The 50,124-nt window shown below is 43.8% G+C and carries 34 protein-coding genes (1 of these 34 cut by a window edge); 19 read left to right on the top strand and 15 right to left on the bottom strand.

The genetic code is table 11. From position 1 onward, the window contains the following. Positions 1–35: 35 nt before the first annotated feature. Positions 36–6,368 carry a VWA domain-containing protein gene (locus EJ063_RS08995; RefSeq protein WP_208640363.1) on the top strand — a complete coding sequence of 2,111 codons (6,333 nt, stop codon included), beginning with the start codon at positions 36–38 and terminating at the stop codon, positions 6,366–6,368. 83 nt (positions 6,369–6,451) lie between these two features. On the opposite strand, the gene EJ063_RS08990 is transcribed toward EJ063_RS08995, so the two are convergent. Next, positions 6,452–7,645, bottom strand: coding sequence for a class I SAM-dependent methyltransferase (locus tag EJ063_RS08990; protein ID WP_126573933.1), 1,194 nt, complete (start codon positions 7,643–7,645; stop codon positions 6,452–6,454). A gap of 98 nt (positions 7,646–7,743) precedes the next feature. Further along, positions 7,744–9,147: a methyl-accepting chemotaxis protein gene (locus EJ063_RS08985; RefSeq protein WP_126573932.1), complete on the bottom strand. Its 1,404-nt coding sequence runs from the start codon at positions 9,145–9,147 to the stop codon at positions 7,744–7,746. 93 nt (positions 9,148–9,240) lie between these two features. Here EJ063_RS08985 and yccX point away from each other — a divergent pair, with 93 nt between their 5' ends. Continuing rightward, positions 9,241–9,513, top strand: a complete 273-nt coding sequence (gene yccX, locus EJ063_RS08980) for an acylphosphatase (RefSeq protein WP_126573931.1) — start codon at positions 9,241–9,243, stop codon at positions 9,511–9,513. On the opposite strand, the gene EJ063_RS08975 is transcribed toward yccX, so the two are convergent. From EJ063_RS08975 to EJ063_RS08950, 6 genes are all read right to left on the bottom strand, one after another. Continuing rightward, entirely contained in the window at positions 9,508–9,837 is a 330-nt protein-coding gene (locus EJ063_RS08975) for a TusE/DsrC/DsvC family sulfur relay protein (RefSeq protein ID WP_126573930.1), read from the bottom strand. The genes yccX and EJ063_RS08975 overlap by 6 nt on opposite strands. A 125-nt stretch (positions 9,838–9,962) precedes the next feature. Beyond that, complete coding sequence (locus EJ063_RS08970) at positions 9,963–10,631, bottom strand: Bax inhibitor-1 family protein (RefSeq protein ID WP_126573929.1); 669 nt, start codon at positions 10,629–10,631, stop codon at positions 9,963–9,965. A gap of 190 nt (positions 10,632–10,821) precedes the next feature. Further along, positions 10,822–11,571 carry an amino acid ABC transporter ATP-binding protein gene (locus EJ063_RS08965; RefSeq protein WP_126573928.1) on the bottom strand — a complete coding sequence of 250 codons (750 nt, stop codon included), beginning with the start codon at positions 11,569–11,571 and terminating at the stop codon, positions 10,822–10,824. 19 nt (positions 11,572–11,590) lie between these two features. Next, entirely contained in the window at positions 11,591–12,688 is a 1,098-nt protein-coding gene (locus EJ063_RS08960) for an amino acid ABC transporter permease (RefSeq protein ID WP_126573927.1), read from the bottom strand. Position 12,689: 1 nt separating this feature from the next. After that, positions 12,690–13,892, bottom strand: coding sequence for an amino acid ABC transporter permease (locus tag EJ063_RS08955; RefSeq protein WP_126573926.1), 1,203 nt, complete (start codon positions 13,890–13,892; stop codon positions 12,690–12,692). A 77-nt stretch (positions 13,893–13,969) separates the two neighbouring features. Continuing rightward, complete coding sequence (locus EJ063_RS08950; RefSeq protein WP_126573925.1) at positions 13,970–14,998, bottom strand: amino acid ABC transporter substrate-binding protein; 1,029 nt, start codon at positions 14,996–14,998, stop codon at positions 13,970–13,972. Positions 14,999–15,457: 459 nt separating this feature from the next. Between EJ063_RS08950 and EJ063_RS08945 the strand changes: the two genes are divergently transcribed. Beyond that, positions 15,458–16,396, top strand: coding sequence for a precorrin-2 dehydrogenase/sirohydrochlorin ferrochelatase family protein (locus EJ063_RS08945; protein WP_126573924.1), 939 nt, complete (start codon positions 15,458–15,460; stop codon positions 16,394–16,396). Positions 16,397–16,449: 53 nt separating this feature from the next. On the opposite strand, the gene EJ063_RS08940 is transcribed toward EJ063_RS08945, so the two are convergent. Then, positions 16,450–16,935 carry a YajQ family cyclic di-GMP-binding protein gene (locus EJ063_RS08940; protein ID WP_126573923.1) on the bottom strand — a complete coding sequence of 162 codons (486 nt, stop codon included), beginning with the start codon at positions 16,933–16,935 and terminating at the stop codon, positions 16,450–16,452. Between the two features lie 17 nt (positions 16,936–16,952). Continuing rightward, positions 16,953–18,005: a 3-deoxy-7-phosphoheptulonate synthase gene (locus EJ063_RS08935; protein ID WP_126573922.1), complete on the bottom strand. Its 1,053-nt coding sequence runs from the start codon at positions 18,003–18,005 to the stop codon at positions 16,953–16,955. 285 nt (positions 18,006–18,290) lie between these two features. Here EJ063_RS08935 and EJ063_RS08930 point away from each other — a divergent pair, with 285 nt between their 5' ends. Next, the gene (locus EJ063_RS08930; RefSeq protein WP_126573921.1) at positions 18,291–18,770 is read left to right on the top strand and encodes a DUF4442 domain-containing protein; all 480 of its coding nucleotides are present in this window, start codon (positions 18,291–18,293) and stop codon (positions 18,768–18,770) included. Here EJ063_RS08930 and EJ063_RS08925 read toward each other — a convergent pair. Then, the gene (locus tag EJ063_RS08925) at positions 18,739–20,124 is read right to left on the bottom strand and encodes a hypothetical protein (RefSeq protein WP_126573920.1); all 1,386 of its coding nucleotides are present in this window, start codon (positions 20,122–20,124) and stop codon (positions 18,739–18,741) included. The two genes, EJ063_RS08930 and EJ063_RS08925, sit on opposite strands and share 32 nt — an antisense overlap. 90 nt (positions 20,125–20,214) lie before the next feature. Here EJ063_RS08925 and EJ063_RS08920 point away from each other — a divergent pair, with 90 nt between their 5' ends. Further along, positions 20,215–21,048 (top strand): CvfB family protein, encoded by an 834-nt coding sequence (locus tag EJ063_RS08920; RefSeq protein WP_126573919.1) that lies wholly within the window; start codon positions 20,215–20,217, stop codon positions 21,046–21,048. 175 nt (positions 21,049–21,223) lie between these two features. On the opposite strand, the gene rsmF is transcribed toward EJ063_RS08920, so the two are convergent. From rsmF to EJ063_RS08900, 4 genes are all read right to left on the bottom strand, one after another. Further along, positions 21,224–22,648: a 16S rRNA (cytosine(1407)-C(5))-methyltransferase RsmF gene (gene rsmF, locus EJ063_RS08915; RefSeq protein ID WP_126573918.1), complete on the bottom strand. Its 1,425-nt coding sequence runs from the start codon at positions 22,646–22,648 to the stop codon at positions 21,224–21,226. 87 nt (positions 22,649–22,735) lie between these two features. Next, the gene (locus tag EJ063_RS08910) at positions 22,736–25,369 is read right to left on the bottom strand and encodes an MlaD family protein (protein ID WP_126573917.1); all 2,634 of its coding nucleotides are present in this window, start codon (positions 25,367–25,369) and stop codon (positions 22,736–22,738) included. After that, entirely contained in the window at positions 25,362–26,621 is a 1,260-nt protein-coding gene (locus EJ063_RS08905) for a paraquat-inducible protein A (protein ID WP_126573916.1), read from the bottom strand. The genes EJ063_RS08910 and EJ063_RS08905 overlap by 8 nt, the downstream gene beginning before the upstream one ends. Positions 26,622–26,654: 33 nt before the next feature. Next, positions 26,655–28,451 (bottom strand): ABC transporter ATP-binding protein, encoded by a 1,797-nt coding sequence (locus EJ063_RS08900; protein ID WP_126573915.1) that lies wholly within the window; start codon positions 28,449–28,451, stop codon positions 26,655–26,657. 100 nt (positions 28,452–28,551) lie between these two features. Here EJ063_RS08900 and EJ063_RS08895 point away from each other — a divergent pair, with 100 nt between their 5' ends. From EJ063_RS08895 to EJ063_RS08830, 14 genes are all read left to right on the top strand, one after another. Beyond that, positions 28,552–29,025, top strand: a complete 474-nt coding sequence (locus tag EJ063_RS08895; RefSeq protein ID WP_126573914.1) for a free L-methionine (R)-S-oxide reductase MsrC — start codon at positions 28,552–28,554, stop codon at positions 29,023–29,025. 100 nt (positions 29,026–29,125) lie between these two features. Next, positions 29,126–29,758, top strand: coding sequence for an RNA chaperone ProQ (gene proQ / locus EJ063_RS08890; protein ID WP_126573913.1), 633 nt, complete (start codon positions 29,126–29,128; stop codon positions 29,756–29,758). Positions 29,759–29,775: 17 nt separating this feature from the next. Then, positions 29,776–31,770 carry a carboxy terminal-processing peptidase gene (gene prc, locus EJ063_RS08885; protein WP_126573912.1) on the top strand — a complete coding sequence of 665 codons (1,995 nt, stop codon included), beginning with the start codon at positions 29,776–29,778 and terminating at the stop codon, positions 31,768–31,770. A gap of 135 nt (positions 31,771–31,905) precedes the next feature. After that, positions 31,906–32,568 carry a hypothetical protein gene (locus EJ063_RS08880; RefSeq protein WP_126573911.1) on the top strand — a complete coding sequence of 221 codons (663 nt, stop codon included), beginning with the start codon at positions 31,906–31,908 and terminating at the stop codon, positions 32,566–32,568. Positions 32,569–32,814: 246 nt separating this feature from the next. Next, complete coding sequence (gene pepN / locus EJ063_RS08875) at positions 32,815–35,421, top strand: aminopeptidase N (RefSeq protein ID WP_126573910.1); 2,607 nt, start codon at positions 32,815–32,817, stop codon at positions 35,419–35,421. 93 nt (positions 35,422–35,514) lie between these two features. Beyond that, positions 35,515–35,733 (top strand): DUF2835 domain-containing protein, encoded by a 219-nt coding sequence (locus tag EJ063_RS08870; protein WP_126573966.1) that lies wholly within the window; start codon positions 35,515–35,517, stop codon positions 35,731–35,733. Positions 35,734–35,922: 189 nt separating this feature from the next. Next, complete coding sequence (locus tag EJ063_RS08865) at positions 35,923–40,776, top strand: NAD-glutamate dehydrogenase (RefSeq protein ID WP_126573909.1); 4,854 nt, start codon at positions 35,923–35,925, stop codon at positions 40,774–40,776. A 197-nt stretch (positions 40,777–40,973) separates the two neighbouring features. Beyond that, entirely contained in the window at positions 40,974–43,271 is a 2,298-nt protein-coding gene (locus EJ063_RS08860) for a CAP domain-containing protein (protein WP_126573908.1), read from the top strand. 82 nt (positions 43,272–43,353) lie between these two features. Continuing rightward, a complete protein-coding gene (gene pyrD / locus EJ063_RS08855) occupies positions 43,354–44,364 on the top strand; it encodes a quinone-dependent dihydroorotate dehydrogenase (RefSeq protein WP_126573907.1) in 1,011 nt (336 codons plus the stop codon). Positions 44,365–44,557: 193 nt separating this feature from the next. Beyond that, positions 44,558–45,103 (top strand): cell division protein ZapC, encoded by a 546-nt coding sequence (locus EJ063_RS08850; RefSeq protein ID WP_126573906.1) that lies wholly within the window; start codon positions 44,558–44,560, stop codon positions 45,101–45,103. A 478-nt stretch (positions 45,104–45,581) separates the two neighbouring features. Then, positions 45,582–47,708, top strand: a complete 2,127-nt coding sequence (gene rlmKL / locus EJ063_RS08845) for a bifunctional 23S rRNA (guanine(2069)-N(7))-methyltransferase RlmK/23S rRNA (guanine(2445)-N(2))-methyltransferase RlmL (RefSeq protein WP_126573905.1) — start codon at positions 45,582–45,584, stop codon at positions 47,706–47,708. Positions 47,709–47,714: 6 nt separating this feature from the next. Beyond that, positions 47,715–47,957 carry a glutaredoxin family protein gene (locus EJ063_RS08840; protein WP_126573904.1) on the top strand — a complete coding sequence of 81 codons (243 nt, stop codon included), beginning with the start codon at positions 47,715–47,717 and terminating at the stop codon, positions 47,955–47,957. After that, the gene (locus tag EJ063_RS08835) at positions 47,935–49,851 is read left to right on the top strand and encodes an ABC transporter ATP-binding protein (RefSeq protein WP_126573903.1); all 1,917 of its coding nucleotides are present in this window, start codon (positions 47,935–47,937) and stop codon (positions 49,849–49,851) included. Before EJ063_RS08840 ends, EJ063_RS08835 begins: the two co-directional genes overlap by 23 nt. Positions 49,852–49,857: 6 nt before the next feature. Next, a protein-coding gene (locus EJ063_RS08830; protein WP_126573902.1) for a DUF3466 family protein crosses the window boundary here: on the top strand, positions 49,858–50,124 show its start. 1,341 nt of this gene lie beyond the right edge of the window; the window shows 267 of its 1,608 coding nt (coding positions 1–267); it begins with the start codon at positions 49,858–49,860; its stop codon lies beyond the right edge, outside the window.

Here is a 50,124-nt window from a genome sequence, read left to right as displayed (position 1 = left end):
ACGGCGAGTGGGTAGATGTACCCGCGAATGGTTTAGTGACGGTTCCAGCCGGTGAAGATGCGGTCAAAGTACGAGTTAAGACGGCGCAAGATAAAGTCTACGAAGGCGATGAAGACTTCAGTGTGACTGTTGAAGGCGCCGAGGGTGCACTTACGGCGACAGACCCAGCGGATCGTACTGCAGATGCTACCATCTTAGACTTTGAAGACACTCCACCAAAATCAGAAGATTTCTCTATTAGCCTCGGCGAGTCAGGTTCTTCGAAAGTAGTATTTGATACAGGCAGCGGTTCAATAGAAGGTGACACTGACGATCATATTTCTGATGAATTTGACGACAGTGACGCTTCAATTTCGCTAGGCGTTGTGATTACTGAGTTACCTGAAGGTGGTACGTTGTCTTACCAGGGCAACCCAATTTCAGAAGAAGACTTAGCCGTATTTGATGAACAAGGTAACCTTGTCAAAGAAGGTACGATCTTCGAAAACCCTAACGATATTGTTTACACACGCGACGAAGGCAAAGAAGGGTTCTTAGTAGGTGTGAAAGGTAATCCACACCCAGATGACTCAGATTCGTCTGATACTTCTTTCTATAACTGGGGTGTGGCAACGGATAACCCATCTGTTCGAACACTCGAGTTAGCTGATGGACAAGTTGTTACCATCACAGCTTCCAAAGTTGGCAACGGTAACGATGATTTAACCCAATACAACGGCAGTGCAAAGCATATTGGCTACGGTATTGGTATTGGTGATGATAACGGTATCCAAAAAGACGAAACTCTAACAATCGATTTTGCATCAAGACCAGCTGATTCAATCACACTAGGTCTAGATGGTCTCGGAGGTTGGTTCGAAGAGGGCTACGGTAGCAAACCAGGAAATAAAGCAGCCAATGAGTCAAGCGTTGTTATTGATGTTCATTGGACTAATGGTAATGAATCTGGTGTTGAGCAATTCACCTACCAAAAGACGACAAGTGGCGATAATAATCTGTTCCATGAAATCGTAATTCCTTCCGAGGCGTTTCCACTGCCAGAAGGGGCGATGATAGACAGTGTTGACTTGTCTACCGCGGGTAATGGTAACTGGGAACTTCGTTATCTTGATACACGATCTGATGACTCGTTTGATTACCGTGCCGTTGATTCGCACGAGAATTACAGCGAAGAGTCTACGGTTACTATTAATAATGCACCGGATGCTAAAGATGACCCTCAGACATTCGAAATTAACTTAGGCTCGTTCGCTGAAAATGGAAGTTGGGACTACGAGGGAGTCACGAAGACAGCTCTAGTCGGTAAGTCAACGGATGATTCAGAGGATCGTTCGGCAAATATCCTTGTTGTTGATGGAGATTCAGCAGACGATCTTCCAGGCTATGAGCTCGGTGTAGACGGAAACATTAATTCTGGTCCAGGTAATCAAATTCAATACGATCGATTAACTGGTGAATCAGAAAAAATTGCTATTGAATTACCTAAACCGGCAACAAGCTTCTCGTTCACTGTTGCACACCTATTCGCTAATGAAGGCGGAACGGGCAACCACGAGCAAGGCATGTGGACAGTTTATTTAGACGGTAAAGCTGTTCAAAGTGGTGTGTTCTCTGTCGACTCCGGTCATGAAGGTAGCTTCGATGTAGATCTCGAAGGCATCGCATTTGACACTATTGTCTTTGAAGCGACAGAGTTTGCAGGCAATCCAGCGAAAGATGAACACGGACAAAATGATTCATCTGATTATTTCTTAACTGGATTAAAAGTAGAAGGAACAGGAGCTTACGCTGTCAATCAGAGTGAAGGTGAAATCAGAATTCCAATCTCTGAGATCTTGTCAAACGACATAGATCTAGATGGCGACAAGCTAACAATCGTTGCCTTCGGGGAAACAGGTTCGCATGAAGCTAGGATTGAAGGTGACTTCGTTGTCTTTGACTTCGTTGATACGTTCCACGGTGAAACATCATTTACGTATACTATTCAAGACAGTGATGGGTTAGAAGATACAGCAACTATTAACGTCATTGTAAACCCAGATATTGTTCCAGTTACAGTCTCGTCGGTCTCTGCTGATAATAGTACTGTTGAGGAAGGTCAAGATCTTAACTTCACAGTTAACCTGTCTGGTAAATCTCAACTAGGCGAACAGATTGAAGTTAAGTTTGGTAGTGTGGGTAGTTCTGCGTCTAGTGATGATGTTGTCCTTGATAAGCTTACATTTACCAATGGTGTGACATACAACCCGAATACTGGACTATTGTTTGTTCCGCCGGGCGTTGACTCATTCCAAATTACACTTCCTACTTTCGATGACGTTATCGACGAGCCAACGGAAAACTTTGTTATTGAAGTCGGTGGTAAAGAAGCTATTGGTTCGATTATTGATAATGATGAGTCGCCACTTGCTTCTAATTCTCATGTGATTGGAGAAGAGCAATCTAGCTACACATTTACGTGGGCGGACTTTAATCTGTCGGATGCTGACTCGGCTGACTTAACGGTTGTTATTACTAGCGCACCTGGCGCAGGTAGCTTGTACTTGTATGATGCTGATTCAGATGCTTGGATTCACTTAGACAGCGACGTGATTGGCTCAGGATACCAGGTCACTCAGGATCAAATTGAAAATGGGGATCTGGTGTTTACTCCGGTGAGTTATGAATCTAGTACCTCGATGTCTGATGAAAGCAACACCGCAACAGGTAACAAGCAACCTGATTATGCCGAGTTTAACTACCATGGCTTCGATGGTGTAAATTCCAGTTCAACAGTAACTATGTCGGTAGATATTCGACCTGACACGACGCCAGCGAAATTAGATGTAGAGACTCCGGTATCTGGTCTAAATGAAGGGGTAGAAGATTCCTTTATTAGCGTGTCTAAGATCACTACTCAACTCGTTGATACAGATGGCTCTGAAACGCTTAAATTAGTCTTGGCCGGTCTGCCGGAAGGAACAGAAGTCAAGTTTGGCGACAGTACGCTTCTTGTAGACTCGAATGGTAGAGTGAATATTTCTTCTTGGTTGTCTGAAGGTGGACGGGTAGAAACTGTGCTTGACGAAATCCAGATTAAAGTTGATGTACCAGATACCTACACAGTACAAGTAAAAGCTATTTCTGATGAGATAGAAGGTGATACTAAAGAGGTAACAAGAGGTGAGTTCGAACTGATTGTTCACCCTGCACCAGTCGTTCCAGGTGCGGAAAGTAAGGATGTATTTGGACAAGAAGACACTGTTCTCATGCTCTCTCTAGATGATTTTGGTATAGAGTCAGGCACTACCGTAGCGATTACTCAGCAGCCAGTTGATGGCGAATTAGTGATTAACCTTGGTACAGCACAAGAGCCAAATTGGCAGCCGTTAAACGCTAGTCAGATCACGTCCGCTCAGTTAGCTTCGGGTGTTATTGGTTTCAGGCCAGAACTTAACGAATCTGGTTATGACGGCTTCGGTGGCGATGCAACCGGTAACAAAGAGAGTGATTACGCGGAGGTTAAGTTCAAAGCAGTTGATAATAATGGTTCGTCACAAGAGCATACTTTGACCGTTGATATTAACCCTGTTGCCGATGAGCCTGTTGTTTCCATTACGTTGGGTGATATCCAGAAAACTAATGCAGTATTTGGTCACCCAACAGATAAAGAATCGATATTGGAGTTATACACTAATGGTAAGTTGCTGAGTATTAATGGTGACTTATTCCAAGGTACGCATGACCAAGATAATGGTTTCCTCAGCGCAGATAATAGAGACAGTAACTTATTCATCGCTCAAGACAAATATGCTGGTGCTCCGGGAACTCCAGACCAACCTCTTGCTGTGCATTATACTGGTAACTATAAAGGTTCTGATGTGTTTATTGGTGGTAGTTTAGACGACACATTTAAGGGAGCTAACACAGACTCTGATCATACATACAATGATCATTTAGGTTACGACACTGAAGGTAATGAAATTAAAGCTATTGATACGGTAATCTACGAAGGTTCGATTTCTGATTTTATAATTTCGTTTGAGGAAGTAGGAGGCGGTAATAGATTTAGAGTTATCGATAAGAGTGGTCAAGAGACAAGCTTACCTAATGTAGATGGAGCCGGAGATACGCTTTACTTTATCGAGCAAATCATTTTTAGCGATGGCATTGTAGAACTTGATTACAACACTGGTCTTCCTAATGTCGTAAAAGATACTACGATTCCATTAACACTAGATGTTGAATTGCAGGACAAAGATGGTTCAGAGCAACTGGTTGACAACCGAGTTGAGATCACGGGCATCCCGGAAGGCGTAGACCTATATATTGGTGGTGAGAAAGTCGAACCAGTAGCAACAAGCAATGGCTTCCAAACCTTTAATGTCACTGTCGATCTGAATAAAGACAATAACTTCAGTGCAACTATCGACAATGCCCAATTAAAAGTTCCTGCTGACTATACGGGTAGCTTGGACTTTACCGTTACTGCCAATGCCGTAGCTGAAGATCATAATGGCAATCAAGCAACAGGCTCAGACTCCGAGTTCGCTACTCTTGCTACGGATAAGTTCATCTTAGATAACTCACCAGAAGAATTGCTCTTAGGTGATAGTGCTGATGATGTAATTATTGGTGATGTTGGTGGTATAGATACCACTATTACGCCAGCAAAAAATTACAACATTGCGATCTTAGCTGACGCGTCGGGTAGCATGAAGGATAATTTTGATAACAGTACTAGACTTGGCGTTATGAAAGCGGCGTTACTGAACTTTGTTGAAGGGCTAGATACGCACTCTGGGACGATTAATATTGCACTTATTGGGTTTGCTTCATCAGCAAGCGCTGCTGTTAGCATTTCTGATATCCAAGATAATAATTGGAGCTCTTTGGAGACCGCGATAAATGGCTTATCTGCAGATGGCGCGACAAACTACGAAGCGGCATTTGATTCGGCTAAAACTTGGTTTGACGGTGTGGGTAATTCTAACGCGAATGCAGAGAATGTGACCTTGTTCGTAACCGATGGTAAGCCGACTACTTATACCGGTGACCAAAGTGAATCAGGTGATTCAACCGATAGCTTAGACCTAAGCAAAGCACTTGACGCATACAATGAACTTTCAAGTATAAGTAAAGTAAAAGCGATTGGTATTGCGACTGATGACAGTGAAACTCAAACACTACGTATGTTCGATAACACTAATGTTATTGGTAGTGCTGATGTGCCATTCGGACAGCAAGTGAGCTCGCTTGAGCAAGAGCTTGAAGTCGAAGTTAATTACAACGAGCCAGCTGAGACAGCTTACGGTTCATCTTTCACTTTGGAACAAAATCAATCTGCAGATATTTCATTGGATTTTGAAGTGAAAGAAGGACTGGCTGATAGTGATGTGTTTAATTGGCGAATCGAGAAGCTTGTAAACGGCACTTGGGAAACGGTTTATGGTCCAATTAAAGGTTCTTCAGATACAACCCAGACGTTAAATGCTGTTGGTGAATATAGACTAGCGATCATGCTCGACAATGTTACGAATGATGAGAGTGATGCTATCAAGTTGGAAGCAGAGATTTCAATTACTGACACCACAACGGTAAATGTAGGTGAAGTCGATGTCGTAACATCCGGAAGTCAACTCGTAGCTGCACTAGAAGGAGAGATATCACATACCAACTATCGCGATATGGATGGTGATCATATCCTTGGTGATCGAGGTGACGACATTATCTTCGGTGATGCAGTCAATACGACTCACCTACCATGGGATCAAGTAGGCAGCCCTGCGGAGCAGAAACTTGGTTTTGATGGCCTTAAACAGTTCTTGAAGTTGCAAAATGGCTCTGAACCTAGTGATGAAGAGTTACATCAGTTTATTTCTGATAATCACGACACGTATAAGCTGTTTGAAGAGTCACTTGATGACAATGATAACGTGCTTGGCCAAGCTGACACTCTAGAGGGTGGTAAAGGAGATGACATTCTTTATGGTCAAGGTGGTGAAGATATGCTTATCGGTGGTTTAGGTAACGATATCCTAACTGGTGGAGAGGATGCTGATATCTTCAAATGGGTTGACAGCGACCTCGATGGTGCGACTGATGTTGTCAAAGACTTTGATCGTTCTGAAGGTGACTCTCTAGACTTCTCGGATGTGTTTGCTGACATGGATAGTGATGAGCTAGATACCATGTTACGCATTCTAGACTTGGATCCTAGTGATGTTACTGTAGGCGATTACTCGATTACATTTAATGAATCTGGGTTGGATACATCAATGACTTTAAGTAAGGGCGCAAATACGGTCACTGTAGACTTCAATGGAGTGAGCTCTTCTGATATCACGTCAAGCTTGATTGAGACTTTGAACACGTTGAAGGTTGAGTAAGTTACTAGCTAGCCCGTTAGGGCTAGCTTATTAAAGTTGACCTAATAAAAAAGACCACTTGGTATTCCAAGTGGCCTTTAAAATTATAGCACTTTACAAGCAAACCCTTTCAGGTAGAAGCCTTCAGGATAAGCGCTATCAGTCGGGTGGTCAGCTGCTTGCTCAAAACGTTCAACAAACTTCACTTGGCGACCTGAGTCTAGGGCTGCATCTGCGATGACTTTTTGAAACAAGTCTGCGCTCATTAGGCCAGAACAAGAGTAGGTTAGTAGCGTGCCGCCTGGCTTGAGGATCTGCATCGCAAGCATGTTAATGTCTTTGTAGCCATTTGCACCAGATGTCAGGTTATTCTTGCTTGAAACGAACTTAGGCGGGTCCATAACAACCACATCAAACTTCGTCCCTTGGTCACGGTATTCACGAAGTAGTTTGAATACATCGGCATTTAGGAATACAGCACGTTTCTTTGAAATATCAAACTCGTTCAGCTCTGCATTATGCTTTGCAGTATCAAGCGCTGGCTGAGAAACGTCTGCATTAATAACGCGTTTTGCACCGCCTTTTAGCGCATATAGACCAAAGCCACCAGTGTAAGAGAAACAGTTAAGAACCTCTTTGTCTTTCACATACTTCATTGACTGTAAGCGGCTATCACGTTGGTCAAGGTAAAAACCGGTTTTATGACCACCAATAATATCAACGCTGATCTTTACGCCGTTTTCTTCAATCACAACAGACTTAGGTGGTTCGTCACCATACAGTACCCCCGTCGTCTGTTCTAAGCCTTCCTTCTTACGTACGGCTACGTCAGAACGTTCGTAAATATTACACTCTGGGAATACTTCTAATAATGCTTCGACTAGAGTTTGCTTATTAAATTCAGCGCCAGCACTTAGAAGCTGACACACTAAATAGTTTTGAAACTTGTCGATTGTGATACCAGGTAAACCATCAGACTCAGCCGCGATAAGGCGGTAGCCTGTTAGTCCGTCGCGAACGATAATGTCGTCACGAAGAAGCTGAGCGTCTTGAATGCGCTTTACGAAGAATGCCTTATTGATCTCTTCTTTCTCGAAGCTCCAAACGCGAGCTCGAATTTGAGAGTTAGGAGAGTACGCAGCTTTCGCCAGCCATTTACCATCATTAGCGAACACGTCAACGGTCTCTCCCAGTTGCGGTTCACCCTCAACGCGATGAATACCACGAGAAAACACCCAAGGATGCTTACGGCGAAGGGATTTATCACGGCCTTTAACGAGATGGATAGATGGAGTCATTGCGTTACTCAATAGGTTGATTTTAAAGGAGGGGTATTTTCTAAGATGTGTATGCGAATTGCAAATAAAAGAGCCGCTATAATTAGCGGCTCTAGATATTAGGCTTTTAGGCCTGTCAGTAGTGACTCCATCTGGTCACTTTGGGTTCTGAGCTGTTCAATGTTCGAGTTTGTTGCGTTGATCATTGAGCAAACGCTGTCTGACTGTGTTCGAATCTCTTCGACGCTAGCAGCAATATTGTCAGCAACAACACCTTGCTCTTCAGCGGCTGTAGCAATTTGAATGCTACTGTCTGAAATAGATTGGTTTTTCTCTGCAAGAGAACCAATCTCTACATCAACCTCTGACATCAACTGCTGGCCCTCGGATGCGTTAGTCACAGTCGTTTCCATTAACTGAGTAAGAGACTGGCTGTTACGCTGAAGTGCTTCAATCATTGTCTGGATCTCAACGGTCGCTTGTTGAGTTCGACCGGCAAGAGCTCTAACTTCGTCTGCAACTACAGCGAAACCACGACCTTGCTCACCCGCACGAGCCGCTTCAATCGCCGCATTTAATGCAAGTAGGTTGGTTTGTTCTGAGATACCATTAATGGTGGTCACTACCTCATCAATTTGAGCGGCATTCGCGTCAAGCTCTGCCACAGCTTCGGAGGCAGAACGAATCTCGGTTGAGAGCAAAGAAATAGAGTTTAGCGTGTGGCCGACTTTCTGTTGTCCTTGAGTAGCCACGCTACGAGCGTCTTCTGTTTGGCTGCTTGAATCATGCGCTAAGTTTGCTACTTCACGGATCGTTGAAGCCATTTGCTCTGTTGCACTGGCTAGCGAGTTTAGGTGCTCTTGTTGAGACCCAGAAACCTCAGCACTTTGAACGTTGGACTGGTTCAAGTCAGAACTAATTTGCTGCATAAGAGCGATCGATTCTTGAATCGAGATAACTAAGTTTTGCTCACGCTCAGCAACTTTATCGATCGTAATGGCAATATCACTAAATTCGTCACGAACCTTAAAGTAGTTCATGCGGTTGGTTAGGTCACCGTCTGCTAGAGTATTCAAAGATTTGTTCATAGCGAACATCGCGCCACCAATGAACGTCATGATGTAGTAAACGCCGAGTGCAATGAGTGACAAGGTAACTAGAACGATGGTGATGTGTGTACCAGACATCGCAGCCCAAAGATTTTGGTCGTGTGTCGCCGCAATGCTAAAGTCTCCACCATTAATAGACACTGAGCCTTGGCCAGAAGCAAATTTAATGGTTTCAGAGTTATCGATGATAGAAGCTACTTGGCTTTGGGATAAATTGCCTGCCTCTATTAAGTTCTTCATTAAGACCAATTCATCTTGGTACAGATGGCCAAGCATTTGGTCTGCGGTGTTATCTAAGACAAGGGTGAGGACGAGTAGTGCAATAAGGGGAAGAAGAAAAAGTAAATAGAACTTTTCTTGAATTTTTAGATGAATGAGATATTTGTCGATCCAACGAAATGGTATTTCTTTCATAATTATAATATCCAGTAAAAACCCATATTTCCATCATGGGCAAAAATTAAATCCTCTCAAATATATCATTGAGTAATAACAGAGGTATATAGAATGGTCCAAAGTTGTGAGAAATTTCTGATCGAAGGTCTAGTTCAGGGCGTCGGTTTTCGCTATTCGACTTCATACGAAGGATTGAAGATTGGTTTGGCGGGGTATGCGAAAAATCTGGCTAATGGTGATGTGGAAGTTATTGCTTGCGGGACTCAAGAACAAATAGAACGGCTTGCAGTATGGCTTCAAAATGGCCCTCGAACCGCGAGAGTCGACAAGGTATCTCGAGAGCCTGTTTCATACAAACCATTTAAAGGTTTTAAAGTGCTATAAGCATTTTGCCGGTTTTGGTAATCCGGCGAGTTTCGTTGCTTGCTTAGCCGGGCCTTGTTTAAAGAGCTTGAACAGGTATTTACTGTTACCTTTCTCAGGGCCGTGTGCCTTTTCCATCGCTTTAACCAACATTCTTACTGCGGGTGATGTATTAAACTCTACGTAAAAGTCACGAACAAAGTGGATGACTTCGAGATGTGCGTCAGTCAATTCAATACCTTCTTGCTCGGCCAGGATCTCAATCATTCCTTCTTCCCATTGGGTATAGTCCAAAAGGTAGCCTTGTGCGTCAGTTTCGATTTTTTTGCTGTTGTATTCAAACATCTTACGGTCCTAATAACATCTATATTCAATAGGGTAGCGCAGCATACCGTGATTAAACAATATCGCAAGTATGAAAAAGCCCAGCAGTGAATGTGCTGGGCTTTTAAGTTTGCGTGTTGAACGAATTAGTCGTCGTTCATAATACCTAGAATGCTTAACAAGCTTGTGAACAGGTTAAGGATGTTTAGGTACATAGAAACCGTTGCACTTACGTAGTTAGTCTCTTCACCGCGCACGATACGGCTAGTGTCGTACAGAATGAAACCAGAGAAGACAAGTGCAGACACGCTGCTGATTACTAGTTGGCCAAGAGTCGAACCAACGAAGATGTTAATGATAGCAGCAACGATAACGATGATTAGACCGGCAATCAGGAAATTACGCATAAAAGAGAAATCTTTTTTGCTACTGATTGTGTAAGCCGACAAACCAAGGAATACCATACCCGTCAAGCCTAGAGCTTGAGCGATAATTGATGGGCCGCTTGGAATCGATGCGTAGTAGTTAAGCATTGGACCTAAAGCGCCACCCATAAGAGTTGTGAAGACAAACGTCCAAACAATGCCCATTGATGAATTGATGCTACGCGGTAGTGCAAAGAAAAGAATACCAATTGCCGCGACCTGCATAACAATCGCCATGATAGGGGAAATACCCATTGCCATGGTGGCCATCGCAGCGATTGCACTTGTTACAAGCGTCATCGAAAGCAAAAAGTAGGTGTTCTTTAGTGTTTTGTTAATCTCAAGTGTATTTGTAGCACTTGTTGAACGAGTAAACATAGGGCTGTTCATAATCTTCCTCGTGAGGTTTTATGTTTATATCTACATTTATGAGGTTGAATGATGAAAAGATCAAGTCCCAATTCAAAATGCAGTACATAAAATAATAATAGAAATAGAAACTTATGTATTTTGAAAGATGTAACACAATATAACAACAAAAAGGGTGACCGAAGCCACCCTGTTTTTGAAGATACATCGCTTAATGGTGCAGAATCTGAGCCAAAAAGTTTTGGGTACGATCTGATTGAGGGTTTTCAAAGAAATCAACCGGGTTGTTCTCTTCGATGATTTCGCCTGCATCCATAAAGATGACTCGATCAGCGACTTCTTTTGCAAAGCCCATTTCGTGTGTTACACACAGCATGGTCATACCTTCTTCAGCAAGCTCAACCATGACGTCAAGTACTTCACGAACCATCTCAGGGTCAAGTGCAGAAGTTGGCTCATCAAACAGCATAACTTGTGGGCTCATACAAAGAGAGCGAGCAATCGCCACACGTTGCTGCTGTCCACCGGAAAGTTGCCCTGGGAACTTATCAGCTTGATCCGGGATCTTAACGCGTTCTAAGTACTTCATCGCAATCGCTTCTGCTTCCTCTTTTGGCATCTTCTTCACCCAGATGGGTGCAAGCGTGCAGTTTTCCAATACTGTTAGGTGAGGGAACAGGTTGAAGTGCTGAAAGCACATACCGACTTCGCGTCTTACCGCTTCAATATTCTTTAGATCTTCCGTTAGCTCGTTACCCGAGACAATGATTTGGCCTTTTTGGTGTTCTTCTAGACGGTTAATACAACGAATCATCGTCGATTTACCTGAGCCTGAAGGGCCACAAATCACAATCTTTTCGCCTTTTTTAACGTCTAGATTGATGTTCTTAAGCACGTGAAACTCACCGTACCACTTGTTCATATCCTTTAATTGGATCATGTAATCTTGTTGTTGCGTCATAATACGTCCTTGAGCTTAATTATCGTTTGTGACCGGTGTGAAGTTTGTTTTCAAGCCAAATCGAATATCTCGACATGCCAAAACAAAATACCCAGAACACTAACGCGACAAATACATAACTTTCTGTAGCAAAACCTAACCATTCAGGGTCAGTATTCGCGGCTTGACCAATACCGAGTACATCAAACATACCGATGATGAGTACTAAGCTGGTATCTTTGAATAGACCAATGAAGGTATTTACGATTGATGGGATAGTAATTTTTAGAGCCTGAGGTAGGATAATTAACCCCATTTTCTTCCAATAACTTAAGCCAAGTGCGTCAGCTGCTTCATATTGCCCTTTAGGAATCGCCTGAAGACCACCACGAACAACCTCTGCCATGTAGGCTGCACTGAACATCACAACACCAACCAGAGCACGGATGAGCTTATCTGTTTCTGAACCTTCTGCTAGGAAAAGAGGCAGCATTACAGATGCCATGAACAGAACGGTAATCAGCGGAACACCACGCCATACTTCAATGTAGATTGTACAGATACTTCGGATAATGGGCATGTCAGAGCGTCGACCTAACGCAAGAGCCACACCAATAGGAAGTGAAACGACAATACCGACTAACGCGATAATTAACGTAACAAGTAAGCCACCCCATTTATGAGTTTCTACGACTTCTAATCCAAACACACCGCCATATAAAAGCCCTGCGATAATGAAAGGGTAGATATTGACGAAGAACAACCAAATCCATAGACGTTTTGGGGTTCTCTCATAAGCAAGTAGTGCAGTAAAGATAGCGAGAGTGATATAGAACAGACGAGGACGCCAAAGCTCTTCTTGAGGGTAGAAACCATACATGAACTGTTCCCAGCGCACGCTAATAAACACCCAACAAGCTCCTTCTCGACTACACGCATCACGAGTCGTGCCGACCCAATCCGCTTTTAGAAACGCCCAGTCAAAGATGTTCCAAAGCAGCATAAAGGCGAGATAGCCTAGAATTAGAGTCACGATGGAGTTAACAGGGCCATTAAACAGATTTTTTCTTAGCCAACCCACAACGCCGACAGTATTGGCAGGTGGTGGGAGGTCAGGCTGAAATTGATGTACACTCATTCTATCTCTCCACCAATGCTACTTTACGGTTATAAACATTCATCAATGCAGAGGTGAGCAGACTCAATGTTAAGTAAACGCCCATCGTCATCGCAATGATTTCAATCGCTTGACCGGTTTGGTTTAGGGTTGTACCAGCAAATACTGAAACCAGATCAGGATAACCAATCGCCATAGCAAGTGAGGAGTTCTTGGTTAAGTTCAAGTATTGGCTAGTCAATGGAGGGATGATGATTCTTAATGCCTGAGGGATAACAACAAGCTTAAGTGTGCGAGAGCGAGGTAACCCAAGTGACATGGCTGCTTCTGTCTGTCCATGGTTTACAGCATTGATACCAGAACGCACGATTTCAGCGATAAATGAAGCGGTATAGATACTCAATGCCAACATAAGTGCAGCAAGCTCAGGAATAATGCTGATACCACCGCGGAAGTTAAAGCCTTTGAGTACAGGAAGCTCTGCTGAGATAGGAGAACCCATCAAGAAGTAAATAAGGACGGGTATCGCAATACATAGACCAAAAATGATTCTTCCCATTGGTGTTTGTTGACCAGTGAGTTTCTGTTTATTTTTAGCCCAGATACCTATCACAATTGAAGCAATCACACCAATAACGAATGCAGCAATAACAACACCTGAACCTTGTTCAAACACAGGGGCAGGGAAGTAAAGACCACGAACATTAAGGAAAATAGCTTCTCCTAAACTTAAACTTTGTCTTGCTGATGGTAACGCTTGCAGAACGGCGAAGTACCAAAAGAAGATTTGTAGAAGTAGAGGAACGTTACGGAAGATTTCGATGTATACCGCAGCGAATCGACTAACCAACCAGTTAGAAGAAAGTCGAGCGATACCCATTGCAAAGCCAATAATAGTTGCAAGGATGATTCCGAAGAAGGAAACCAGTGCAGTATTCAATAGGCCAATGACGAAAGTGCGTCCATAAGAAAACGTTTCATCGTATTCAATCAGCGTTAGGCCAATCCCAAAGCCAGCTTCTTGAGAGAGAAAGTCAAAACCAGTGGCAATACCACGAGCTTCTAAGTTGGTGAGTGCATTATTGACAATGGTATAAAAGAAAAAAACAAGCGCTGAGATCGCGATAATTTGGAAAACAACAGCTCGAAAGGTGGGATTGTAAATAAGGCTAGCGCTCGAAGCCGGTCCGTTATCCGGGCTCGATGCCGTATTAGTAGGTTTCATACAACTATAACCTCAAATCCATTTTTATATTAAAAAGGGCGGCAAGTACCGCCCAATTTGGGTTGTAACTATAATAGTTAACGGATTGGTGGAGCGTACATGAAGCCGCCTGCATTCCACAGAGCGTTCACGCCGCGTGAGATTTGAAGTGGTGAACCTTCACCAACAGTGCGTTCAAAGCTCTCACCGTAGTTACCAACTTGTTTAATAACTTGGTAACCCCAATCGTCACGGATACCTAGGCCTTTCCCTTTAGGGCCATCTACACCAAGGATACGTTTGATATTTGGATCTTTAGACTTAAGCATTTCATCAGCGTTTTTAGATGAGATACCGTATTCTTCAGCATTCACCATCGCTGCAAGTGTCCACTTAGCGATGTTGAACCATTGGTCATCACCTTGACGAACAACAGGACCTAGAGGTTCTTTAGAAATGATTTCAGGTAGAACTTGCGCTGAAGATGGATCTTGAAGATTTAGGCGTAGCGCGTAAAGACCAGATTGGTCAGTAGTCAGTACGTCACATCGACCGGCATCGAAACCTTTAGATGTTTGAGCAGCTGTATCAAATACAACGGGTTTGTATGACATGCCGTTATTACGGAAGTAATCGGCTAGGTTAAGCTCTGTTGTGGTACCCGACTGAACACAAACAGACGCGCCGTCAAGCTCTTTAGCACTTGTTAGGCCAAGATCTTTCTTAACCATGAAGCCCTGACCATCGTAGTAGTTCACACCCACGAAGTTAAGACCAAGTGCTGTATCACGGTGTAGTGTCCATGTTGTGTTACGGGAAAGAACGTCAATTTCACCTGATTGTAGGGCAGTAAAGCGTTCTTTTGCCGTTAGAGGTACATATTTAACTTTTGTTTTATCGCCTAAGACAGCGGCTGCAAGACCTTGACAGTATTCTACGTCAATGCCTTCCCATTCACCTTTTGAGTTAGGGTTAGAGAAGCCTGGTAAACCGGTACTTACACCACAAGTGAGAAAACCTTGCTTCGTTACTTTGTCTAGCGTGCTATCTGCTGCAGTAGCGCTTGTAGACATCAACGCAGTAGATGCTGCTACAACTGAAGCAAGAAGTGTTAGTTTATGTGCCATTTGTATCCTTCCTGTATGATCCGTGTTAAATCGAGCTGCCTCGATACAACGATTAAGCATTGTTGTGTTTCATTATTTATTTGGTTGCAGTGCTCTTTGTTGAGCCTTTTCTAAATCAACCAGTTATAAGCGTAGAAAAGGATCTGTGATTTCACAACTCTATAATTTAAAAAGATTTTTGAAGAAACTCACATTTCTCTACAGACATTAGAATGGCGAAATGTTACCGAGTTGTAAACAGTGTGCGAGTTCACAGAATAAGACTGACAGAATAGTGTGATTAATTTATTTGCTTAATTAGCGATCAAATTGGATCAAACTAATTAAAGTAGATTATATGACTAGAGAAAGTTATAAATTTGGTTGTTAATTACTCATTCGTTCGATTGGCAGTGATGCAATCCCCTGATCTTTGGTAGTATGGCTGACATAGCAGTTATCAATTACTCAAGGAACGAAATGCAGTATTTTCCTCTATTCGTTAATCTGAATCACAAGCCCGTTCTTGTCGTAGGTGGCGGTGAAGTAGCAAGTCGCAAAGTGGACAGTTTGATAAGGGCTGGTGCAAGTGTGACGATTGTTTCACCTCAAGTGGAAGACTACCTAGCAAAATTAATTGACGACGGTGAGTGCCAGTGGATCCAAACCTTTTATTCCCAAGACTTATTACAGCAAGATTATGTACAAGTTTGGGCAACCACGGATAACCCTTCGTTGAATCACCAGGTTCACCATGATGCGAAAGAGAAGGGCATCTTAGTTAACGTTGTCGATGACCTGCCGTATTGCGATTTTATTACTCCATCAATGATAAATCGTGGTCGAATCCAGATTGCTATTTCAAGTGGTGGGGCTGCGCCTGTACTGATCCGCAATATTAGAGAAAAGCTAGAGTCTGTTTTGTCGCACAATTTGGCGCTTCAAGCTGACTTTGCAGCGTCAAAGCGTAGTGACATAAAAGTAAAATTACCGACGGTTGAAGAACGTCGGAAGTTCTGGGAAGTCTTTTTTGCGCGTCAAGATGTTGATAAAGCATCGAGCCATGCCGACTTAGAGAAAGCCTATAATGATGCGATAGTACACGGGTTCAGCCGAAAAGGTGCGGTTACTTGGGTTGAGTATGGTGAGGATGTTGAGTTACTAACGCTAAAAGCACTGCGCTTAATGCAGCAGGCTGAGCTGGTGTTATTTGACACTCAATGCCCATTTGCATTTGTAGACCTAATTCGTCGAGATGCAGAACGCATCGAGTTTTCCACTCAAGCAGATTTGTCGCACGCGCTAGAGAAAGGTAAACAAGAGGATTTACGTATTGTGGTCCTGTTTGCACCCAACTCAACCAACGTCACTTTTCTGCAAGACCAAGAAACGTTGATTTCATTAGGAAACCAAAAATAAAAAAAGGCCAGATACGTTATCGTATCTGGCCTATCTTGTTAGGTCTTCAGTGTTTAGTCACGGAAGTTTTCGTATTGGAATGGTTGACCAAGCTCAGACTCACGAAGCAGCGCGATCACTGCTTGAAGATCATCACGCTTTTTACCCGTTACACGAACTTTCTCGCCTTGAATAGACGCTTGAACTTTCATCTTCTTGTCTTTTATCAGCTTAACGATCTTTTTCGCCATTGGCGTTTCGATGCCTTGCTTGAATGCAACAATCTGATGCCAGTTTTTGCCTGAAGCTTCTTCAGTTTTAGCATCCATCGCATTCGCATCCACACCACGCTTAGCTAAATGACCACGAAGAATGTCACGCATCTGCTTTAGTTGGAAATCACCTTCCGCGTTAAGTCTTACAGATTCATCTTTTTGCATTTCAAAAGAGGCTTCTACACCACGAAAGTCAAATCGTGTAGACAATTCGCGCGTTGCGTTATCTACAGCGTTTCGAAGTTCTACTGAATCGATTTCTGATACGATATCAAATGATGGCATGTTGTAATCCTTGTAAATTATGAACGTGCTTTGACAGCATTTGCGAGAAGTTCAAGCATTGTGCTTGTGTCATCCCAGCCTAGGCAAGGGTCGGTAATAGATTGACCGTACGTTAGGTTATCTAAATCAGTCATTGGCTGGTTGCCTTCTAGAATGAAGCTTTCTGCCATGATACCAGCGACTTGATTCTTACCTGATTTGATCTGCTCACAGATGTCTTTAGCGACATCTAATTGCTTGCGATGCTGCTTTTGACAGTTCGCATGACTAAAGTCCACGACTAAACGTTCAGGTAAACCAAACTCCGCAAGTTGTTTACAGGCTGCATCAACGGATTCCGCATCGAAATTAGGTCCGGTTTCACCGCCACGCAGAATAACGTGACCGTATGGGTTGCCGCTTGTGCGGTAAACCGTCATACGACCGTTCTTATCTGGCGAGTAGAAGTAGTGAGACGCTTGAGACGCACGAATCGCATCAATCGCAATTTTAATGTTGCCGTTAGTGCCGTTCTTAAAGCCAACAGGGCATGACAGTGCAGAAGCCATTTCACGGTGGATTTGAGATTCTGTCGTACGAGCACCGATTGCGCCCCAAGTGATCAAGTCCGCAATATACTGGCCTGTGATCATGTCCAAAAACTCTGTTGCTGTAGCTAGGCCCAACTTGTTGATATCTAGCAGCAGTTTGCGTGCTTTGTTTAACCCAGTTTCAAGTGCGTATGAGCCATCTAGGTTAGGGTCTGTGATGAGACCTTTCCAACCAACAACAGTACGAGGTTTTTCAAAGTATGTGCGCATAACGATGAACAGTTCATCTTTATACTGATCTTGAATGGCAGCCAAACGCTCAGCGTAATCAATAGCTGCTTCTGTGTCGTGCACTGAACAAGGGCCGACAATCACCAATAGGCGGTTGTCTTCCCCTGAAAGAATGTTTTCAATTTGACGTCGTGACTGTGCAATGCGCTCTGCGACTTCGTCCGTGATAGGGTGTGCGCTTCCTAGTTCTGCCGGAGTAGGCATAGGACCCAAAGGTTGGGTTCTTAATTCATCGGTTTTTAATGGCATACCACAGCCTGTATTTTTATTTCGAAGCGGTAAAGATAGCGGAAACGAACGGAGGAATAAACCACTTATCGACAATCTTAGTTGTGTCGAGGTGTAAATGTGAAAAATTATGCTCATTCATAGCGTAGATATAGGTATCTATATGAACATGGGATTAATTTTCTGGTTACGCTGTCACTCGAAGTAGTGTGATATCTCTTTTTCGAGAGCGATTGTTAACATAATGTTGACAGTTGGCTCGATTCGTTATGAACTGACGTCAACTCAACTGGTCGGATTAGTTTTATGCTCTCACCGCTAACAAAAGCAAACCTTTACCTCAACGCCTTCGGTTTCTTTAAGGTTCCGTTCATTTGGCTAGCCCGGCCGAAAATATTGCATTTAGACTCGCAGCGCGTAGAGGTAAAAATTCCACTAAAACGCCGAGCTAAGAATCATCTAAACAGTATGTATTTCGGGGTGCTTGCCGTTGGTGCAGATGTTGCCGGTGGATTTATGGCGATGAGCAAAGCGCAAGAAAGTGGCAAGCAAGTGTCACTGGCATTTAAAGCGGTTGAGGGGCAGTTTTTGAAAAGACCTGAAGCCGATGTGCACTTTATTTGTGAAGACGGCGGTGTCATTGATGAGATGCTTGAGCAAACTTTTTCATCTGGTGAACGCGTAAACCAGAAAGTTAAAATCACCGCCATTTGCCCTTCATTGCATGGCAACGAGCCAATGGCGGAGTTTTATCTTACTCTTTCACTGAAGCAAAAGGGTGCATGATCTCTTCTACTTCCATCTGTTCCACAGCAACTATCTTGCTTCTGTTCAGAACAATTTTCCAACGGTAAAACTTAGGTTCACCGTTGTGGTTATCCTCGCGTGCGATCAAGTTAATTAAATGACGTTTTTCTACTGACTCGCGGCTAACTTGTCCATTGGTGTTGGTATACACCTTATTTGAACCCTTATCCATCAAGCGTGTGATAGGGCGCATGCTGACAAGTAAAGACTCGCGAGTTTCTTCATAACCACTCATGAATTTTGACGTAGACATTTCGATTTTAGAACGATAATGAAGGATTTGTTCTTCACGCTGAACGACGCGCTTTTTTCGAATTGATTTAATTCGGTCGGGCAATTTGTCTAAGACTTTATAGTCTAGCCATTCTAGCTTTTGACCTACTGCTTTCTTGGTTGTTGGATCTAAGTAAAGCTTGCGCCATTTAGGGCGACCTTTACGAATCCAACGCCACATCACGTCTCTTAAGTCATCTTTAAAAATCTCACGAAGCGCATACACGAAAGACATCAAGACGATAAAGGAAGCGGTGATTTCTCCCCAATAATCACGGGCAAGAATCGCGGTTATAGTCACAAATACCATGACAAAACCCGTGGCGCTGCCTTTAACGACACGCTTCATGTTTTTACCTAGTGACTGCGTTTTTTCTTGCAGAACGACAGGGTGTTCAATAAGGCGGCGCAATAGGCGCATTTTGTTGCTGAGACGAGTAACATCATCTCGAACACTCTTCGAGTTATAATTGTTAAGCTTTCGGTGAGCAGCTTCTTTCTCAACAATGGTGAGTAAGCTCTCTTTAAGGCTTTTATATTCGCTGTCACGAGGCATGTGAGCGACTAAAGACATCAAGCGTTGGCCTGTGTACCATGATAGGTAGTTATCGATGTTAGCGTAGTAGCGTTTTAAGCTCTCTTCGTAAGGAATACTTCGGCGCAGCTTTTTTAAAATATCTAAAGAGAGATTGATGACTTCATCGACTTCCTCAGTGGTCACCGATTCTTTGTTGTGCTTGTTTAACTCATTCACCGCTTTGTCTAGCGCGATAACGTATTGATAGGCGAACAAACTCAAACTGACACGGTATTGCGTAGATGAGAGGCGTCCACGTTTTGCGAGTCGACTGTGAACGAGAGGTAAGAGGGTTTTGTCACTGTAGTAAGCGCGTTTCTGGATAATGGACTCGTAGTAAAATTCACTCTCTTTAAGAATATCTGGAGAGAGGCCGAGTTCGCCAGGGACGAAGAAAAAGAGGTCAAGATCCGACTTTTTTGTCGCTGCCATTGCGTGAGAAATCTTGAGAGTTATGCCGTCCTGCTTATCAACGGTTAACAAATAGTGCTCCTAAAAAAAGTACGAAATATCTGGCGCAAGCATACCAGAGATTCGCTATAATCACCGCAAATTTAACAAGAGACAGTTGAAATGATTAAAGTTGGTCAGATTAACCACTTAGAAGTTGTAAAAAAAGCCGATTTTGGCGTATTTCTTGATGCTGGCGATTACGGCACGACATTACTACCAAACCGCTTTGCGCCAGAAGGCGTGGAAGTTGGGGCATTTGTAGACGCTTTTTTATACTTCGATTCTGACAGTCAGTTAGTCGCAACAACTGAAACGCCAATCGCTCAAGTGGGTGAATGGGGTTTAATGAAAATTGAAGGCGTAAACGCAACGGGCGCCTTTGCGGATTGGGGCATTAAAGGTAAAGACCTTTTGATCCCATTCAGTGAGCAGCGCGCTCGCTTCGCAGAAGGTCAAAATGTGCTTGTGTACGTTTACACCGATAAAGCGTCAGGTCGTATTGTTGGTACGACAAAGTTCAATAAGCTACTTGATAAAACACCTGCAACCTACACTCGTAACCAAGAAGTGAACTTAATCATTGCTGAACGCAGTGATCTTGGCTTTAAAGCGATTGTAGAAGGCGAACACTGGGGCATGATCTTTAAATCAGATGTCTTCGGTAAACTGTTTATCGGTAAGAAATTAAAAGGCTACGTTAAGAATATCCGTGAAGATGGAAAAATCGACCTCTCTTTACAGAAAGTCGGCGTCCAAAAAATGGATGACTTAAGCCAAAAAGTGATGGACCTGTTAGAGAAAAAAGGTGGGTTTTTACCATTGAATGACAAGTCTTCACCAGAAGCTATTTTCTCTGCGTTTAGAACCAGTAAAGGTACATTCAAAAAGACGATTGGTGGTCTCTACAAACAAGGCAAGATTGTCATCGACAAAGAAGGTATTCGCTTAGCCTAAGCCCGCCATAGGATAGATAAAAAAAGGCCCAAAGCTGATCCTGCTCTGGGCCTGGGGAAGGGCTCATCAAGAGCCTGCGCTAACTGTTTGATATTGCGTTTCGATATCTTTAATTGTAGTGCAATATCTTGAGTTTTCGAGGCCCTACTAGCATTTCATACTAACGTGTTACGGTTTAGAACAGGTTTTTATCTCTTACCAATTCTCTTGGTAATCCGTTTTTAACTCGGTTACCGACCCATTTTCCTAGACCAATCACGTCGTTACCTAACTTGACAATGACTTCCCCCTGACCAGACAGGTTCTCGGGGCGAACATCCCGACCCATAAACCACTCGCGGGCATCTTCAATAGAAAGTGCTACCGAATTAGATTCATCGCCTTGCGCTAATGCAGTAGCAACTTGATGCTGCCAACGGTAACCTTTTTTATGAGCTTCAGCGATTTTAATGCCCATTCGAGAGAAGCGGAATTCACCCAACATTGGCTCAAGTGCATTTGGAAATAGCCAAACGTCATTGTCACGCAGCCACACAGAGGCGTCTGTTGGTAAGGTAATATCAAGGGATTGTTTCAGCTGTGCGGCAATCTCGATTTCGACTTTCTTAGTGGCTTTTTCAAATGGGAACTTACCCAACCGCTTTTTCACTTTTGGCGCGGGTGCTGAGCCTAACTTACGTAATCGGGCAACGAAGAAGCCTTCACAGTCATAGACTTGTGGGAAAATATGCAAGAAGCCTTCTTCGGTGGTGGCTTTGTCTGCACCATCAAAGAGTTTGGAAAGATTTTCAAATTCAACCAAGTCACCAAACGTCTCTTTCAAGTGATGGCAGACCTGTTGGTTTTCCTCAAGGCTTAGTGTACAAGTAGAGTACACCATAACACCGCCCGGTTTTAAGGCGTGGAACGCACTCTCAATGAGATCCTTTTGAGTGTCAGAAATGGAAATGACCGATTCTTTTGTCCAGTTTTTCATGGCGTCAGCGTCTTTACGAACGGTACCTTCGCCTGAACATGGTGCATCGATTAATACAGCTTCAAATTGTTCTGGCAACCACCCGCCGAACACTCGACCATCGTAATTCGATAATGCAGCATTACGAACGCCACAACGTTCGATGTTAGCGTGCAAAACTTTTACGCGGCTCGCTGAAAACTCATTGGCAACAAGAACGCCTTTGTTTTCCATTTTAGCTGCAATTTGTGTGGTCTTAGAACCAGGCGCAGCCGCCATATCCAGAACGCTGTCGTAATCGCACTCTTCGGTGTCGAACAGGGCGGACACCGGCATCATAGAGCTTGCTTCTTGAATGTAAAATAATCCAGTCATGTGCTCTGCTGTATTGCCTAATGGGACCTGAGATTCGTCTGCCTCAATCCAAAAACCTTCTTCACACCAAGGAACGGGTTCTAACGTCCATCCTTTACTCTCTGCGCGTTCTAAGAATGCAGGGAGAGAAATCTTAAGAGTGTTGACGCGAATACTTTTTCTCAATGGGCGCTGACACGCGGCGATAAAATCATCCATGGAAAGGTGCGAGGGTAAGATCGCTTTCATTTCGTCGAGAAATTCTTCTGGAAGGTAAACGTTAGAATGCAAGGTATTGTCTCTAAGGGCATGAAGGGGCGCTGATTATAGCGAATTAATAAAGAAAACGCAGCGGTTAGGCTGCGTTTTCTTATTGGTTTATGGCTTCGGAATGGCGGTTCGCCATGTTTTCCAATTGTCTTCTGCTTTGGTGTATAGGTAGAAGGTTTGGCCATCTTTAGCCACTGACTCGAGCTGTTTTTGTTCTGGCGTAGAGAACGTAATCCCCCCGCGAACTAGGCTATCAAGTGTGCCTGCTTTGATGTTTGCGCCACCTAAACCAATCGAGACATCTACCCCTGAGGTATTCCAAAACACACTATTTTGGCGAACGAGGTAGGCGTACTCAGGTAAGATGACAATGCGAGAAACCACACGGTCAGCAAACTCTCCGAGCGCTACGCTGGTCACCTGGCCAACCTCTATATCTCGAAATAATACTGGTGTACCAATCGCAATTGAGCCTCTACTTTCGCTTTGAAGAGTAAACTCGACCCCATTCGTGGAGCGCTTAGTCGGGTGTATAGTGAAGCGCTTCTTACTCGCACCGTTACCCGGCTCTACATTAATAGACTGAGTGATCAAGTTTTGAATGTTCTTGACCCCACGTAAGCCAACCTCTGCTTTTGGTAACCAGAAGTAAGATCCTTCAACAGCGATAGTCTCACTGTATTCGGGTAAAATGCGCGCTTTGACTTCAACACCTAACTTATCGAAATTCGGGACGACTAATGTCACTTCACCAACTTTTACGCCATTGTAGTTAATGGCTGTTCCTTTTGTCAGTGCATTATCACCTTCAAGCGTTAAGGTCACGACTTGGCCGAATTTTCGAGCCGTTTTAAAGTCATCATAAAGTAGCCACTTATTGTTTTGCTTATTGTCGACTCCAGGTAATGAATCGAATGCGATACCACCTTGGATCAGTGATTTAAGCGGCGCTGCTTTAACACTGATTCCTGCTAAACTTGCGTCAACCTCAACACCAGAACGATTCCAGAATACGGTTTGTTCTGTAACTAGATGCTTGTATTGGTTCTCAATACTCGCGGTAATAATTACGCCACCATCAACCAGATGAAAATCAGCAATGTTGCCAACTTGTAGGTTGCGATAAAGTAGGGGACTTCCTTTACTTATCGATGGAAGTTCGTTGGCGAACAAAGTCAGTAATGTTGAGCCGGACATGTTGTATTTTGCCAGCTCAGCCAGAGATTTACTCGGGTAGAGAGGGTACTGATCAAGCGGTGAGCTTGTACCTTCGCTGACAAAGCTGATCGAACCTGAAAGTAGCTGTTTTGCTGGAGGAACAGAAATATTAAGGCCAGATTCTGTGAGTTCCGCACTCGCGCTCCCAGTGACGAAGAAACGGTTTTGAGATTTGATCAGAGAGGCATAATCGCTATCAATAAGCGTATCAAAAATGACATCGTCGTCTTTTAAAGAGACCTGAGTTATCGAACCAATACTAATACCTCGATAGAGAATATTGGCGCCTTTCTCTAAGCCGAAAGAGTTGTTAGCGATCAGTTGAAGTGATACCGAACGCGCTTGTTGGCGCTTAAATTCGTCCTTACGAACTGCAGAAAAGGTTCTCGCTCGCTGTCCTTCGCCGGGGATGAGAGTTAAGAAGTTGCCTTTGACGATGTTGGCAAGGTTTTCGACACCTGAAAGCGAAACTTTTGCTTCCTCTAGAATAAAGTGGCTCCCGCTCGTTAGCATATCGCTAAATGCAGGTTGAATAGCCGCGGATGCAACGATATCTTCTCTGCCTTCGCTGAGTTGTAAGTCAGTAATTTGGCCAATCTCAATGCCGCGATACATAATTGGTGAACCAGAGGCACTGATGTTGTTATCGTCAGGGAGTGTAATAGAAATAGCGATACCACGACCGGCGGTTTTTAAGTCTTTGTAGAGTCTGAACTGTGTATTGTCGGTCACAGGTTCGCCGCCATCCGGTGAATCTACAGCGATAGAACCTCCAATCAATGCACTTAAGCTCTCTAAGCGCACATCAACACCTTCAAACCCAATACTCGCCCCAAGGCCGCTTACATTCCAAAAGCGGCTATCGTCAGTGATGATGTGACGGTACTCGTCATGGATCGAGGCTTGAATAATGACGTTTTTAGACGAAGCGTCTAACTGATAACTGTACACCTCACCGATAGGGATTTTGCGATAAACAATTTGTGATCCCACTGAAATTCCGCCTAGATCACGTGATTTGAGAGAGATATTAAGCCCTTCCGACGCAAGTAAGTCAGATGGCGCACGTTCGAGTGCAGTAAACGTGGTTTCCGGTTCGGAGGGGTTATTTCCCGGAGAGATCGCAATGTAGTTACCAGAGACAAGAGCATCAAGCCCAGACACACCTGATAGACTGGCAGTAGGCTTGACCATCCAAAATCGCGCCTCTTTAGTCAGTAATTTAGTCGCTTCAGGGTAGATGTCAGCGTCCACATAAATACTTTGCAAATCTTCCGCAAGGCTGATGTTTTTAACCATACCGACTTCAAGGCCCTGATAACGGATAGTCGTGCGACCCGCGATAAGACCTTGAGCGTCTGAAAAGTAAATTTGTACGCGCTGGCCAGCATCTTGAATCGATTTGAACACCAGCCACCCTGCGAGCGCCATTGTGAGTATTGGCAATAACCAAAGAGGAGAGATCCCCTTGTTACGCTTAATCTTCGGTGAGTACGAATGTTGAGTGGAAGAGGAATTACTCATTTATAGACTCTTTCTTGTCAGTATCATCAGGGTAGTTATCCCAAATAAGCCTTGGGTCCATGCTTTCAGCGGCCAACATGGTCAAAACGACCACGACACCAAAGGCGACAGCGCCATAACCTGGCGTAAAATCGAGGACTTGTCCTCTGTCTACGAGGGTCATCATGATAGAGATAACAAATAGGTCCATCATCGACCAACGACCAATCCACTTAATGACAAAGTAGATCGACATTCTGTGCTTGTGGTAAATCTTACGTTTAAACTGGATAGCTAACAACAGATAGGAAAGCCCTAGAATCTTGGCCACGGGAACGACAATACTTGCGACAAAGATAATGATAGCAATGCCTGTCATTCCGCTGTTTACCAACGAAGCCACTCCAGAGAAGATAGTATCTTCCAATCGCTTACCGTTCGTTAACAGAATCGAGATCGGGATAAGATTTGCTGGAAAGATAGCGACGCTCGCCGCAATCAAATAAGCCCAGGTTTTTTGAATTGCATAAGGCTTACGGTGATGAATTGGGTTTTCACAGCGCACACACGTATCGCCTTCAGGCTGTGAGAGATGACACTTGTGACAGTGTAGCGTTTTCTCGCCAAGAGATAGACTGTCTTCTGGAGTGTAAGCTTCCCAATAACGGCGAACACTGAATCGGGTCACCAATAAGATGGTGGCGACTTGCAGAAGAATCAGCCCAATTAACCCAGGCCCTACATAGATGTCTGAATAGTCCTGAAGCTTGAAACAAGAAATGGCGATACTGACTAAAAATACGTCAATCATCACCCAAGGTTTTAGATGAGAGATGGTTGCGAGAGAATACTTTAAAAGAGAGAACGATCGGAACCTAAGCGCGATATGAGCCGTGACAACGGAACCACAAACCAGTAAGGGCGCGATTGAACTGCAGAATATAATTAGCGCCGAGAGCAGGACAAAACCTTCACCAAACAACGTAAAGACGCCAGAGGGTAACGTTGCTGGAATCATGACGCCAAACAAGCGAATGCTGATGAAGTCAAAAAAGTGGGAAGGAATAAAAAGCAATAGACAAGCTATAGCGACGGCTAAGTTACCAGAAAGAGAAGGTGAACCTCCACGGTAAAGATGGGTATTACAGCGCGGGCAATAGGCGCTTTTCCCTTGGGCTACTGGGGTGAGGTCGACGGGTAACTCACAGCCATGGCAAAGGCGAACTGAAGTGAGTTCAGTATTATGCGGATGAAGCTTAGAAGGGGAGCTCATCGCCACCCTCCTAGTTGCTGTGCATGAGGAACTTTACACGTGGGACTGCACGCTGCCATATAAAGTTTGATATAAGCCTTGTTGTTCAACCAACTCTCCATGCGTACCCGCTTGCGTTACTTGTCCATCTTCAAGAACATAGATTAGATCAGCTTGTTTAACGGCTGACAGCCGATGGGCAACGATCAATGTTGTGCGACCTTTTAAAAACTCGGTGAGCGCTTTGTGTAACGCCGCTTCTGTCGCAGTATCAAGTGCCGATGTGGCTTCGTCGAGGATAACAAACTTAGGGTCGCTCAGCACCATTCTCGCAATGGCGAGACGTTGCCTTTGACCACCGGATAATCGAATGCCACTGCGTCCGATTTGAGTCTCAAGTCCATCGCTTAATTGGTTGATTACGTCTTGCATCTGCGCAATTTCTAGCGCGCGCCAAAGCTGCAAGTCATCATAATCTGAACCCAGTGTCAGATTATGCCTTAAAGTGTCATTAAAGAGTATAGGTTGTTGTAATACCACGGCAATTTGTTCACGAATTATCTCGAAACTGATATCTTCGGTGGTGTGGCCATTAAACCTGATGAGTCCTGAATCTTGACGATAGACGCCAATAAGAAGTTGAATCAGGGTCGATTTTCCGCCACCACTGGCCCCAACAAGCGCTACTTTTTTCCCTGCAGGAATCGAAAGGTTTAAGTCTGACAATACGTTAGACTCTTGATTATATGCAAAGTTAACGTCTTGGATTTGTATCTCCACCTCACGATCGTCGGTAAACGGGTTGACCTTACTGATTGGTCGCTGCTCTTCTTCAAGATCCAATAGAGCATTGATGCGCTTTAATGCCGCTTTTGCGCTGTACCAAGAAAACTGGATGCCTAAGAGCTCTTGCACAGGCGACAACATAAACCATAAGTAACCGAATACAGCAAAGATTTGTCCAATGGTAAGGTCACTAAAGAGCACCATCAGCATTGCCACAGCGCGGAATAACTCGAAGCCTAATAGAAATAGAAGGAAAGAGACACGTCCAGCGGCTTCCGATTGCCAAGCGTATTTGTCTGCGTCTTGGCGGATTTGATCGGCTTGCTCTTTCAATTCACTAAGAAACTCCCGTTCTCTATTGGCCGCTCGAAGTTGATAAATGCCGTCCAACGTTTCAACCAGACGGTTTTGGAAACGCTCGAACGATTGATTTTCGCGTTTCTTAAGGTGTTTCACTTTGCTGCCAAGTTTACGAGAGAAGTAAATGACAATCGGATTGACTAAGAGGATGAAAAGACCCAAGCGCCAATCCAGCCAAAGTAAAACACCAGCGGTACCAATCACGGTAAGCAAGCTAATGATAAATTTGCTGAGCGTTGAACCAATGAATTGGTCGATGGTCTCTATATCAGTAATAAGGTGCGCGTTGATGCCGCCACTTCCGCGTGTTTCGTATTGACGAATACTGATGCGACCCAGTTTATCAATCATCTTACTTCGCATTTGGTAGGTAATGGTTTTAGAGACGAGAGTAAACTGCCTACTTTGAACAATACTTAAAGCTTGGCTCGCACTGCGCATAATAATGACTAACACCAGTGTCAATGCGATATAACCGGTAGGGGTTTGCCAAGTATTCGGTAAGAGCTTATCCATCGCGGCTAAGCCGGAACCTGGCTGATTGAGTAAGACCTCGTCAACCATTAAAGGCATAAGTAGTGGGATAGGAACGCTAATTAACGTGGCGAGCACTGCAATAAGATTCGCAAACACAAGTTTTGCTTTGTGCTTTTTTACTTGTGTTATCAACCAAGAACGGCTAATAGTGTTGGGATTATCAATCATTATAATGAGAATGCTTACTATTTATGGTTTGCGGCGATTGTACGCAGATTCATGGTAGAAGTCTCTAGTTTTCAAATGGAATAGTAGGACGTTTAACCTTATGAAAATAGAACATTATCACCGCTTAACCAAGCAAGCTGTGGCACTTATTGAGTCTGAATCTGATCTTATCGCTAATCTGTCGAACATTAGTGCGTTGCTTAATATGGAGTTAGAGCAACTCAACTGGGTTGGTTTTTACTTGATGAAAGAAGGTGAATTAGTCTTAGGTCCATTCCAAGGCAAACCTGCTTGCGTACGAATTCCGGTTGGGAAGGGGGTGTGCGGCACTGCGGTTGCTGAGAATCAAGTACAGCGTGTCCATGACGTCCATGAGTTTGAAGGGCATATCGCATGTGATGCAGCGAGTAACTCTGAGATAGTGATTCCATTTTCAATCAATGGTGAAATTGCGGGCGTTCTTGATATCGACAGCCCAAATGTGGGTCGATTTAGCGAAATTGATCAGGAAGGACTGACATTTTTGATGTGTGAAGTAGAAAAGCTGCTTAATTCACACGCTATCAAGGCATAAATTGATTATTCAGTGTGGTTTTTCGCTTGCAGGTCACTATAATACCTCAAATATTTAATTCTTAATGCTCGCGGACAGACCGCAATAACCAGGAATCCTCATGGAAAACACTGAAAAGTTAAAAAACAGCAAAGAAGTTATCGCATATATTGCTGAATGTTTCCCTAAGTGCTTTACTTTAGAAGGTGAAGCAAAGCCACTTAAAATTGGTATTTTTCAAGATCTTGCGGAGCGTCTATCGGACGACCCGAAAGTAAGTAAAACTCAACTTCGTGCAGCGTTAAGACAATACACTTCATCATGGCGTTACCTTCACGGTGTTAAACCGGGTGCGGTACGTGTGGATCTTGATGGCAACCCAGCAGGTGAGCTTGATGAAGAGCACGTTGAACACGCTAAAACAGCACTAGCTGAGAGCAAAGCTAAAGTGCAAGCTCGCCGTAAAGAGCAAGCACAAAAAGCACGTGAAGAAGGCAAGGCGAAAGCTAAGCCAGCAGCGAAGAAGCCACAAGGCCGTCGCCCACAACAGCAAAACAAAGTACAAAAGGCCAGCAAGCCAGTAGAAACGCGCGCTTTGAACGCTGACGAAGTAACCGTCGGTAATCAAGTGAACGTAAATATGGGCAAAGGAAACATGGCTGCGACTATCGTTGAAATCAATAAGGAAGATGTGCGTGTTCAGCTGACTAACGGCCTACAAATGGTTGTGAAAGCGGAGCATCTACGCGCATAAAGGAGATACTCCTACGCATGAAATGCCGTTCAAAATTGTCGCTGATTGCTGCTAGCCTAGTGCTAGCAGCTTCTTCAGCTCATGCTCTCGAAGCAAATATCACTCTCGAGGACTTACCCGTCCTTGTTCCTGAAGCGCAACATGAGACAGCCAGCAAACGTGTCACATCTCGTTTTACCCGTTCTCATTACAAACACTTCTCACTAAACGATCAGTTCTCTCAAGCAATTTTCGAACGCTATGTCGAAATGCTCGATTACAATCGTAATATCTTCACGCAATCTGATATTGATGCGCTCAACAAATGGGCGAACAATGTTGATGATCAATTAAAATCTGGCGACAACCAGATTGCCTTCGATGTCTACAATCTCTCTATTAAACGCCGTTATGAGCGCTTTCAACATGCCTTGAAACTGCTAGATACAGAGATGTATTTCGACAGTGATGAAACGATTGAACTCGACCGAAGCGAGGCAGCTTGGCCTAAAGACACCGCAGAACTCGATGAGCTTTGGCGCAAGCGTGTTAAATACGACGCATTAAACCTTAAGCTGACGGGGAAAGAGTGGGATGAGATAAAAGAGGTCTTAGGTAAGCGTTATAACAATGCACTTAAGCGTCTTAGCCAAACTCATAATGAAGATGCGTTTCAGTTATATATGAATGCATTTGCGCGTGAAGTGGATCCTCACACTAGCTACTTGTCTCCACGCAGCGCTGACCAATTTCAAACAGAGATGAATCTATCACTCGAAGGGATTGGCGCGGTATTACAGATGACAGATGACTACACCGTGATTCGTTCATTGGTTGCCGGTGGTCCAGCCTCTAAGAGTAAGCAGCTCTCTGAAGGTGACCGCATAATTGGCGTTGGCCAAGAAGGTGAAGATGTCGTTGATGTTATCGGTTGGCGTTTAGATGATGTCGTGCAGTTAATCAAAGGACCAAAAGGTACCAAGGTTAACTTACAAGTCTTGCCTGAAGGTAAAGATGCCAAAGCTGAAGTCATTACTATTGTACGTGACAAGATTCGTTTAGAAGACCGAGCGGTTAAGTCAGAAATCATCGAAAAAGATGGTAAGAAGATTGGTGTGTTAGAAGTACCAAGCTTCTACGTTGGGCTAGCTAAGGATACCGACAAGTTAATCTCTGAACTAAAAGAGAAAAACGTTGATGGTATTATTGTTGACCTGCGTAACAATGGCGGTGGTGCTTTAACGGAGGCAACAGCGTTATCTGGTCTGTTCATTACCAGTGGCCCAGTTGTGCAAGTTCGTGATAGCTACGGCCGTGTGAACGTGAACAGTGATACAGATGGTAACATTAGCTATCAAGGTCCTTTGACAGTATTGGTTAACCGATACAGCGCTTCCGCATCGGAAATTTTTGCAGCAGCGATGCAAGACTACGGTCGAGCGGTTGTGTTAGGCGAAAATTCATTTGGCAAGGGCACCGTGCAACAGCACCGTTCTCTTAACCATATTTACGATCTCTTCGATAAGGAATTGGGGTACGTTCAGTACACGATTCAAAAGTTCTACCGTATTGATGGTGGGAGTACGCAAAATAAAGGTGTCGCACCGGATATTGCATTCCCTACAGCCATCGATCCGAGTGAAACGGGAGAGAGCGTAGAAGATAATGCGCTGCCTTGGGACAGCATTGACAAAGCCAAATACGAAGTGTTACAGCGTAACGAAGTATTGATTGGTAAGTTAACGGCTAAGCACCAAGTTCGTATTGCCAAAGATCTTGAATTCCGTTTTATTGCTGAAGATATTGCAAAATACAAAGCAGAAAAAGATGACAACGCGTTGTCATTGAACGAAAAGACGAGAAAGGCAGAAAGCGACGAGGCGGATAATTTGCGTCTCGCCCGTATCAATCAACGCCAAAAAGCAGCTGGAGAAGAATCGTATAAGTCTTTGGATGATATACCAAAGGACTACGAAGTTCCTGATGCTTATCTCGACGAGTCTGTCGCGATCATGGTTGACATGACTAAGTGATGATTTTCAGTAGGTTAGAAAGCGAGCTTAAATAGCTCGCTTTTTTTTCATCAATAATTTATGTGATTTAGATCTAATTTTTCGCCAAATACAATCCCAGTGCCTAAGCTTAAAGAAAAGAGTGAGGAGTGCGCTATGAGATTGATTGGATTGATATCACTGATTTTGAGTTTCTCTATCTATGCTGAAACAAGCCGCGACAATAGCGACTTAACACAATTTGACCAGCCATTTTTGCTAGGGGATTGGTACTTAGTCAATCCGAACCCTGAAGAGTCTCAAGAGAACTTCTTGGCCATAAAACTCACCTTAGACTCCAACTATAGTTTTAACATTGATATACAAAAAAGAGACTATTCAGTCGATCATTGGGAAGGGCTCTATACGGCCAATGATGATACGCTAATCCTAGGTCTCAATACCTCTGAACCTCAAATTTACGAATACTCCGCCAACCATAATCTTTTGAACCTCAATGGTGTTGTGTTTACCAAAGCGCTGTCTAATTCACTGGCTGGAATGTGGTCAAGTGCCCACCTAACCGGAGACGATGTGTCAGCCAGTGACGTTCATCAACTCGACCTTATTTTACAACCCGACTTTGTATTTATGTTCAGAGTGAGTAACGATGATGGAGATGAAGCTGTTCATAAAGGGGTCTATTACACAGAAGGTGAGCATTTAGTTCTGCTTTATGAAAACGGTGAGCATGAAACTAAATATACTTTGAATAGTGATACCTTAACGTTAGAGATGGAGCAAGGAGCGATGTACGCAGTGTTGAATCGTATTCGGTGATCAACGGTCATTGGCGATATAGCGTGAGTTTTAATCATTATTCAGCGAAATAGTTTGGCTCTGACGCCAACATTAGACAAAAAACGAGGTATTTCGATGCAGAGCCTCGTTTTTTTGTATCTAGAGTTGTAAGCTAACACGCAATGATAAAGGGCAGTCATTGCACCTTTCGTTAATCTTATCTCAGCATGCCCAAGTCATCTTGGAGTGCGCTGCAACTCCGAAATACGTCAGAAGGATTTAGACATGGCTCAGACTCCTCAAGCCAAATACCGTAAAGACTATCAGTCACCATCTCACTCAATCAGCGATATTGATCTTACGTTTGATCTTTATGATACCAACACAACGGTTATCGCTACGTCTCAAGTTAAGCAACTGAAAGAGAGTACGACTCTTCATTTAGAAGGTGATGATCTAGAACTTAAATCCATTCAGGTCAATGGGACTGATTGGACCGATTACAACACTGTTGAAGGTGGTTTAGAAATCCACCAGCTACCTGAGCAGTTCGAACTGTCGATCACAACACTGATCAATCCAGAAGCCAACACGGCTTTGGAAGGCTTGTATAAATCGGGTGGTGCATTCTGTACTCAATGTGAAGCTGAAGGGTTCCGCCGTATTACTTATTACATGGATCGCCCCGACGTTTTGGCGAAATACACCACGAAAGTGATCGCGGATAAAGCAGAATACCCCTATCTATTGAGTAACGGTAACCGCGTCGATCAAGGTGATCTTGATGGCGGTCGTCATTGGGTTCAATGGCAAGACCCTCACCCGAAACCCGCTTATTTATTCGCACTTGTTGCCGGTGACTTTGATGTACTACGAGATAAGTTCGTCACGCAATCCGGGCGTAACGTAGAACTAGAAATCTTTGTTGATAAAGGCAACCTTGACCGCGCTCCTCACGCAATGACATCGCTCATTAACTCGATGAAGTGGGATGAAGAACGATTTGGCCTAGAGTACGACCTCGACATCTACATGATCGTTGCGGTTGATTTTTTCAACATGGGGGCAATGGAAAACAAAGGTCTTAATGTCTTCAACTCTAAGTTTGTCTTAGCGAATGAGAAGACGGCAACGGACACAGATTACCTTGGTATTGAAGCGGTAATCGGCCATGAATATTTCCATAACTGGACAGGTAACCGAGTGACATGTCGTGACTGGTTCCAGTTAAGCTTGAAAGAAGGCCTAACGGTTTTCCGCGATCAAGAGTTCTCGTCGGATCTTGGCTCACGCGCTGTAAACCGCATTAACAACGTACGTATCATCCGTGGTCCTCAGTTCGCAGAAGACGCGAGTCCAATGTCTCATCCAATTCGCCCAGAACAGGTAATTGAGATGAATAACTTCTACACATTAACCGTGTATGAAAAGGGCAGCGAAGTGATCCGCATGATGCACACCTTACTGGGTGAAGATGGTTTCCAAGCAGGTATGAAGCTTTACTTTGAACGTCATGATGGCACGGCAGCGACGTGTGAAGACTTTGTCGCAGCAATGGAAGACGCAAGCGGTGTTGACTTACAGCAGTTCCGTTTATGGTACAGCCAATCAGGTACACCGACAGTCAAAGTCTCGAGTGAATACAACGCAGACAATAAGACGTATGCGCTGACAGTAGAACAGAAGACGGATGCGACGCAAGACCAAGCAGACAAGCAACCTTTACACATTCCTTTTGACGTTGAACTGTACGCGCAAGATGGCAGTGTTATTGAGTTACATTGTAACGGAAGGGCGATTCACAACGTACTGAATGTGACTGATTCGAAGCAGACATTTGTTTTTGAAAACGTTAGCGAGCAACCAATTCCATCATTACTGCGTGAATTCTCTGCACCAGTGAAACTGGAGTACGATTACAGCGATGATGAGCTAACATTCTTAATGGTTCACGCTCGTAACGAATTTGCTCGTTGGGATGCAGGCCAAATGCTATTGGCTAAATACATTCGTTCAAACGTTGAGAAGGTTCAGAAAGGTCAAGAAGTAGAGCTTTCTGGTGCCGTCGTGGACGCTTTCCGTGGCGTACTGCTTTCAAAAGAGTTAGAGCCGGCATTCATTGCGGAAGTACTTTCACTACCAAGCTTTAATGAAGTGGCAGGTTGGTACAAACAAGTGGACGTGGATGCAGTGTCGAAAGTACTCAAAGCGACGAAGGTGATTTTAGCCACTGAGCTAAGTGATGAACTGAGTGCGATTTACCACAGTTCAAAACAAGCAGATTACTCAATCGAACATGTTGCGATTGGCCAGCGCTCTTTACGTAACACCGCACTGAGCTTCCTGGCTTACACTGAACAAGGTAATGCGCTGGCAAAAGCGCAATACGCTGATGCGAACAACATGACGGACACCATTGCAGCGATGAGTGCAGCAAACAGTGCTCAGTTGGCATGTCGTGAGTCACTGATGCAAGACTACAGTGACAAGTGGAAACATGACGGCTTGGTGATGGATAAATGGTTTGCACTGCAAGGCACTAACCCGGCAGAAAATGTACTGGATGTGATTAAACAGACAATGAGCCACGAAGCGTTCAGTTTGAAGAACCCAAACCGTACGCGCAGTTTGGTCGGTTCATTCCTCAACATGAACCCAGTACGATTCCATGCTAAGTCAGGTGAAGGCTACAAGTTTGCCGGCGAAATCTTACGCGAACTGAACAGCAGTAACCCGCAAGTGGCCTCTCGTTTGATTGACCCATTGCTTAAATTCCGTAAGTACGATGAAGGGCGTCAAGCACTGATCAAAACAGAGTTAGAGTCTCTTAAAACAATGGATAACCTAGCGAAAGATCTGTTTGAGAAGGTGACCAAAGCGCTAGAATCTTAATCATTTTGGTCAAAACAGTAGCACATTTACGTGCTACTGTTTATTTATACAGTATTTATTGATTGTCGGAAAAATCGTTACTTTTTTAATCACATGAACAGCTATTACTTTTCACTTAACGTTTCATATCAGAGTTTTCTTGCCCACTATAATGGTGCTGCGAGCAATATTCTGGTGGTCACAGAACAAGGTTTAAGGCTTCAACTTCCCGCTTCTCGATTTCGTCCTTTTCTTAGTCAAATAGGGCTGAAAGGGCGCTTTAGATTAACAACTGACCAAAATAACAAGTTTGTGAAGTTAGAACTTCTGTGAGCAACTGATTTTATAGAACTTTAAACAGTGCCTTAATCACATTCTCGAACATTTCACCTCCTACCACTCCCAAAACAATTAACCATTTATCAATAAAGCTTTTACAATAAAGCGGCATTACCCGTGTTAAGCACTATGCTTACTAAAACCCTCAAAAAATACATACAATTCTAATTGTGGAGTGTGATTATGACCGCGCGTGAAACACTGATGCCGGTTCTTCTTGAAAAAGTTTATAAGCTTATTCAAGACAAACTCGAGCTTGCTCATCAACCTTTAGTCACCCAACTTGCTCAACACCTGTTTAGCAACATCTCTCAAGACGATTTAGTCGAACGTAACGAATCTGATCTTTATGGCGCTGTCGTTTCTCTTTGGCACCATATTAATGAGAAAAAAGCCGACGATATTTCTGTTCGAGTTTTTAATCCAACCGTTAGCCGTCAAGGCTGGCAGTCAACGCACACGATCGTTGAAATCGTGGTTCCAGACGGTCCATTCTTAGTCGACTCAGTAAAAATGGCCTTAAGCCGTTTGGATCTGTCGTCGCATTTAATGTTACATGGACCGACTCAAATCGCACGCACAGACAAAGGTGAGATCACCAATATCAATGAAGGCGATGGCGCACTGCAGTCATTGTTTCATATTGAGGTAGACCGCCTGAGTGATAAAGAAGAGATGGCTTCGCTTAAAGGCGAGTTACTCAGCATTCTGAACGATACCGGTTTAGTGGTTCAAGACTGGTTACTAATGGTTGAAAAACTAGAGCAAGTAACCGGAGAAGTTGAAGCGCAACAAGGTCACATTGACATCCAACGCGATCGTTATGACGAATCAATTCAGTTCTTGCGTTGGTTGGGCAAACACAACTTTACCTTCATGGGGTACAAAGAATACGACCTCGTATCCGTTGACGGCGATACAGAGCTTCGCCCAACAGCAGACAAGGGCCTAGGACTATTTGCTAATCGTGAGCGTGTTCGTACCGTGAAGCTTTCCGATTTTCCTGATTCAGCTCGATTGGAAGCGAAAAAGCCATTCCTGCTGATCGTCACGAAAGGCAACCGCGCGTCACGTATTCACCGTCCAGCCTATACCGATTACATTGGCATCAAGAAATTCGATAAGAACGGTAAAGTGATTGGTGAACACCGCTTTACTGGTCTTTATACCTCAGCTGTGTACAACCAGAGTGTGGCGGGTATTCCACTGATTCGTGAGAAAGTTGAGCGTATTCTAGATTCGAGCCGCTACCGTGAAGGTTCATACTCATACAAAGCCCTGCACAATATTCTAGAAAACTACCCACGTGATGAGTTGCTACAAGCGAAAGAAGAAGAACTGCTTGAAGTGGGCATGGGCGTGGTACAGATGCAAGATCGCGACTTGCTACGCTTGTTCGTTCGCAAAGACCCGTTTGGCCGTTTCTTTAGCTGCATGGTCTACGTAACCAAAGATCGTTACAACACGGAACTTCGTCGCCAAACGCAACGAATCTTGAAACAGTACTTTGGCTGTGAACAAGAAGTCGAATTTACGACGTATTTCTCAGAAAGCCCTCTGGCGCGCACTCACTATATCGTTCGTGTTGATAACAACAACATGGATGTAGACGTTAAAACGATTGAGCAAAACTTAATGGAAGCATCTTCAACTTGGGATGATCGTTTATCAGAAGCGATCGTGGCAAACTTTGGTGAAAGTAAAGGTCTACCTTTAGCAAAAGATTACCTACGCGCATTCCCACGTTCTTACAAAGAAGATGTCATGCCAGGATCTGCAGTTGCGGATATTGAGCGTCTAGAAAACTTAAGTGACGACAACAAACTGGGCATGCTGTTCTACCGTCCACAAGAGCTAGGGTCAGATTCAAAAGCGGTGAAGCTTAAACTTTACCACCGTGATGAGCCTATTCACTTGTCTGATGTGATGCCAATGCTGGAGAACTTAGGCCTTCGTGTGATTGGTGAATCACCTTACGAAGTTCGTAAAGCCAACGGGCAGGTATATTGGATCCTCGATTTCTCAATGCTGCATAAGAGTGAGAAGACAGTTGATCTACGTGAAGCGCGTGATCGATTCCAACAAGCATTCGCATCTATTTGGGCTGGCGAACTAGAGAGCGACGGCTTTAACCGTCTTGTTCTTGGTGCGTCACTGACAGGTCGTGAGATTTCAATCCTACGTGCTTACGCGCGCTACATGCGTCAGGTTGGTTTCCCATTCAGTCAGCACTATATCGAAGAGACATTAAGCCACTATCCAGATCTTGCAAAAGGGCTGGTGGATCTGTTTGCTAAACGTTTCGAACCGAAATTTAAAGGTAGCCAGAAAGGTCAGAATGATCTTATCACTCAGATCACAGAGCAATTGGATCATGTAGAAAGCTTGGATGATGACCGTATTATTCGCCGCTACATGGAAATGATCACGGCAACGCTTCGCACTAACTATTACCAGTTGGATGACAACAAGCAGTTCAAGCCTTGGTTATCGCTAAAAATGAAACCAAGCGATATCCCAGAGATCCCTCAACCGGTTCCTGCATTTGAAATCTTTGTATACGCACCAGATATTGAAGGTGTGCACCTACGTGGTGGCAAGGTTGCCCGCGGTGGTCTTCGTTGGTCAGATCGTCAAGAAGATTTCCGTACAGAGATCCTTGGCCTAGTCAAAGCGCAACAAGTTAAGAATACAGTAATTGTCCCGGTCGGTGCGAAAGGTGGTTTCGTTTGTAAACGTCAACATACTTTAAGCGGCCGAGATGAGATCTTTGCTGAAGGTCAACGCTGTTACAAACGCTTTATCCGAGCGTTGTTAGACGTATCAGATAACATCATCGAAGGTGAAGTGGCCCATCCTAAGAGTGTGGTTCGCCACGATGAAGATGACCCATATTTGGTTGTTGCTGCCGATAAAGGCACAGCAACGTTCTCTGATTTGGCGAACTCTGTTTCTGAAGAGTACAACTTCTGGCTAGGTGATGCGTTTGCATCTGGTGGCTCGAATGGTTACGACCACAAAGCGATGGGTATCACCGCAAAAGGCGGTTGGGAGTCGGTGAAACGCCACTTCCGTGAAATGGGCATCAACTGTCAAACAACCGATTTCACTGCAATTGGTGTCGGTGATATGGCCGGTGACGTATTTGGTAATGGTATGCTGCTTTCTAAGCATATCCGCCTACAAGCTGCGTTTAACCACATGCATATCTTCATCGATCCAAATCCAGAGTCGGCTTCAAGCTGGGAAGAGCGCAACCGATTATTCAATCTGCCTCGTTCAAGCTGGGAAGATTACAACGCTGAGCTCATTTCAAAGGGCGGCGGCATTTTCTCTCGTCGTGCGAAGTCAATTGCGCTAACACCTGAAATTCAGAAGATGCTTGGTACTAAGAAAGCATCGATGGCACCAAACGATCTGATTAAGATGATCCTTTCAATGCAAGTGGATCTTCTATGGAATGGTGGTATCGGTACTTACGTGAAAGCGTCTACTGAAACTCACACAGATGTCGGTGACCGTGCGAACGATGTTCTACGTATTGATGGTCGTGACCTAAAAGCAAAAGTTGTTGGTGAAGGTGGTAACTTAGGTATGACTCAGCTGGGTCGTATCGAATACGCGTTAACTGGCGGTCGTGTAAACACCGATTTTGTTGATAACGTCGGTGGTGTGGATTGTTCAGATAACGAAGTTAACATTAAGATCTTCTTAAATGGTCTAGTGACGAATGGTGACTTAACGGTTAAGCAGCGCAACAAGATCTTAGAGTCAATGGAAGATGAAGTCGGCGTAATCGTATTAGATGATGCTTACTGTCAGTCTGAATCGATCTCGGTGACTGAACATCAAGGCTTATCTTTAGTTAAAGAGCAAATTCGTTTTATCCACACAATGGAGAAAGCGGGACACCTTGATCGCGCGCTAGAGTACATCCCTGATGATGAAACATTGCTAGAGCGTGAAAAGCAGGGCATGGCGCTAACTCGTCCAGAGCTATCAGTACTGGTTGCTTACGGTAAGATGGTTCTTAAAGAAGAGTTGGTTCATGAAGACATCGCAAAAGATGCTTTCCATGCCCAGCAGCTAGTTAGCTACTTCCCAACTGAGTTACGCCGTAACTATTCTTCGCAAATGGATAACCATCCACTGCGTGCAGAAATCATTGCGACGGCTCTTGCTAACCAAATGGTTAACGAAATGGGCTGTAACTTTGTGACTCGCCTACAAGAAGAGACGGGCGCAAATGTTGTAGATATTGCTAACGCTTATGCAGCAACACGTGAAATCTTTGGCCTAGGTAAAGTGTTGGATGAAATCCGCGTTCTAGATAACGAAGCGTCTACCGATGCGCAGTACGATATGATTTTCTATGTACGCCGCACACTTCGTCGTCTATCTCGTTGGCTACTGCGCAATCGTACCGGTCGTCAATCAGTGAATGAATTGATTAAACTGTATCAAGCAGATGTCGATACGATTAAAGCGAACCTTGATGAGATGCTTGTTCCTTCTGAAGTGGAAGAGCATAACGACATGGCTCAAGCTTGGATCGAGCAGGGTATCAACGCAGAAGTGGCGAACTATGTGGCTCGTTTGTCTAGCTTATACTCGGTACTGGATATATCTACAGTGTCTCGTGAGAAAGGCAAAACGGTTGAGCAAACCGCTAAGCTTTACTACAACTTAGGCGATCGTCTATCACTGCATTGGTTCTTGAAACAAATCAACGGTCAAGCGGTTGATAACAACTGGCAAGCATTGGCAAGAGCGGCATTCCGTGAAGATCTTGACTGGCAGCAACGCCAGCTAACTGGTCAAGTCCTAAGCTGTGGCTGTTCTCCGGAGGAGCTAGATGTAATGCAAGCGCTTGATGAGTGGATTGAAACGAACGAAACCTCGCTTCATCGTTGGGAAAATATTCTTAACGAATTCAAGGTCGGTTCAGTCCATGAGTTTGCTAAATTCTCAGTAGCATTGCGTGAGTTAATGTTATTAAACTTAAACTGTTCCCCTAAAGACTTTTCTACTATCTAAATATCTTACTGCTAGATATGAATATTTAGCCCTCAAGTTTGCGCTTGGGGGTTTTTTATAGCCTTCATTAAAACTCCATTTACTTATATTCAACAAACTATGTGACTCATGTCTTATTAAATCTTATCGGTACACTGTACTGTTAATGGGTTGTTTGATAGATTGACTTAAACAGCTTGTTACATGGAGAGTGCAAAATGAATAAGAGTTGGAATGCAAAAAAACTATCTCTAATTACGATGGGTATCATAAGCTTATATGGTTGTAATGATTCGATCCAAGAAGATAGTCAGGTTGTAGAATTTACTGCTATTGATGGTTACTTAAGTAATGCGGAAGTTTTCTTAGATTTCAATGATAATGGTATTGCAGATGACGGAGAGCCATTAGGTACTACTGATAGGCGTGGTAAAGTTTCTTTAGAGCTAGATCAGGGAACCCAAGAAGGAGATTACCGAGTAATGGTTAGAGCTATTGCTGGTGTGACTCGTGACGCTGACTCTGGGTTATTAAAAAAATCATTTTCCTTAACAGCTCCTCCTGGCTATAGAGAGATCACCCCGCTGAGTACACTAGTTTCCACACAGATGGAAATGGGAAAATCGGAAGAAGATGCTGTTACGGAAGTTGCAAGTATGCTTGGGGTAAAAAGCCAAGACGTTATGGGTGACTTTATCTCTAGAAGGAATAAAGATGTTGCCTTTGTCGCTCGTAATCTAATTAACGCCGATGTTATCCCTAAATCTCCTTTAGAGCTAAAAGAACAGCTAGATACCCCAGATAGTTCCGAGTTAACAAATACTAATAATGCTAGTATTGCCAAAATCAAAGAGGTTTTAGAAGACCCAAGCTTGAGTGACCAAGATTTAGATAGCATCGTAGTCGATGATAAGGGACAAAAGCTAGAAGATACAGATGGTGATCAAGTTCCCGATGTAGAAGATAAATATCCTAATGACCCAGATCGTTGGGCTGATGGCAGTGATGAAATTGAGCATGGTAGTTTGGATATTACAGCGATTAACGAAGCCAGAGCTTCAGAATACTCTGCTTACACTAACCTACATGAAAGAGCTGAGTTGGCAGTAAGTGAAGAACTTAATGAAATTGCTAGATTGCGAGCAAATGCTTTAACTGAGTCGGGGGAGTTTGTAAATTCTGATTTTAGCTCAGTTGTTATGGATGATTTCTATTTAGAACCTGAAAAAGAGTTAGCGGAAATCCGTTATCTATCGACTTCGGGGGTTCCAACAATAGAAGAAGCGGTTGCTGAATGGGAATTGCAAGGTGCCAATTTTAACATTAACGCATTTGATGAATCTAATAAGCGCTTTATTACAGCATGTGATAACAATGAACCATGCTACAACTATGCACAGCTAGTCACTGACAGAGCTGACAAAGTAGGATGTGCAACGTCTGAGTACCAAAGCGGTGAACAGGAAGGTAACTTCGCTTTAATTTGTGTATTTGACAAAACCTTCATTCCTCGTTATCGCGCTTACAATATTCATCGCCTCTCTGATATAGAACGTAAAGAGTATGTAGATACGCATAATAGCTTTAGGAGCAATCATTACTCAAATAAGCCACTACACTACAATGAATTCTTGGAAATTGAATCACAGGATTGGGCTGATGTAGCTACGAAAATGGGTTATTGGCGCCATGCGAATACTCACGGTGGCGTTAATGAGATAAACCCCGAATTACCTGTTCAAGGCGAAAATCTATGGAAGGGTGGCCAACGTCCAGAATCTATATCAAATACTATCAATGCTTACTATAGTAATGAGGTCAACAACCTTGTCTACGACGCTGCCGAAGGTCGATCTGAATGTCAAGACAGCAAGGTTTGTGGTCACTTTAATCAAGTCGTTTGGCAAGAAACAAAGCTAGTAGGTTGTTCGGTAAGCCAATATGAAAATGAAAATTGGATTTCTGCTTGTCGCTATTGGCCGGCAGGTAACTACAGTGGTAAACGCTTTGCATGCCCGACTGGAAGAGCTGGTGACATTATTGATGAAGCGCCTCACCACGATGTCCCTTTAACTAAAGAGACTATAATCCCTTTCACTGAAGATATGCTAAGTGGTACTGTTTCATTCACGGATACGAATTATAAGAATAGAAACAATACAGAAGAGTGTGAGCTTTTAGTTCAGGAGTCAGCCACGTTTGATTTAGAAAACGGTATTGTACATGATTTCTATGGACGTTTTTATCACGCCGTAGGCAACCAAATAGTAGCGGAATTCAATCAGTTTAACGTAGAGTTAGAGGGTGGCTATAGAATTAATGAAATTGGTCAATTAGAGTTTAAAGGAAATGTACAAGGTACTTTCCAAGGCCCTAGTACGATTGATATGACAATGACCATTTTATCGCAAAGAGAAGATGGGACTTATATTGTTGAATACTCATATCAAAAAGACTGTTTTAGAGAATATATAGATGGTGAAGTTAAAGGCTATTACCAGATGTCGCTATACTAAGTAGATAATTCATTGAATTATTCGGTAAAACAGTAAATAATAACGCCCCGTTTACACGGGGCTTTTTTCTTTCGGAGGCACAATGCTTTACCGTCTAGCCAGAACTGGCTTTTTCCAACTTGATGCCGAAAAGGCACATGATCTAGCAATTCAAAACTTCAAGCGTTTCACTGGAACACCACTTGATCTCCTTTACCGCCAACAGCTACCGCACCGTCCAGTAGAGTGCATGGGTTTATCATTCCGTAACCCTGTCGGCTTAGCAGCTGGCTTAGATAAAAACGGCGAGTGTATTGAAGCATTTGACGCAATGGGTTTTGGCTTCGTTGAAGTTGGTACGGTCACTCCGCGCCCACAAGCAGGCAACGATAAACCACGCCTTTTCCGTTTGGTTGAAGCAGAAGGCATCATTAACCGAATGGGCTTTAATAACCTAGGCGTTGATCACTTAGTTGAGAACGTCAAGAAAGCGAAGTACAGCTGCGTACTTGGCATCAACATTGGTAAAAACAAAGATACGCCAATTGAAAAGGGTGCTGAAGATTACCTGATCTGTATGGAAAAAGTGTATGAGCATGCAGGCTACATTGCAGTGAACATCTCTTCTCCAAATACACCAGGACTTCGCTCACTTCAGTATGGTGAAGCTCTGGATGAGTTGCTTTCTGAACTTAAGACAAAGCAAGCGGATCTTGCTGAAAAATTCGGTAAGTACGTACCACTTGCACTTAAGATCGCACCTGATCTTAGTAATGACGAAATTACTCAAATTTGTGAATCACTGATTAAGAATAAGATTGACGGTGTTATCGCAACCAATACCACATTAGATCGCACTATTGTGGAAGGTATGAAGCATGGCAACGAAGCAGGTGGCCTAAGTGGTCGTCCTGTTCAGTCGCGCAGTACAGAAGTGGTTCGTCGCCTTCACGAAGAACTAAGAGGTCAGCTACCGATTATTGGGGTAGGTGGCATTGATTCTTACGTGGCAGCAAAAGAAAAGATGATGGCAGGTGCAGAACTGGTCCAAGTTTACTCTGGTTTCATTTACCACGGCCCAGCACTTGTAAAAGACATCGTTAAAAACATCTAACATATTAATGTTACTTAAAACGTAGTGACAATGTCACGCGTAAACAGTGACAAAAAATCTGTCGATGACTAAGAGGAAATGGATATTCATTTCCTCTTTTTTTTCGCCCAACAGATTATAGAATTTCACCATTAGCTGGAAGGTAATTAAGCGTTTTACCTAATAATGTTAAAACTAACCCAGAGATGGAACGATGCTTAAACCTAGTGACAAATGGACTTGGTATTATGATGACTCAGAAGGGCACCTGATGCTCGATCTGGGTAATGAGATGATATTCAAGACAAACCTTTCACGTAAACTGATTGTCGACTGTGCAATTGGTATCAACGAATTTTCTGTCGATGACGCTTCAGCATATCAAGTCTACAAAGAACAAATTTCCTATTTGGGATTGAGCGAGCCACGCCAGGCGGAACTGGCACTTTACTGTGTCGCAGCTAAACGTTTCCATAAGCCGGTTCAGCCAAAGAGTTGGTTTTTTGACTCGGTTTCAGATGGCAGCTATCCGCCGGAAGAAGGCGATCTAGTTCGTCTATCTAATTCAACAAATGAAGGTCACTTTATTGTCCTCGAAGTAGGAGAGAGCGCCAGTCTATGCGCTTCTGTCGGCTTAGAAGAGTTTGGTCTCAATGGGTCAAAATACCTCCAGTTTGGTCAAGCGATTAAAGTCATGCATGACCGCCTAACAGTCATCAATCATCAATTTGCGGCACAACCTATCGCGATGGTGAGCTAGTTCAACTATTTATCGTTCCTTTGTTTCATTTCCCGCCAGCGTTTAGCTGGCTTTTTTTTGTCTATTATCCAAGCAGTTGAGAAGAGACGCGCCATGTTTCACCAGTCTCAATTGTGATATTGGTATAAGTTTTAATCAATTGTACCGCCCGTTTCATCCCCAAATAGCCAATCTAGTACAGTCGCTTATCCAATAAATTCCCCTTTACCTCAAGTTCTGAAACAAAATTACATCAATATACCATTCTGGTATAGACCAATTTGAAGGGGAATAAGTATTCACTTCGCATTGGGGATAAGAAAAACGTTGAATCAAGCAATGCGTTAACTGTGAGTCTGTAACTGAATAACGAGCGGGTTAATCGATGAGAAAGCATCCATTTGGCTGAGAATCAGAGGGAATATGACTATTCGGCTAACGATAAAGAGAGATGTCAGGTATAATGAGGGGTCATTTACAACAGAATTAAAAGATCACTATGCATCAATATCTTGCGGTTACATCCAACGGCCTTGAAAACCTTTTGGTTGAGGAGCTAACAAAGCTTGGCATCGAGAATGCTAAACCTGTACAAGCAGGGGTTCGCTTTAAAGCTTCCAATGAACAGATTTATCGCTGTTGTTTATGGAGCCGCTTAGCATCACGTTTTGTCCGTGTACTTTCAGAGTTCACTTGTAACGATGATATGGACTTATATTTGGCTACATCTTCTGTTAACTGGGTAAACAATTTCCACAGTTCTAAGAAGTTCGTTGTGGATTTCAATGGTACCAACCGTGAAATCAGAAACAGCCAATACGGTGCGATGAAAGTTAAAGATGCGGTAGTGGATTGCTTCGAGAAAAAGAATCTACCTCGACCATCGATCAGTAAAGATCAAGCAGATCTTCGCATTCACGTACGTTTACACCGTGACAAAGCAATTCTAGGCGTCGATATGGTTGGTGGCGGTTTACACCAACGTGGCTACCGTCCTGCTTCAGGTAGAGCACCACTGCGTGAAACACTTGCTGCAGCGATTATCTTGCGTTCGGGTTGGAGTGCAGATAAGCCTCTTCTCGATCCAATGTGTGGTTCAGGTACGTTGCTGATTGAAGCGGCGATGATGGCTGCGAATATGGCACCGGGCGTAAAACGAGAGAAGTGGGGCTTTGAATCTCTAGAAGATTTTGAACCTGAACTATGGGCAGAGATCAAATCTGAAGCTACAGTTCAAGCTCGCCGAGGCGTCAATAAAATTGACACTAAATTCTTTGGTGTCGACAATGACAGTCGCGTTATCCAAACAGCAAAAGATAACGCGCGCCGCGCTGGCGTCGAGTCTTTAATTGAGTTTAAAGTCGGTGACGCAGCACAAATCACTTGTCCAGAAGGCTTTGACGAAGGTGTTATCGTCTCTAACCCACCTTATGGTGAGCGTCTTGGCACACACCCTGGTCTTATTGCACTTTACACGGCTTTCGGCGCACAACTAAAGTCTGAGTTTGGTGGTTGCCAAGCATCTATCTTCTCTAGTTCTGATGAACTGCTAAGCTGCTTACGTATGAGAGCGGATAAACAGTTTAAGTTGAACAATGGTGCGTTACCGTGTCACCAAAAAAACTACTCCATCAGTGCTCGTCAGGCAGAAAGTAAGGGTGACAGCGTAACTCAAACTGTAATCGCGCCAGACTTCTCAAACCGCCTGAAGAAGAATATTGGCAAAATCGGCAAGTGGGCACGTAAAGAGCAGTTAGATTGTTACCGTATCTACGACGCTGATTTGCCTGAATATAACGTTGCGATTGATGTTTACCTTGATCAGCTTGTCATTCAGGAATACGCAGCTCCAAAGAATATCCCAGAAGAGACAGCAAAACGCCGCTTAACCGACATTATTCGCGCAGCCATTCAAGTAACCGGTACCGACGCAAACAAAGTGGTACTGAAGGTCCGTGAGAAGCAAAAGGGTCGCTCGCAATATCAAAAACTGTCTCAAGAGTCTGAAAAACTCCAAGTTAATGAGTATGGCGTAAAACTGATTGTTAACTTACATGATTACCTAGATACAGGTTTATTCCTCGACCATAAAATCACTCGTCGTAAATTGGGTGAAATGGCAGCAGGCAAGGATTTCTTGAACTTGTTTGCGTACACCGGTTCTGCAACGGTTCACGCCGCTTGTGGTGGTGCTAAATCAACAACGACGGTTGATATGTCAAACACCTACCTTGAGTGGGCGAAAGAGAATATGCAGCTTAATGGTCAAGTTGGCCGTCAGCATCGTTTTGAGCAAGCGGATTGTCTGCAATGGCTAGAAAGCTCGACTGCGCAGTTTGATCTTATCTTTATTGACCCGCCAACATTCTCAAACTCTAAACGTATGGAGCAGAGCTTTGATGTACAGCGTGACCACATTCAGTTAATGAAGAACCTAAAACGTCTGCTTCGTTCAGAAGGTACCATCGTATTCTCAAACAACAAACGTCACTTTAAGATGGATCTTGATGCATTAAATGAACTTGGTTTAGAAGCTAAGAACATTTCAAGTCAGACGTTGCCGTTAGATTTTGGTCGCAACAAACACATTCATAACTGCTGGGTACTGACACACAAGGATTCGTAACGCATCGTGATCACACTATACAGCACAGAAGGGTGCCATCTATGTGAGATGGCATTCGAACTTACTCAAACACTCAATATTTCCAATCAAGTAGAGGTTGTCGACATTGCATTTGATGATGACCTCTTTTCTCGTTACGGTGTCACAATTCCGGTATTAAATTATCAAGGGAATGAGCTGAACTGGCCGTTTGATTTGGAACAATTACAAGCTTGGTTAGACAATAATGGCATTACTCACAATCAATAATGGATTGCTGGCTTACGGCGATCATCCTCTCCTTGATCAATCTGATTTTGCACTTCAAGAAAATGAGCGTGTCTGTCTAGTCGGGCGTAACGGCGCTGGCAAATCAACACTGATGAAAATCTTGGCGGGTGAAGTTTTGCTTGATGATGGCAAACTCACGGTGACGCAAGACGTCGTTGTGTCGCGTTTGGAACAAGATCCCCCACGTAATGAAGAAGGGACCGTGTTTGATTATGTGGCTGGTGGATTAGCAGAAATTGGTGAGAAGCTTAAGATCTATCAAGATCAGCTCGATCTGATTGCGGTTGACGCATCCGAGAAAAACATCAATAAACTCGCGCGTATACAAGAAGAGCTAGAACACAATGGAGCATGGCGTTTTGAAGATCGCATTCAAAATGTCCTTGCGGCACTAAACCTAGATGGTCATACCAAATTAACGGATTTATCTGGCGGTTGGCAACGTAAGGCAGCCCTCGCACGAGCATTGGTTCGAGATCCAGATGTCTTACTATTGGACGAGCCTACCAACCACCTAGATGTAACGACGATTGAGTGGCTAGAGAACTTCTTAAAAGATTTTCGCGGTTCTATTATCTTCATCTCTCACGACCGTGCATTCATTAAATCGATGGCGACTCGAATTGTTGACCTGGACCGCGGTAAGCTTGCTTCATATCCGGGTAATTACGAAAACTACTTAATCGAAAAAGAAGAAGCATTGCGCGTTGAAGAAATGCAAAACGCAGAATTTGACAAAAAACTCGCTCAAGAAGAAGTGTGGATTCGTCAGGGCATTAAAGCTCGCCGTACACGCAATGAAGGCCGCGTCCGTGCATTGAAAAAACTTCGAGAAGAGCGTAGTGATCGCCGTGAGGTCGTAGGCAAAGCAAACATTCAAATTGATGATGCTTCGCGCTCAGGCAAAATCGTCTTTGAAGCTAAGAATGTGAGTTATTCGATTGAGGGTAAATCAATCGTTAAAGACTTCTCTTTCAATATCATGCGCGGCGATCGCATTGCATTAATTGGTCCAAATGGTTGTGGTAAGAGTACCTTACTTAAACTACTGCTTAACGATCTAGAACCACAGTCAGGCAAACTCCACTGCGGCACTAAGCTAGAAGTCGCGTACTTTGACCAATACCGAGAAATTCTTGATCCAGAGAAGTCGGTAATCGATAACCTTGCGGATGGTAAACAAGAAGTGATGGTTGGCGGTCGTCAGCGTCATGCGCTCAGTTACCTACAAGATTTCTTATTCGCGCCAAAACGTGCACGTACTCCAGTTAAAGCTCTGTCTGGTGGTGAAAAGAACCGCTTATTACTTGCGCGTATTTTCCTTAAGTCGAATAACTTATTGGTGCTCGATGAACCAACTAACGATCTCGACATCGAAACTTTGGAACTTTTAGAAGATTTACTTGCCAACTACCAGGGTACGTTACTTTTAGTGAGCCACGATCGTCAGTTTGTTGATAACACCGTTACGACAAGTTGGATTTTCGAAGGCGAGGGTGTCATTGAAGAGTTTGTTGGTGGTTATCACGATGCCCAGCAACAACGCAGCCAAACTCACAAAGCGCGTTTGAGTGAAAAACCGGCGAAAAGTGAGAAACAGGTTGAGGAGACTCCCAAAACTGCAGTCGTTAAGAACAAGCCGAAGAAGTTATCTTATAAACTGCAGCGAGAACTAGAAGAGCTACCTCAGAAACTTGAAGATCTAGAAGTAGAACTAGAGAGTTTGCAAGAGCAAGTGAACAGCGGTGATTTCTTTTCAAAGCCCGTTGATCAAACACAACCTATTTTAGATAAGTTGGCTGCGACTGAGCAGGAACTTGAAATTGCTTTCGAACGCTGGGAAGAGCTAGAAGCAATGCAACAGGAAAGTTAATATCTAATGAGTAGTAAAATTTTTAAGATTTCAGCAGTAGCGGCCACGGTCGCTGCTTCTTTCGCCGTGAATGCAGCGCTATATAATGTGTATTTAGAAGACCCAGAAGGCACAAGCTCTAGTATCCAAAGTTACGGTGTAGCGGTTACCGATGAAAGTACTAGCTGCTGGGGTTCGTCATGTTCTGACGCTACTTCTAAAATGGCTGTGGAAGTAAAGCGTTACCGAGAAGGTTTTAGCTACCGCGACGAAGCGCCGTTTTTCTTGCCATTC

This window comes from Vibrio aquaticus, assembly GCF_003970385.1.
In the GTDB taxonomy this organism is placed as follows: Bacteria; Pseudomonadota; Gammaproteobacteria; order Enterobacterales; family Vibrionaceae; genus Vibrio; species Vibrio aquaticus.
Note: the sequence above shows the minus strand (reverse complement) of the source record. Positions and strands in the feature narration are given on the sequence as shown.

Excerpts from the sequence above, each read along its gene's own strand:
- proQ (WP_126573913.1), top strand. The coding sequence starts at position 29,126 with ATGGAAAACACTGAAAAGTTAAAAAACAGCAAAGAAGTTATCGCATAT.
- EJ063_RS08985 (WP_126573932.1), bottom strand. The coding sequence starts at position 9,147 with ATGAAAGAAATACCATTTCGTTGGATCGACAAATATCTCATTCATCTA.
- EJ063_RS08895 (WP_126573914.1), top strand. The coding sequence starts at position 28,552 with ATGAAAATAGAACATTATCACCGCTTAACCAAGCAAGCTGTGGCACTT.
- yccX (WP_126573931.1), top strand. The coding sequence starts at position 9,241 with ATGGTCCAAAGTTGTGAGAAATTTCTGATCGAAGGTCTAGTTCAGGGC.
- EJ063_RS08900 (WP_126573915.1), bottom strand. The coding sequence starts at position 28,451 with ATGATTGATAATCCCAACACTATTAGCCGTTCTTGGTTGATAACACAA.
- EJ063_RS08910 (WP_126573917.1), bottom strand. The coding sequence starts at position 25,369 with ATGAGTAATTCCTCTTCCACTCAACATTCGTACTCACCGAAGATTAAG.
- EJ063_RS08880 (WP_126573911.1), top strand. The coding sequence starts at position 31,906 with ATGAGATTGATTGGATTGATATCACTGATTTTGAGTTTCTCTATCTAT.
- EJ063_RS08920 (WP_126573919.1), top strand. The coding sequence starts at position 20,215 with ATGATTAAAGTTGGTCAGATTAACCACTTAGAAGTTGTAAAAAAAGCC.
- EJ063_RS08950 (WP_126573925.1), bottom strand. The coding sequence starts at position 14,998 with ATGGCACATAAACTAACACTTCTTGCTTCAGTTGTAGCAGCATCTACT.
- EJ063_RS08935 (WP_126573922.1), bottom strand. The coding sequence starts at position 18,005 with ATGCCATTAAAAACCGATGAATTAAGAACCCAACCTTTGGGTCCTATG.
- EJ063_RS08990 (WP_126573933.1), bottom strand. The coding sequence starts at position 7,645 with ATGACTCCATCTATCCATCTCGTTAAAGGCCGTGATAAATCCCTTCGC.
- EJ063_RS08965 (WP_126573928.1), bottom strand. The coding sequence starts at position 11,571 with ATGACGCAACAACAAGATTACATGATCCAATTAAAGGATATGAACAAG.
- EJ063_RS08940 (WP_126573923.1), bottom strand. The coding sequence starts at position 16,935 with ATGCCATCATTTGATATCGTATCAGAAATCGATTCAGTAGAACTTCGA.
- EJ063_RS08860 (WP_126573908.1), top strand. The coding sequence starts at position 40,974 with ATGAATAAGAGTTGGAATGCAAAAAAACTATCTCTAATTACGATGGGT.
- EJ063_RS08850 (WP_126573906.1), top strand. The coding sequence starts at position 44,558 with ATGCTTAAACCTAGTGACAAATGGACTTGGTATTATGATGACTCAGAA.
- rlmKL (WP_126573905.1), top strand. The coding sequence starts at position 45,582 with ATGCATCAATATCTTGCGGTTACATCCAACGGCCTTGAAAACCTTTTG.
- prc (WP_126573912.1), top strand. The coding sequence starts at position 29,776 with ATGAAATGCCGTTCAAAATTGTCGCTGATTGCTGCTAGCCTAGTGCTA.
- EJ063_RS08975 (WP_126573930.1), bottom strand. The coding sequence starts at position 9,837 with ATGTTTGAATACAACAGCAAAAAAATCGAAACTGACGCACAAGGCTAC.
- EJ063_RS08870 (WP_126573966.1), top strand. The coding sequence starts at position 35,515 with ATGAACAGCTATTACTTTTCACTTAACGTTTCATATCAGAGTTTTCTT.
- EJ063_RS08970 (WP_126573929.1), bottom strand. The coding sequence starts at position 10,631 with ATGAACAGCCCTATGTTTACTCGTTCAACAAGTGCTACAAATACACTT.
- EJ063_RS08945 (WP_126573924.1), top strand. The coding sequence starts at position 15,458 with ATGCAGTATTTTCCTCTATTCGTTAATCTGAATCACAAGCCCGTTCTT.
- EJ063_RS08865 (WP_126573909.1), top strand. The coding sequence starts at position 35,923 with ATGACCGCGCGTGAAACACTGATGCCGGTTCTTCTTGAAAAAGTTTAT.
- EJ063_RS08930 (WP_126573921.1), top strand. The coding sequence starts at position 18,291 with ATGCTCTCACCGCTAACAAAAGCAAACCTTTACCTCAACGCCTTCGGT.
- pyrD (WP_126573907.1), top strand. The coding sequence starts at position 43,354 with ATGCTTTACCGTCTAGCCAGAACTGGCTTTTTCCAACTTGATGCCGAA.
- pepN (WP_126573910.1), top strand. The coding sequence starts at position 32,815 with ATGGCTCAGACTCCTCAAGCCAAATACCGTAAAGACTATCAGTCACCA.
- EJ063_RS08955 (WP_126573926.1), bottom strand. The coding sequence starts at position 13,892 with ATGAAACCTACTAATACGGCATCGAGCCCGGATAACGGACCGGCTTCG.
- EJ063_RS08835 (WP_126573903.1), top strand. The coding sequence starts at position 47,935 with ATGGCATTACTCACAATCAATAATGGATTGCTGGCTTACGGCGATCAT.
- EJ063_RS08960 (WP_126573927.1), bottom strand. The coding sequence starts at position 12,688 with ATGAGTGTACATCAATTTCAGCCTGACCTCCCACCACCTGCCAATACT.
- EJ063_RS08905 (WP_126573916.1), bottom strand. The coding sequence starts at position 26,621 with ATGAGCTCCCCTTCTAAGCTTCATCCGCATAATACTGAACTCACTTCA.